Origin of the sequence: Sphingomonas sediminicola (genome assembly GCF_014489515.1) — a bacterium.
Taxonomy (GTDB): domain Bacteria; phylum Pseudomonadota; class Alphaproteobacteria; order Sphingomonadales; family Sphingomonadaceae; genus Sphingomicrobium; species Sphingomicrobium sediminicola.
The window spans coordinates 1,786,822-1,840,848 of the sequence record NZ_CP060782.1 but is presented as its reverse complement, the minus strand read 5'-3'; the positions used below and the strand labels follow the sequence as shown (position 1 = coordinate 1,840,848).

The window sequence follows — 54,027 nt, the reverse complement described above, 5'->3', positions numbered from 1 at the left end:
CGATCGTCGAGCGCGAGAACCTCGGCGGCATCTGCCTCAACTGGGGCTGCATCCCCACCAAGGCGCTGCTTCGCTCGGCGGAGATCTTCCACCAGATTCAGCATGCCGACGCCTACGGGCTCGAAGCGATCAAGGCCGGCTTCAAGATCGACAAGGTCGTCGCGCGCAGTCGTGCCGTGGCCAAGCAGCTCAATCAGGGCGTCACGCACCTGATGAAGAAGAACAAGATCGCCGTGCACATGGGCGAGGGCAAGCTCACCGGGAAAGGAAAGCTTTCCGTTACTGGCGCGGACGGCAAGGCGACGGAACTTGCCGCCAAGCACATCATCATCGCCACCGGCGCGCGAGCGCGCGATCTCCCGTTCGCGAAGGCCGACGGCAAACGCATCTGGACCTATCGCCACGCTATGACTCCGACGGAAATGCCGACCGAGCTTCTGGTCATCGGCTCCGGTGCGATCGGGATCGAGTTCGCGAGCTTCTACGTCGACCTCGGCGCCAAGGTAACGGTGGTCGAAATGCTCGACCGCATCGTTCCGGTCGAGGATGCGGAAGTCAGCGCTTTCCTCGAGAAGCAGGTCACCAAGCAGGGCATGCAGGTGCTGACGTCCGCGGGCGTCGAGAGCCTGACGCCGGACGCAAAGGGTGTCACCGCCAAGATCAAGGCCAAGGATGGCAAGGTCACGGAGCATCGGTTCAGCCATGCGATTGTCGCCGTCGGCATTGTTCCGAACACGGAGAACATCGGGCTAGAGGCACTGAACGTGAAGACGACCAAGGGACACATCGACACCGACCCTATGTGCCGCACGAACGTGCCAGGTATCTGGGCGATCGGAGATGTGACCGCTCCGCCCTGGCTCGCGCACAAGGCGAGCCATGAGGGCGTGACCGCTGCCGAGGCCATCGCCAAGGAACTCGGGAATAAGGATGCGCACCCGCATCCGACCGACCCGAAGAACATTCCGGGCTGCACCTACTGTCGCCCGCAGGTCGCATCCGTCGGCCTGACCGAAGCTGCGGCCAAGGAAAAGGGCTACGAGGTGAAGGTCGGCAAGTTCCCCTTCATCGGCAACGGCAAGGCGATCGCGCTGGGCGAGGTCGAGGGCTTCGTGAAGACGGTATTCGACGCCAAGACCGGTGAGTTGCTCGGCGCGCACATGATCGGCGCCGAGGTCACCGAGCTGATCCAGGGCTATACTGTCGGCAAGACCGCCGAGCTGGTGGAGGACGACTTCATCCAGACCGTCTTCCCACACCCGACTCTCAGCGAGATGATGCACGAAAGCGTCCTCGCCGCCTTCGGCCGCGTGATCCACATCTGAATACGGCCTTTTGGCCCGTTGATCGGTCACCTGTTTCATTTAGCTTCAACCCCGCCGAGTCAGTGCCGAAGGCGAAACGGGGGCATCTTCCTGACCGATTGGGAAGGAACGAGACCATGAAGCCGAAGTTCGTTCTATTCGCCGCCTTGCTGGCGACTACGCCATTCGTGCTGTCGCCCGCGTTTTCACAAGCCGTGATCCCGATCACCTTCGCGAGCGGCGCATCGTCGGCGGCCGTCAACGGCTCGATCAAGGGCTACCAGTTTATCGACTACCGGATAGCCGTGCGCGCGGGCCAGCAGATGAACGTGTCACTTCGCACGACCCGCGGCTCGCCATATTTCAACATTCTCGAACCCGGATCGAAGGATGCTGCGATCTACAACAGTTCGATGGGCACGCAGACTTTCAGCGGAACAACCGCCAAGAATGGCGCGTACACGATCCGCGTCTATCAGATGCGTGCCACCGCGCGGCGCGGCGAGGTCGCAAGATATCGGCTCGACGTTGCGGTCGGCGGCGGACGCCTCGGCGCGGGTCATGCCAATGCGCCGCCGCATCATCCTGGCGACGCGCTTGTCCCTGGAACTCCCTATCACGCGACGTCGCTTGTGCGCTGCCGGACAGTCCTGAATGCCGCCTTCGGCATGTGCAAGGCCGGGGTCGTCCGTCGCCCGGGATCGGCCACGCTCCATCTCGACACTCCCGACGGCGGCGAGCGCACGATCCTTTTCCGCAACGGGCGGGCCGTTTCGAGCGACGCTTCCGCGCCGTTCCGCGTCGAGCGCCGGGATGATACCAGCGTTATCCGGATCGGCGCGGTCGAGATATACGAGGTTCCGGACGCACTGCCTTTCGGCGGCTGAGGCTGGACAGCATCGCCGGGGTCGCTAGCGTCGGCGCGTGACCCAAGCGACCGGGACGCATCATTTCGTGCCAGACCCCCGCAACGCGGAGGTGCTGATCGACGTCAACGGCGCGCTCGTGCCGCGTCCACAGGCGACGGTGTCGGTCTTCGACAGCGGGTTCATGCTGGGAGACGGCGTTTGGGAAGGGTTGCGGGTCCACCAGGGTCGAATCGCGTTCCTCGATCGCCACCTCGACCGGCTCTATCGCGGGGCAAAGGCGATCGCGATGGACATCGGCGTGTCGCGCGAGGACCTGGAGCGGCGGCTGTTTGCCCTGCTCGACGCCAACAGGATGGATGGCGACGGGGTCCATATTCGCCTGATGGTGACGCGCGGCATTCGCTCGACTCCTTATCAGGACCCGCGAGTGGTCATTTCCCCGGCGACAATCGTCATCATTCCGGAGTGGAAGGAGCCGGTCCCGGAAACCGCGACGCGAATGCTGAAGCTGTTCACCGTTCACGTGCGCCGCGGCTATCCGGACGTGCAGGATCCGAAGCTCAACAGTCACAGCAAGTTGAACTGCATCACTGCCTGCATCCAGGCTGCCGAGGCGGGCGCGGATGAGGCGCTGATGCTCGATCCTCACGGCTTCGTCGCAACTTGCAATTCCACCCATTTCTTCATCGTTCGCAACGGCGAGGTGTGGACGTCGAGCGGCGACTATTGCCTCGACGGCATCACGCGCGGGCTGGTGCTGGAAGTTGCGCGAGAGGCCGGCATTCCTGCGTTCGAGCGCAACTTCTCGCTGACCGACGTTTATGGCGCGGACGAGGCGTTCACGACCGGCACGTTCGCGGGCGTCGCTCCAGTCGGCACCATCGACGGACGGGTGATCGGTTCCGAGCGCGGACCGATGGTCGAGCGGTTGCAGCAGCTTTACCGCAAGAAGCTCGGCCAGGACGTATCGGGACGCAATCGTCAGTGACCCGGCGCATCGCCATGTGGTCGGGCCCCGGAACATCTCGACCGCAATGATGCGCAGCTTTTCATCCCGCCCGATTGCTTCGTCAGCGACGAGCCCTTCTATGGCGCCTTCCTGAAAGAGTCTGGCGCGGACCATCCGATGCGCGACGCGGTAATCGCGTCGATGGAGACGGACTGGCACCGAATTGCCGAAGCGATGGCAGGCGATCCGCCCGACGATTCCCCGCTCTGGTATCAGAAGCAAATGGCGCATCACATGGTGGGACCGGTCGCGCCAGACGACATCCGCAATGTGACCCATGCTTTCCTGATCCGCGATCCACGACGCATGGTCGCGTCCTACGCCCGCAAGCGTGAAACGGTGGAGGCAAGCGATCTCGGCGTTCGTGTCGTTCGCGAGTTCTTCGACCGCGAGTCCGACAGGCTCGGGGTCCGCCTCCGGTGGTGGATTCGGCCGATGTTCTGGCCGACCCGGCGGGCACGCTGTCGGCGCTCTGCAATGCGCTCGAAATCCCTTGGAGGGAAGCGATGTTGCACTGGTCAACTGGCCGTCACCCGGAGGACGGGGTCTGGGCGTCGCACTGGTACGGCCGTGTCGAGGCCAGCACCGGTTTCGAGGGCGAGGAAGACGCCGAACTTCCGGTGCTCGATGCCCACTTGCAAGCGGTCGCCGATGCCTGCGAAGAAGATTACCAGGCTATGGCTCGATTTCGCTTAGGGGTTCCAGATGATCCGACGTGTCGTTCTTTCCCTCCTCGCTGCTTCTGCAGTCGTTTCCCCCGCGACGGCGGCGACGGTGATTACAGGCGAAAGGATGCTCGACGTCGAGACCGGGCGCTACGTGCCGAACCCGGCGATCTTCGTCGACGACACCGGTCACATCACGTCGATCGCCGATGCACGTACGGTGCGCTGGGGCGCCGACGTCAAGCATATCGATCTCGGCAACCGGACCCTGCTTCCCGGCCTGATCGACATGCACACGCATCTCGGGCCGGCGGACATCGGCGGCTACCGCTTCCTCGAATATACCGGAAGCTTCTGGCCGGCCGTCGCGACTAGCACCGCCCGCGACATGCTCAATGGCGGCTTCACGACCATGCGCGTGGTCGGATCGGGCGAGTGGGCGGACGTCGGTCTGAAGCAGGCCATCGAGGCCGGTTACGTCGTCGGCCCGCGCATTGTTCCGGCCGGCCATGCGCTTGGCGCCACTGGCGGCCATTGTGACGACACCTATCTCCCGCCCGAGCTCCAGAAAAAGGAGAAGGAAGAGGGCATCGGCGACAGCCCGGAGGAGCTGAAGTACCAGGTTCGCCGCCAGCGGAAGTTCGGGGCCGAGGTGATCAAGGTTTGCGCGACGGGCGGCGTCTTCTCGCGCGGCGATACGCCGGGGCAGCAGCAGCTCACCGAGGATGAGCTTCGCGCCATCGCTGACGAGGCGCATATGCAGGGCCTTCGCGTCGCCGCCCATGCGCACGGCGCCAGCGGCATCAATGCCGCGATCCGCGCCGGTATCGACACCATAGAGCACGCCAGCCTTCTCGATGACGAGAGCATCAAGCTCGCAAAGGCGCGCAAGCGGCCGGTCTGGTTCTCGATGGATATCAAGAACACCGACTACACGCAGGCAGAAGGCCGCAAGAATGGCGAGCTTGAGGAGAACATCCGCAAGGACCGCGAGATCGGGCAGGCCCAGCGCGACAATTTCCGCAAGGCTCACCAGGCCGGCGTTCGCATGATCTTCGGGTCTGATGCGGGGGTCATGCCACACGCAATGGTGGGTCAGCAGTTCGCGGTCATGGTCCAGTACGGAATGACCCCGCTCGAGGCGATCCAGGCCGCGACCAAGAATGCGTCGGAGGCCCTCGGCCGCAACGACGTCGGCGAGATCCAGGTCGGCCGCTACGGCGATATCGTGGCGGTAGACGGCGATCCGCTCCGCGATATCCGGGTCCTTGAGCGCCCGGCTGCCGTCGTGAAGGGCGGCGAACTGGTGCCTCCGGGCCACTAAGCCTTTCGTCCGTATTGAGCCGCTCCCCGCGACGAGCGTTGTGGAGGAATGGCAGAGATCGATCGCGACAAGGTCCGCAAGGACTTCGACGAAGCAGTGAACATGACCGCTTCGGAGCTGAAGAAATGGCTGGACACCAAAGAGAGCCGCGCGGTCGGCTGGAGGGCCAAGGGCGGCAAGGGAACGGGCGAAAGTGTCGGCCACGCCAGCGGCCGGCGCATTGTCGACATCCTCGGTAAGAAGAAGGTCGAGCTAAGCGACGACGACTATGCCCACATGCGAAAGGTTGTCGGTTACGTGCGCCGTCACAGGGCGCAGGAGCCCGCCAATATTGCGACCTCGCGCTGGCGCTATTCGCTCATGAACTGGGGCAACGATCCGTTGAAAAGCTGAGATGGCTGAACAACATGGCTCGGCGACGGTTGTGCGTTCTGAACGAGTATCCAGCGAACGAAGAGGGCATCTCATGAAGCGGGGTTTTTGCGACGATATCGAGCGGCTGACGGTCGACAATGAGAACTTCCGCCACGTCATTTATACCGGGCAGCATCTGCAGCTCGTGCTGATGACCCTCCAGCCGGGCGAAGAGATCGGTGAGGAAGTCCACGAGGACCGCGATCAGTTCTTCCGGGTCGAGGAAGGGCAGGGATCGGTGGACATCGACGGCCGCGAAAATCCGGTGATGGACGATTTCGCCGTGATCGTTCCCGCTGGCGCTCGCCACAACGTGCGCAACACGGGGACCGAGCCACTTCGGCTCTACACGATCTACGGCCCGCCCGAGCACAAGGACAAGATCGTCCAGCGCACGAAGGAGGACGCCGAAGCGCGTCATCACAAGGAAGAATGGGACGGGGCGACAACCGAATAGTTTCACCCCCGTTGCGTCCGGCAAAGGCGGCCTTAAGGTGCCGCCATGCTTCACCGCTTGCTGATCTCAGTCGCCCTCGCTTCGTGCACTTCCGCCGCATTCGCTGCACCGACCTACATCCATGCCGGCCGGTTGATCGCCGTTCCCGGCAAAGCGCCGCTCGGGCCGTCGACGATCGTCGTCGACAATGGCCGGATCGTGGAGGTGCGCCACGGTCATGTTCCCGCGCCGGCCGGGGCGACGACGATCGAACTTGGTGACAAGACCGTCCTTCCCGGTCTGATCGACAGCCACGTTCATCTGGTCAGCGACAGGGGCGGGGAGCAGGCGCTCCTGGCCGAGGTTCGCGACGACATGCCCCTGCATGCGCTCGAAACCCAAATGAACGGCATGAAGACGCTTCGGGCCGGCTTCACCACCGTCCGCAATCTCGGGGACGATCATGGCGATACGCTGGCGCTTCGTGAAGCGGTGAAGCGCGGCTGGGTACAGGGACCGCGCATCGTGGATGCGGCTCAGTCGATTTCGACCACCGGCGGGCACATGGACGGCCGCGGATCGCTGAACGACGACCTTGTCGCACATTGGAATCCGAGCCCCGAAAACCTCTGTGACAGCGTCGAAAGCTGCCGCCGCGTCGTTCGCCGTCAGATCGACCGCGGAGCGGACGTCATAAAGTTCGCGACCACCGGCGGCGTGAACAGCGGCACCGGCCTTGCCACGCGCATGTTCGATGACGAGGCCAAGGCGCTCGTCCAGACCGCTCATGCTTACGGCCGGAAGGTCGCCGTGCACGCGCATGGTGCCGACGGCATCAAGCTCGCACTACGTGCCGGAGCAGACTCGATCGAGCATGGCACGGTAATGGACGACGAGATCATCAAGCTCTTCAAGCAGGCCGGCGCTTATTACGTGCCGACGCTGTCGACGGTTAACGGCTATATCGATCGGCTCACCAAGGACCCGAACGCCTACACCGGCGCGGTGAAGCAGCAGATCGAGTGGCGGATCGGAATCACCGGTCAATCGGTGAAGAAGGCCTATCCGGCGGGCGTGAAGATCGCCTTTGGGACCGATGCCGGTGTTTCCAAGCACGGCAAGAATGCCGACGAATTCGAGATGCTGGTGAAGTTCGGAATGCCGCCGGTCGAGGCTATCAAGGCGGCGACGGTGAACGCCGCCGATCTACTGGGACTGTCGAACGAAGTGGGCACGGTCGAACCAGGCAAATCAGCCGATATCATCGCCGTGGCAGGCGATCCGCTGACCGACGTGACGGTCCTGAAGAATGTCGCGTTCGTGATGGCGCGCGGCGACGTCGTGAAGAACCAGCAATGACCTTCGCTCTTACGCGCCGGACGGCGATCGCGTCCGGGCTCGCCGCAATTGCGGCGCCCGCCATTGCGATTGAGCCGCCCAGGGACATAACCCTCCAGCAGGACTTCGACGAGCTGTGGGAGACGCTGCGCGATCGGTATGCTTTCTTCGGCGATAAGGCGACGGATTGGGACCGGGTCCGCGCAATCTATCAGCCACGGTTGGCGGCAGTCGGCGACGACGAGGAAAAGTGGAACCGCCTGCTTCTCGCCATCACGGATGAGCTATACGATGGGCACACGCATTTTTCCTCGCCGGTGCCCGGACTTCCGCGCTGGCCGCTGTCCGACGTTTTCGTTGGTGAGACGCCGGCGGGTGTCGAGGTTCGTGCGATCCGGGATGGCTCGGCCGCGATGGATTCGGGCATCGGGATCGGCGACGTCGTTCTTGCGATCGACGGCGTGCCGTTCGCCCAGGCCGCTGCTGCGCGAATGCCGCGAGCGCTTGCGCGGCCTGATCCCGAGGCGCGCCGATTTGCAATCAACGCGGCGGTCGGCGGCAATCGCGATCGTGCCCGCAAGCTTCGGCTGCGCTCCAAGGACGGCAGCGTGCGCGACCTCCTCCTGCCGTTTAAGCCTTTTGCGGACCGGGCGTCGATCAATCACCGGAAGCTCGACGAGGGTTTCGGCTATATCGCGATCACGTCGTTCGGCGACAGTGAAGCGCCGAAAGCGTTCGATGCTGCGCTCGAGCAGTTGAAGGACACTCCTGGCCTCATCATCGACGCGCGCGACAATGGCGGTGGCGACACGGCAGTAGCCCGGCCGATCATGGGCCGTTTCATAAAGGAACGTCGTCCCTATGCACTGATGCGGCGTCGAAGCGGACAGGGCTTCGGCTTGACTGACCCATGGACCGAATATGTCGATCCGCAGGGGCCTTTCACTTACGAAAAGCCGGTCGTCGTGCTCCAGAACCATTGGAGCGCGAGCATGGCTGAGGGCTTTCCGATGGGCATGAAGGGCATCCGTCGGGCAGTGACAGTCGGGACCGAGACGATGGGACTTGGAGCGGCGGTCTTTCCGCTGCGGCTCGACCGCACGGGCATCTCGATCAACTACAGCGCGGAGCCGGTTTACGACGTGAAGGACAATCCGCGCTGGAAGCTGAAGCCGGATATTCCGACGACGCCCGGCGCGGACATCCTCGCGGCGGGAGTTAAGGAGCTTAAGCGTCTCGCCAGCCGTTGATTGGCGTCCATGGGCTCAATTCCAATATTCGACGTCCAGGCAACCGCAGACGGCGAAGCGACCGATCTGGCCGTGCGCGAAGGCGATGGCCCGGATCGCTGTTACCGAATTGCCGGCGGTGAGCAGGCGGATTACGCGCGCTTCTTTGCCGAGCTTGCCGCCGACTTTGGAACGAGGGCGCCGGTGTCTTCCGAGGCTCCGCGAGCCGCGCCGACAGGCGTGCCGTGGAAGGCGCTGATCTCGGAAAATCTAAGCGAGCTTACGAGGGCTGGTTATGGCGACCCGGCTGTCCTGAAGGTCGATGACGGCTGGATCCTGACAGCGACGTCGAACGATGCACTGGACGCCTTCCCGATCCTCCATTCCCGAGATCTCGAGAATTGGGATCATGACGGCTTCGTGTTTCCCGAAGGCAAGGCTCCCGCATGGGCACGGCATGGCAAACGCACGGGAGATTTCTGGGCACCTGAAATAGCCAAGATCGGGGACGAATATTGGCTCGTCTACACCGCCCGCGACCAGAGCGGGGCGCTCGCGATCGGCCTGGCACGCGCCGCTTCGCCCTTTGGACCGTGGTCCGACAATGGCTCGCCGATGGTTACCGGCGGCAAGATGCTTACGCCGGGCGGTCCGGCGAGCGGCGGTGTGATCGACTCCCACATCTTCGTCGATGATGACGGCGCGCCCTCCTTTTCTGGAAGAACGACACGAACGGTCTTTGGCCGCGACCCCTCGCCGGGTTGCTGCGCGAGCATCCCGATCTCGTCGAGACACTGTTCGAAAGCGATCGCGACCGCCGGACCGCCGCCTTTGCCGCTGCGATCCAGCCGTGGGCCAATACCCGCCGATCGATGGAGCGCTTCTTCTGGATGCAGCCGCTGATCGAGGCTGCGCTCGACAATTGGTCGCGCGTGAAGCCCGCGCTCATCGAGTTCGGACAGGCGAGCGATATCGTCGAGGCGATGCGGACGCCGATCCACGCGCGGAGGCTAGCTGCGGACGGCCGATCATTCACGGGTGAGGAGCAGGTTGTTCTTGCCAATGACCTCGATTGGGAAGGGCACCTGATCGAGGGGCCGTTCGTCACGAAGCAGAACGGCCGTTACTGGATGTTCTATGCCGGAAATGACTTCTCGACGCCGGCCTATGGCATCGGGGTGGCGGTCGCCGACCATCCGCTTGGCCCATACGTCAAGCGAGCTGAGCCGCTGCTGAAGTCAAACAGCCTGTGGTGGGCGCCGGGCCATGCCTCTGTTGCGCCGGGCATGGAGGGGAAGCCGCAGTTGTTTTTCCACGCCTTCTTCCCGGGGAATTCGGGCTACAATGCATTCAGGGCGCTGTTGACCGTCGGGCTGGAGTTTGGCCGCGACGAAGTGACCCTGAGAGAGATTTGAGAGGGTGGGCGCGGCTCGCGACCGCGCCCGGCGGAAGCTACTCCTTCAACATCTTGTCGATGTCGACGTGCTCCCTGGCCCACTCGGCCTTGGTCTTGCATTCCTGCGCCCGGACGCGGCTTCCGACGACGCTGTCGTACGAAAGGCAGTATTTCTTCTGGTCGACCGTGGTGCTCTTGTCGGATTTCGGCGCGTCGGAGTTCTGTGCGCCCGCCGGAACGGCGATCAGGGCCATCCCGACCGCAACGAGTACATTCTTGCTTGTCATGATCCTGCTCCCTTTGAACGGAGCCATGGATGGACCGCATGGGATCCAGATGCTCTTCGGTTTCGACCGGACGCGAGCCGCCGTCGATCAAGTCCGTTTGTCGGCTTGCCCTGCGCATTCGTCGGCTCAATCGGTTTCGGAGAGCCACCCGTTGACCCTCCGGCGGTCCCTCGCTATGTGGCCGCTCGTCCGCGGGCTGCGATTCCGTTCCCCTGAAGGACAGAGCTGAACATTGCTCAACGACGTGAAGGCCGGGTGGCTGGCGGCTACCAGGTGTTCACGCTTTTGCGTTGCGCAAAGTAACCGCCGGGTCTTCCGGCAACATAAAGGTGAAGGGCTTCATGCCAACGATCAACCAGCTGATCCGCAAGGGTCGCGAACCGCAGAAGGCCAAGTCCAAGGTTCCTGCGATGGAACAGAACCCGCAGAAGCGTGGCGTTTGCACTCGCGTTTACACGACCACCCCGAAGAAGCCGAACTCGGCGCTTCGTAAGGTCGCCAAGGTCCGTCTGACGAACCAGCGCGAAGTCATCAGCTATATCCCCGGCGAAGGCCACAACCTCCAGGAGCACAGCGTCGTGCTGATCCGTGGCGGCCGTGTGCGCGACCTTCCGGGTGTCCGCTACCACGTGCTTCGCGGCGTTCTCGACACCCAGGGTGTCAAGGACCGCAAGCAGAGCCGTTCGAAGTACGGCGCCAAGCGTCCCAAGTAACCACGCACGAGTAAGCCCGGACAAGTTCCGGAACAGGCTGAAGAGAAAGGAACAGTCCAATGTCCCGTCGTCGCCGCCCAGAAAAGCGCGAAATCCTTCCCGATCCCCGTTTCGGGGACATCGTCCTGTCGAAGTTCATGAATTCGGTCATGCTCGACGGCAAGAAGTCGGTCGCCGAAGGCATCGTCTATGGCGCTCTCGACAATGTCGAAGCTCGCCTGAAGAAAGACCCGATCCAGGTCTTTCACGACGCCCTCAACAATGTGAAGCCGGGATCGAAGTCCGCAGCCGCCGCGTCGGCGGTGCGACTTACCAGGTCCCGTGGAAGTTCGCGTCGAGCGCGCTCAGGCGCTCGCCATTCGCTGGCTGATCTCGGCCGCTCGCGCCCGCTCTGAAAAGACGATGGCCGCGCGTCTGTCGGGCGAGCTGATGGATGCCTCGCAGAACCGCGGCAATGCCGTGAAGAAGCGCGAGGACACGCACCGCATGGCCGAAGCGAACCGCGCGTTCAGCCACTACCGCTGGTAATTTTCATACCTATATCTGGGGAAGCCGGATCCGCCGGCTCCCACATCGCTAAGGAAGCAAGTAAAATGGCCCGCAGCCATCCGCTCGACCGCTATCGCAACATCGGCATCATGGCGCACATCGACGCCGGCAAGACGACGACGACCGAGCGCATCCTCTATTACACCGGCAAGTCCTACAAGATCGGTGAAGTCCACGAAGGCACCGCCACGATGGACTGGATGGAGCAGGAGCAGGAGCGCGGGATCACGATCACGTCGGCCGCGACGACCTGTTTCTGGAGCGCTGACGAGGGCAAGGGCCCGAGCATCGCATCAACATCATCGACACGCCTGGCCACGTCGACTTCACCATCGAAGTCGAGCGTTCGCTGCGCGTGCTCGACGGCGCGGTTGCCTGTTTCGACGGCGTTGCCGGCGTTGAGCCGCAGTCGGAGACCGTTTGGCGCCAGGCCGACAAGTATGGCGTTCCGCGGATGTGCTTCATCAACAAGCTCGACCGCACCGGTGCCGACTTCTATTATTGCGTCCAGTCGATCATCGACCGCCTCGGCGCGCGCCCGGCGGTCTTGTATCTTCCGATCGGCATCGAAGGCGGCTTCAAGGGCCTCGTCGACCTGGTCGAGAACCGCGCAATCATCTGGCTTGAAGAGAGCCTTGGCGCGAAGTTCGAATATCAGGAAATTCCGGACGACTTGAAGGGCAAGGCCGCCGAAGCGCGCACCAACCTCATTGAACTTGCCGTTGAGCAGGACGATGACGCGATGGAAGCCTATCTTGAAGGCAATGAGCCTGACGTCGCGACCCTGAAGAAGCTTATCCGCAAGGGCACGCTCGGAATGGCGTTCGTTCCGGTCGTCTGTGGCTCGGCGTTCAAGAACAAGGGCGTTCAGCCGCTGCTAGACGCGGTGGTCGACTATCTGCCGAGCCCGCTCGACGTTCCTGCGATCAAGGGCATCCTGCCCAACGGCGACGAGGATTCACGTCCGTCGGACGACAATGCGCCGTTTGCCGCGCTGGCCTTCAAGATCATGAACGACCCATTCGTGGGCACGCTGACCTTCGCTCGTATTTACTCGGGCACGCTCGAGACTTCGTCGCAGGTCATGAACAGCGTCAAGGACAAGAAGGAAAAGGTCGGCCGCATGCTGCTGATGCATGCCAACGACCGTGAGGACATCCAGGTGGCATACGCTGGCGACATCGTCGCGCTCGCCGGCCTCAAGGACACGACCACCGGCGACACTCTGTGCGCCACGAACGCGCCGATCATCCTCGAGCGGATGGAATTCCCCGATCCGGTCATCGAGCTCTCGGTCGAGCCCAAGACGAAGGCCGACCAGGAGAAGATGGGCGTGGCGCTCAACCGCCTTGCCCGCGAGGATCCGTCATTCCGCGTGTCGACCGACCATGAATCGGGCCAGACGATCATCAAGGGGATGGGCGAGCTCCACCTCGAGATTCTCGTCGACCGCATGAAGCGAGAGTTCAAGGTCGAGGCCAACGTGGGTGCGCCGCAGGTCGCCTATCGCGAATATCTCGCGAAGCCGGTCGAGCTGACCTACACCCACAAAAAGCAGTCGGGCGGCTCCGGTCAGTTCGGCGAGATCAAGATCGCGGTCGCCCCGGGCGAGCGCGGTTCGGGCTTCCAGTTCTTCGACGAGATCAAGGGCGGCAACGTTCCGAAGGAATATATCCCGTCGGTCGAGAAGGGCCTGCGCGAGACAGCCGAGACGGGTTCGCTGATCGGCTTCCCGATCATCGACTTCGAAGTTCACCTGATCGACGGCAAATATCACGACGTCGACTCTTCGGCGCTGGCGTTCGAAATCTGCGCCCGCGGTGCAATGCGCGAAGTGGCCCAGAAGGCCGGCATTAAGCTGCTCGAGCCGATCATGAAGGTCGAGGTCGTTACGCCTGAGGATTATCTCGGCGACGTCATCGGCGACCTCAACTCGCGTCGCGGGCAGATCCAGGGCACTGACACGCGCGGTAACGCGCAGGCGGTGGAAGCGATCGTCCCGCTGGCGAACATGTTTGGCTATGTGAACCAGCTCCGCTCCTTCACCCAGGGACGCGCGCAGTACACGATGCAGTTCTCGCACTACGAAGAAGTGCCGCAGAACGTCGCCGACGAGGTGAAGGCCAAGCTGGCGTAACGGATTTTTGTTAGCTATGGGCGCGTCCGCGATACGGGCGGGCCGCCCGGATTTCAGAGAAGAAGAGGCGTAAAATGGCGAAGGCTAAATTCGAGCGGAACAAGCCGCACTGCAACATCGGCACCATCGGTCACGTCGACCATGGCAAGACGTCGCTGACGGCTGCAATCACCAAGGTGCTGGCCAAGCACGGCGGCGGTGAAGCCGTCGACTTCGCCAATATCGACAAGGCGCCGGAAGAGCGCGAGCGCGGCATCACCATCTCGACGGCGCACGTCGAGTACGAGACCGACAAGCGGCACTATGCGCATGTCGATTGCCCGGGCCACGCCGACTACGTGAAGAACATGATCACTGGTGCCGCCCAGATGGACGGCGCGATCCTGGTCGTGTCTGCTGCTGACGGCCCGATGCCGCAGACCAAGGAGCACATCCTGCTCGCAGCGCAGGTCGGCGTTCCGACCATGGTCGTGTTCCTCAACAAGGTTGACCAGGTTGACGATCCCGAGCTGCTCGAGCTCGTCGAGCTCGAAATCCGCGAGGAGCTTTCCAAGCGCGGCTTCGACGGCGACAACATTCCCATTGTCGCCGGTTCGGCTCTCGCCGTCCTCGAGGACCGCAATCCCGAGATTGGCGAAGAGAAGATCATGGAGCTGATGAAGGCGGTCGACGACTGGATTCCCCAGCCGGAGCGTCCGCTCGACAAGCCCTTCCTGATGCCGATCGAAGACGTGTTCTCGATCTCGGGCCGCGGCACCGTCGTGACCGGTCGTGTCGAGACGGGTATCGTAAAGGTTGGCGAGGAAGTCGAAATCGTCGGCATCCGCGACACCCAGAAGACCGTCGTCACCGGCGTCGAGATGTTCCGCAAGCTGCTCGACCAGGGTCAGGCCGGCGACAACATCGGCGCGCTGCTTCGTGGCATCGGCCGTGAGGACGTCGAGCGCGGCCAGGTTCTCTGCAAGCCGGGCTCGATCACTCCGCACACGGACTTCCAGGCGGAAGTTTACGTGCTGTCGAAGGACGAGGGCGGCCGTCACACGCCGTTCTTCGCGAACTACCGTCCGCAGTTCTACTTCCGCACGACCGACGTGACGGGCGAAGTCCAGCTGCCGGAAGGCACCGAGATGGTGATGCCGGGCGACAACGTCAGCCTGGGTGTCAAGCTGATTGCTCCGATCGCCATGGATCCGGGTCTCCGCTTCGCAATTCGCGAGGGCGGCCGGACCGTCGGCGCGGGGGTTGTCGGAACGATCTCCAAGTAATATAGGGCTGCAACCGCGCGATTCTGATTCAGGGTCGCGCGGTTCGCTTTTGAGTTTTGTTTTATTGCGCGGGCTTCGGCGAATGCTGATGCTCGCAGGCTCTTTCGCATCGGTAGGGACATGGAAACGCAGAATATCCGTATTCGCCTGAAGGCTTTCGATCATCGAGTGCTCGATCAGGCAACTGGCGACATCGCCGACACGGCGCGCCGTACGGGTGCACTCATTCGCGGTCCGATTCCCCTTCCGACGCGTATCGAGAAGTTCACCGTCAACCGTTCGCCGCACATCGACAAGAAGTCGCGCGAGCAGTTCGAGGTGAGGACGTACAAGCGGCTGCTCGACATCGTCCAGCCGACGCCGCAGACGGTCGACGCGCTGATGAAGCTCGATCTGGCCGCCGGTGTAGACGTAGAGATCAAGCTGGCCTAACAGCCAGCCGTCGCTCCGACCCGGAGCGGCATCGAGAGGCTCCGGCCTTTCGGACATAGGGTGATACCGCGGAGCTTTTGGCTCCGGCTGCGTCCCCGCCGTCCCGCAGAATATGCGGGACACTAGCCCAGGCGGGGCACGCAATCAGTTCAATGGGCTACACGCCCGCGGAATGGTCCGCGGGCCTCTGTGAGGAGTCTTTGATCATGCGCACTGGCGTGATCGCGAAGAAGGTCGGAATGACGCGCCTCTTCCAGGCGGACGGTCGGCACGTGCCGGTTACCGTTCTCCAGCTGGACGAGGTTCAGGTCATCGGCCGCCGCGAAATGGACCGGGACGGCTACACCGCCGTCCAGCTTGGAGCAGGCACTGCGAAGGCGAAGAATGTCGCCAAGCCGCAGCGTGTCGCTTTCGGCAAGGCCGAAGTCGAGCCCAAGGCGAAGGTCGTTGAATTCCGCGTCGCCGAAGACGCTCTCCTGGACGTCGGCTCACGCATTAGCGCGGAGCACTTCGTTGCCGGCCAGCTGGTCGACATCGCGGGCGTGACTCAGGGCAAGGGCTTCGCCGGCGCCATGAAGCGCTGGGGCTTCGGCGGTCTTCGCGCTACCCACGGCGTTTCCGTTTCGCACCGTTCGCACGGTTCAACCGGTAACCGCCAGGATCCGGGCCGCGTCTTCAAGAACAAGAAGATGGCCGGCCACATGGGTGCCCGTAATCGCACCCAGCAGAACCTCGAGGTCGTCCGCACGGACCCGATCCGCGGCCTGCTATTCATCAAGGGCTCGGTTCCGGGTCACAAGGGTAGCTGGGTAACAGTCGAAGACGCCGTGAAGCTGCCGCGCCACGAGAATGCGCCGTACCCGGCCGGCATCCTCGACACGAAGGCGAAGATCGACGAATCGGAACTGCCGGTGGCGGGCCTGGTCGATGACGCAGCCGTCCACGAGATCCCGGCGCTCCCGAGCGACGAGGAAGTGGCGGCGATCGCGGCGGAGCAGGAAGCCGGTGCGGCTGCTGAAGCAGCGGCCGAGGCTGAAGCCGAAGCAAATGAGGGAACTGCGACCGAGGCTGGCGAAGGCCAGGCCGAGGACAATGGTTCCTCCGACGAAAACAAGGAAGGCTAAGCGATGAAGGTCAAGGTACAGACCCTCGACGCGAAGAGCGGGGGCGACCTCGAGCTCAATGACGAGATCTTCGGTGTCGAGCCGCGCGCCGACATCCTGCATCGCGTCGTCACGTGGCAGCTCGTCAATCGCCGCGGAACGGCTCGCGCCGCCCGTGAGCGCAGCGATGTTGCCCGCACCGGCAAGAAGTTCGGTCGCCAGAAGGGCGGCGGTACGGCTCGCCACGGCGATCGCCGCGCACCGATCTTCATCGGCGGCGGCAAGGCCCACGGCCCACGTGCCCGCGTGTTCAGCGCCTCGCTGAACAAGAAGGTTCGCGCGCTCGGCCTTAAGATGGCGCTTTCGTCGAAGGCTCTCGGCGGTCAGTTGATCGTGGTCGACAACCTCGACCTTAAGGACGGCAAGACCAAGGAGCTGAAAGCGAAGCTCGGCGGCCTCAACCTCGGCAAGTCGGCGCTGGTCATCGACGGTGACGCGCTGAACGTCGGTTTCGCCCGCGCGTCGTCGAACCTCAGCAATGTCGACCTGCTCCCGGCAGTCGGCGCTAACGTCTACGACATCATGCGCTGCGAGACCCTGGTCCTGACCAAGGCGGCGGTCGAGCGCCTGGAGGCACGGTTCAATGGCTAAGAAGCAGCAGGCAGCGGTCGACACGCGTCACTACGACGTGATCGTCGCTCCGCACATCACCGAGAAGTCGACCATGCTCTCCGAGCACAATGCGGTCGTCTTCAAGGTCGCGAAGGACGCGTCGAAGCCGGAGATCAAGGCTGCGGTCGAGGCGCTGTTCAACGTCAAGGTGACGGGCGTCAACACCATCGTTTCCAAGGGCAAGACCAAGCGCTGGAAGGGCCAAGCCTACCAGCGTTCGGACGCGAAGAAGGCGATCGTCACCCTCGCAGAAGGCGAGATGATCGACATTACGGAAGGGGCTAAGGCGTAATGGCTCTGAAGCAATATAAGCCGACCTCGCCGGCACGCCGCGGCCTGATCCTGGTCGACAAGTCGGCCCTGTGGAAGGGCAAGCCGGTCAAGGCGCTTACCGAGGGCAAGCGCAAGACGGGCGGCCGCAACAACAAGGGTCACGTGACCTCGCGTGGAATCGCCGGCGGTCACAAGCAGAAGTACCGCTACATCGACTTCAAGCGCCGTACCTGGGACGTCGCAGCGACCGTCGAGCGTCTCGAGTACGACCCGAACCGTTCGGCATTCATCGCGCTCGTGACCTACGAGGGCGGCGAGCAGGCCTACATCATCGCTCCGCAGCGTCTCGCTCCGGGCGACAAGGTCATCGCCGGCAAGAAGGTCGACGTGAAGCCGGGCAATGCGATGGAAATCGGCCAGATGCCGATCGGCACCATTGTCCACAACGTCGAGCTGAAGCCCGGCAAGGGCGGTCAGATTGCTCGCGCGGCAGGCACCTATGTGCAGGTCGTCGGCCGCGACAAGGGCATGGTCATCGTCAGGCTCAATTCAGGCGAGCAGCGCTACATCCGCTCGGACTGCATGGCGACGGTCGGCGCAGTGTCCAACCCGGACAATGCCAACCAGACCCTCGCCAAGGCAGGCCGCACCCGCTGGCTGGGCAAGCGCCCGCTGACCCGTGGTGTCGCCAAGAACCCGGTCGACCACCCGCACGGCGGTGGTGAAGGCCGGACCTCGGGCGGCCGTCATCCGGTCACTCCGTGGGGCAAGCCGACCAAGGGTGCCCGCACTCGTCACAACAAGTCGACCGACAAGTTCATCATTCGGTCGCGTCACGCGAAGAAGAAGGGTTAAGCAATGGCCCGTTCCATCTGGAAAGGCCCGTTCGTCGAGCTTTCGCTGCTGAAGAAGGCGGAAGCTGCGCAGGAAAAGGGCGGCCGCGCGCCGATCAAGACCTGGTCGCGCCGTTCGACGATCCTGCCGCAGTTCGTCGGCCTCACCTTCAATGTCTACAACGGCCGCAAGTTCGTGCCGGTGTCGGTCAATGAGGACATGGTCGGCATGAAGCTCGGTGAGTTCGCGCCGACCCGCTTCTTCCCTGGCCACGCCTCGGACAAGAAGGGCAAGCGCTGATGAGCAAGCAAGCAGCTCCCCGTAAGGTCGGCGACAAGGAAGCGCTCGCCGTCGGCACGATGATCCGCGGTTCGGCTCGCAAGCTGAACCTCGTCGCGGGCCTCATCCGCGGCCGCAAGGTCGAGGAAGCCCTCAACATCCTTCAGTTCTCGCCCAAGGCGATGGCTGACGACGTGCGCAAGGTGCTCGCGTCGGCGGTGGCCAATGCCGAGAACAACCACAACCTCGACGTCGACGCTTTGGTCGTGTCCGAGGCGAGTGTCGGCAAGTCGATCTCGATGAAGCGCTTCGCGACCCGTGCGCGTGGCCGTTCGAGCCGGATCGTCAAGCCGTTCAGCCGCATTCGGGTCGTCGTTCGCGAGCAGGAAGAAGCGTAACTTATGGGTCAGAAATCCTCTCCCGTCGGGCTCCGCCTGCAGATCAACCGGACCTGGGACAGCCGCTGGTTCGCGGAAGGCCATGACTATGGCCGTCTGCTGCTGGAGGACCTCAAGATCCGGAAGCACATCCTTTCGACGCTGCCGCAGGCCGCGATTTCGAAGGTGGTGATCGAGCGTCCGGCCAAGATCTGCCGCGTCAGCATCTATGCTGCTCGCCCGGGCGTGATCATCGGCAAGAAGGGCGCTGACATCGAGAAACTCCGCAAGGTTCTCGGTGCGATGACATCCTCGGACGTCAGCCTGAACATTGTCGAGATCCGCAAGCCGGAGATCGACGCCAAGCTCGTCGCCCAGGGCGTCGCCGACCAGCTCGAGCGCCGTATTGCGTTCCGCCGCGCCATGAAGCGCGCGGTACAGTCGGCTCTCCGCCTCGGCGCCGAAGGCATTCGTATCACCTGCGCGGGCCGTCTTGGCGGCGCCGAGATCGCTCGCACCGAATGGTACCGTGAAGGTCGCGTTCCGCTGCACACGCTGCGCGGCAACGTCGATTACGCGGAAGCCGAAGCCCACACCGCCTACGGCGTGTGCGGCGTGAAGGTGTGGATCTTCAAAGGCGAGATTCTCGGCCACGATCCGACGGCTCAGGACCGGCTGATGATGGAGGCCCAGACCTCCGGAGTCCGTCCGGCCCGCGAAGACCGCGGCAACCGGTAAGCGCGAAGGAAAGTAAGACATGCTGCAACCCAAGCGCACCAAGTTCCGCAAGGCCTTCAAGGGCCGCATCCATGGCAATGCCAAGGGTGGAACCGAGCTCAACTTCGGCGCCTTCGGCCTGAAGGCGATGGAGCCGGAGCGGATCACCGCGCGCCAGATCGAGGCGGCCCGCCGCGCGATCACGCGTCACATCAAGCGTTCCGGACGTCTCTGGATCCGCATTTTTCCGGACGTTCCGGTTTCGTCGAAGCCGGCCGAGGTCCGCATGGGTTCCGGTAAGGGCAGCCCCGAGTTCTGGGTCGCCCGCGTGAAGCCGGGCCGGATCCTGTTCGAGCTCGACGGCGTACCTGGCCACCTCGCCAAGACCGCTTTCGAGCGTGCGGCCGAGAAGCTGCCGATCAAGACGAAGGTCGTGGCCCGCCTCGGCGAGACCCTGGCCGGAGAGGAAAAGTAAGATGGCGAAGGCGAAGACCGCCAAGAAAGACGACCTGAAGGTCGCGACCGACGATCAGCTGCAGACGCAGCTGACGGAGCTGAAGCGCGAGCAGTTCAACCTGCGCTTCCAGGCGGCGACCAATCAGCTCGAGAAGCCGTCGCGGGTGAAGATCGTGCGCCGCACCATCGCTCGCATCAAGACGCTGCAGAGCGAACGCGCCCGCGCGGCCGAACCGGCCCAGGGCTGAGGAGACAGAGGAATGCCAAAGCGCGTCCTGAGCGGCACCGTGGTGTCCGACAAGGGTGACAAGACGGTGGTGGTCCGTGTCGAGCGGCGGGTGAAGCACCCGCTGTACGGCAAGATCATCAAGCTGTCGAAGAAGTACCACGCCCATGACGAGGCGAACGAATTCAAGGCTGGCGAGCAGGTTCGCATCGAGGAATGCGCTCCGATCTCGAAGCTGAAGACGTGGACGGTTCTCGATCGAATTGGCGCCGCCAAGGCTGCAGCCGTCGAGATCGTCGAGGGTGCTTCGAACCCGGTCGAAGAGAAGAAGGCTCCGGGCAAGGCCAAGGCTGAAAAGCCCGCCGCCAAGCCGGCTGCGAAGGCGAAGAAGGCGAAAGCCGACGCCGACGCGGACGCCTGAGCAGTTTTGAAAGAAGGTAGGGTCGAACAATGATCCAGATGCAGTCCAACCTCGAGGTTGCGGACAACAGCGGCGCGAAGCGCGTTCAGTGCATCAAGGTGCTGGGCGGATCGAAGCGTCGCGTTGCCGGCGTCGGCGACATCATCGTCGTTTCCGTCAAGGAAGCGGCGCCGCGCGGCCGCGTGAAGAAGGGCGACGTTCACCGTGCGGTGATCGTTCGCACAGCCAAGGACATCCGCCGTCCCGACGGTTCGGTGATCCGTTTCGACAGCAATGCCGCTGTCCTGGTCAACAAGAACGAGGAGCCGATCGGCACCCGTATCTTTGGCCCGGTCGTCCGTGAGCTTCGTGCGCGCAAGCACATGAAGATCATCAGCCTTGCGCCGGAGGTGCTGTAACCATGGCCGCCGCCAAGATTCGCAAGGGTGACACGGTCGTCGTCCTGTCCGGCAAGGACAAGGGCAAGACTGGCGAAGTCATCCGCTCGATGCCGAAGGACAGCAAGGTCGTCGTGTCCGGCGTGAATGTCGCCGCGCGTCACCGCAAGCCGTCCCAGGTGAACCCGCAGGGCGGGATTGAGCGCAAGGAAGCGCCTCTGCATGTGTCGAAGGTCGCGATTGCCGACCCGAAGACCGGCAAGGCAACCCGCGTCCGCTTTGAGGAGCGCGACGGCAAGAAGGTTCGCGTTGCGGCCAAGTCTGGAGAATTGATCCATGGCTGACAAAGAAAAGAAGATCGACGAGGCTCTCGAGCCTGCGACCGAGCAGGTAGAAGTCGAGCGCGTCGGCGAGGCTGAGAAGGCCGAGGCCGAGGCGGTCGAGGCATTGCCGAAGGTCGAAGAGGCTTCGGTGCCCAAGGCTGAAAAGACCGCTCCACGGCCGTCGAAGACGCCGAAGGGCTACACGCCGCGCCTCAAGTCCGATTACGAGGACCGCATCGTCAAGGCGATGACCGAGAAGTTCGGCTACAAGAACCGTCTCGAGGTTCCGAAGCTCGACAAGATCGTCATCAACATGGGCGTCGGCGAGGCCACGCAGGACAAGAAGAAGGTCGAGGCGGCTGCCGCCGAGATGCAGGCGATTGCCGGTCAGAAGCCGGTCATTGCCAAGGCCAAGAAGTCGATCGCTCAGTTCAAGCTGCGTGAAGGCATGCCGATCGGCTGCAAGGTCACCCTGCGCCGGGACCGCATGTTCGAGTTCCTCGACCGCCTGGTCACCATCGCACTCCCGCGCGTCCGCGATTTCCGGGGTCTCAATCCCAAGTCGTTCGACGGCCGCGGCAACTACGCGATGGGCCTCAAGGAGCAGATCATTTTCCCCGAGATCAACTACGACCAGATCGACAAGGTCCGGGGATGGACATCATCGTAACCACCACCGCGAAGACGGACGAAGAGGCGCGCGAGCTGCTGCGCCTGTTCAACTTCCCGTTCCCGCGTGACGAGGAGCAGAAGCAGGCTGCCTGAGGGCAGGACCTGCTTCTCTTAAGGAGAAGAACTTAAGTCATGGCGAAACTGAGTTCGATCAACAAGAACGAGCGTCGCAAGAAGCTCGTCCAGAAATACGCGTCGAAGTACGAGAAGCTGAAGGCTATCGCGAACGACGAGTCCAAGGACGAGACCGAGCGGCTGATCGCACGGCTCAAGATGGCGGAGCTTCCGCGCAACGGTAACCCGACGCGCATTCGCAACCGCTGTGAGCTCACCGGGCGTTCGCGCGCCTATTATCGCAAGTTCCGCTTGTCGCGGATCATGCTCCGGGAACTGGCCAACAAAGGCCTGATTCCGGGCGTCACCAAGTCGAGCTGGTAAGGGCCGCAGATGGCGATGACCGATCCATTGGGTGATATGCTCACCCGCATTCGCAACGGCCAGCAGGCACGCAAGGATTCCATCGTGACTCCAGCGTCCAACCTGCGCGTCCGTGTGCTCGATGTGCTCCAGCGTGAGGGCTATATCCGCGGCTATTCGGAAGAAGAGCTCGCCGGCCACCGCGGTCTGCGCATTGAGCTCAAGTATTTCGAAGGCCAGCCGGCTATCCAGCACCTGGCCCGCGTGTCCAAACCTGGCCGCCGCGTCTATTCGGCTGCCCGCGAGCTCCCGCGCGTCCGCAACGGACTCGGCACGATCATCGTGTCGACCCCGCGTGGCGTGCTCTCGGATGCCGAGGCTCGTGAGCAGAACGTCGGCGGCGAAGTGCTGGCGGAGGTATTCTAAGATGTCCCGCATCGGAAAACGGCCAGTGCCGCTGCCTTCGGGCGTAAGCGCAAGCACCGAAGGCCAGACTCTGTCGGTCAAGGGGCCGAAAGGAACGCTTCAGCTGCAGATGCGTGACGAGATCCGTTACGACATTTCGGACGAAGGCATTTCTGTTCAGCCGGCCAACGAGACCAAGGCTGCACGCGCGTTCTGGGGAATGCAGCGTACTTTGGTTCAGAACCTCGTCACGGGCGTGTCGGATGGTTTCACCAAGGTGCTTGAGATCAGCGGCGTCGGCTATCGTGCCCAGGCACAGGGCAAGAATTTGCGCCTGCAGCTTGGCTACAGCCACGACGTGAATTTCCCCGTCCCTGAGGGTGTCGAAGTGAAGACGCCGGATCAGACCACGGTCGAGATCAGTGGCATCGACAAGCAGAAAGTCGGTCAGGTCGCGGCCGAAATCCGCCGCTGGCGCAAGCCGGAGCCTTACAAGGGCAAGGGCATCAAGTATCGCGGCGAGTTCATCTTCCGCAAAGAAGGCAAGAAGAAGTAAGCCATGGCGAAACTCTCTCTCTTCGACCGCCGCCGGCGCCGTGTCCGCACGTCGCTCCGCGCGCGTTCCGCGGGCAAGCCGCGTCTTTCGGTCCACCGTTCGGGCCGCCATATCTATGCGCAGGTCATCGACGATACTGCCGGCAAGACGATCGCGTCCGCCTCGACCCTGGACAAGGACGTCAAGGCCAAGACCGGAGCGACCCGCGACGCGGCTGCCGCGGTCGGGAAGGCTGTTGCCGAGCGCGCGAAGAAGGCTGGTGTGTCGACGGTCGTGTTCGACCGCGGCGGCTTCCTGTTCCATGGCCGGGTGAAGGCCCTGGCCGATGCCGCCCGTGAAGGCGGATTGGAGTTCTAAATGGCTGACGAAAACGAAACCCCGCAGGTGGACGCTCCCGCCGAGGTGCCAGCCGAAGCCGCGCCCGCAGCGGAAGCGGCTCCTGCCGCTGAGACCGGACGTCCCGAGGGTGATCGCCCGCAGGGTCGCGGCCCACGCGGACCGCGTGGCGGCCGTGGCCGTGGCGGCAACGATCGTGGTGGCGGCCGTGGCCGTCGTGACGACCGTCGAGGCGGACGTGGCGGCGACGATGACGGTGGTGAGGAGCTGATCGAAAAGCTCGTTCACATCAACCGCGTCTCGAAGACGGTTAAGGGCGGTAAGCGCTTCGGTTTCGCAGCGCTCGTCGTCGTCGGCGACGGCAAGGGCCGCGCCGGATTCGGTCATGGCAAGGCTCGCGAAGTTCCCGAGGCGATCAGCAAGGCGACTGCCGCTGCGAAGAAGGCGATGATCCGCGTTCCGCTGCGCGATGGCCGCACGCTGCACCATGACGGGCTCGGCCACTTCGGCGCAGGCCGTGTGACGGTCCGTACCGCTCCGGCGGGAACCGGCATCATCGCCGGCGGCCCGATGCGCGCCATTTTCGAAAGCCTCGGCGTTGCCGACGTTGTCACCAAGTCGGTCGGCACGTCCAACCCGTACAACATGATCCGCGCGACCTTCGAGGCGCTCAAGGAGCAGACGAGCCCGCGCTCGGTTGCCCAGCGCCGCGGCAAGAAGGTTGCCGACCTGCTCGGCCGTGGCGGCGCAAGCGCTACCGAAGCCGAGGCTCAGGCCGAAGCGATCACGGAGTAATAGTGATGGCAAAGATCAAGATCACCCAGACCGGATCGCCGATCCGCCGCGACAAGACGCAGCGGGCGACGCTCGTCGGCCTCGGGCTCAACAAGATGCACCGCACCGTGGAAGTGGAAGAGACCCCGAGGTCCTCGGCCAGGTCCGCAAGGTGGCGCACCTCGTGAGCGTCGAAGCCGCCTAACCAACGATTTGGCCCTGCTTCGGCGGGGTCATGCGCGACAAAAGCGAAAGCGAGTGCAGACAAAATGAAACTCAACGAACTCCGCGACAATCCTGGTGCTCGTAAGACCCGCATGCGGGTCGGCCGTGGTATCGGTTCGGGCAAGGGAAAGACGTCGGGCCGCGGCCAGAAGGGTCAGACGAGTCGCTCCGGCGTCTCAATCTTCGGCTTCGAAGGTGGCCAGATGCCGCTCCACATGCGGTTGCCGAAGCGCGGCTTCAACAACATCTTCGGCAAGGACTATGCCGAGGTGAACGTAGGCGCGATCCAGAAGGCGATCGATGCCGGCAAGCTCGATGCCAAGGGCACGCTCGACCATGACGCGCTGAAGGCCGCTGGCCTGGCCCGTGGCGGCAAGGACGGCGTCCGCGTTCTCGGCAAGGGTGAGCTGAAGGCGAAGCTGTCGCTGAAGATCGCCGGCGCGTCGAAGGGCGCCCGCGAGGCGATCGAGAAGGCCGGCGGTTCTATCGAGTTCATCGAGCGCAAGAATCCGGCCGAACTGGCCGCCGCCAAGAAGGGCAAGGCTCGCGAGGCTCGGTTGGCCGACAAGACGGCCAAGAGTGCAGCCAAGGCCTAAGAGCTTCCCCGCCGCAAAATAGTGGCGTCCGGGGCTTAGCCTTCTAGGATCAACCCACTATATCCGCCGGCGGGGTAGCAATCGCAGCACTGATGCTGCGCAGTCCGGGGACGAATTGAATGGCATCCGTAGCCGAACAAATGGCGGGTAACATCAGCCTGGCGAACTTCGCCAAGGCGACCGAGCTCAAGAAGAGGCTCTGGTTCACGCTCGGCGCGCTGATCCTGTTCCGGTTCCTGTCCTACGTTCCAATGCCGGGTATCGACCCGACCGCGATGACTTCGCTGTTCGATACCCAGAAGGGCGGCGTCCTCGACTTCTTCAACACTTTCTCCGGCGGTTCGCTGTCGCGCGCGAGTATCATCGCGCTCGGCGTCATGCCGTACATCACCGCGTCTATCGTCGTTCAGCTCGGCGCGACCCTCTACGGGCCGTGGCAGCAGTTGAAGAAAGAGGGTGAGACTGGCCGCAAGAAGATGAACCAGTACACCCGCTACCTGACCGTCTTGCTGACGTCGGTACAAGGCTACTGGATCGCGGTCGGGCTGGAGACGCTTGGCGCGACCCAGGGCATCAGCGCGGTGGTCGAACCGGGCCTCATGTTCCGCATCGCGGCGACCATCAGCCTCGTCGGCGGCACCTTGTTCCTCATGTGGATCGGTGAGCAGATCACCAGCCGAGGCATCGGCAACGGCGTGTCCCTCATCATCATGGCCGGCATCGTCGCATCGATGCCCGTCCATATCGCGCAGTTGTTCGAAGGTGGCCGCACGGGCACAATGGACCCGCTGCTCGTCGCCGCGATCGTCGCTCTGGCCGTCGGCCTCGTCCTGTTCATCTGCTTCGTCGAGCGCGCCCAGCGACGCGTCCCGATCCAGTATCCGAAGCGTCAAACCGCTCGCGGAATGATGCAGCCGGAGCGCAGCCACCTGCCGATCAAGATCAACATCGCGGGCGTCATCCCGCCGATCTTCGCATCGTCGCTGCTGCTGATGCCGCTGACCATCCTGCAGATGGCGGGCGCGCGCAGCAATCCGGATTCGGGCGATTGGCTGATCACCGTCAGCACCTACCTGCAGCACGGCTCGCCTCTGTACCTGCTGCTCTACGGCGCGGGCATTGCCTTCTTCTGCTTCTTCTACGCCGCGGTGCAGTTCAACAGCGAGGAGACCGCTGAGAATCTGAAGCGCCACGGCGGCTTCATCCCTGGCATCCGTCCCGGCAAGGCGACCGAGAATTACTTCGATTATCTGATCAGCCGGGTGACGGTGATCGGTGCGGCCTATCTCGTGCTGATCTGCCTCATTCCGGAGATCCTGTTCAGCCAGGCGGGCGTTCCCTTCTACCTGGGTGGCACCAGCCTCCTGATCGTCGTCAACGTCACGATGGATACGGTCGCGCAGATCCAGAGCCATCTGATCGCCCACCAGTACGGTGACCTCATCAAGAAGGCGAAGCTGAAGACCAGCCGCAAGCGCTGACCGGCTTTAGGGGGCCAGGATGCTGAACATCATTCTTCTTGGACCTCCCGGCGCGGGCAAGGGAACACAGGCGCAACGGCTTCAGGCCGATCGCGGCATGATCCAGCTCTCGACCGGCGACATGCTCCGCGCGGCGGTTAGAAGCGGATCGCCCATCGGCCTGAAGGCCAAGGCGATCATGGAAGCCGGCGAGCTTGTCAGCGACGCAATCGTAAGCGCGCTCATCGGTGAGCGGCTCGACGACATGGGGCAGGCGGGCGCGATCTTCGACGGCTATCCCCGCACGCGAGCACAGGCTGAGGCGCTCGACCTCCTTCTCGCCGAACGCGGCCGCTGCCTCGACTACGTCATCGAGCTTTGCGTGGACGAAGATGCGCTGGTTGAGAGGATCACTGGCCGCTTCACCTGCGCCAAGTGCGGTGCCGGTTATCACGATGTCTTCAAGCGTCCCAAGGTCGACGGCGTCTGCGACCTCTGCGGATCGACCGAGTTCGTCCGCCGTCCGGACGACAACGAGCAGACGGTGCGCACGCGGCTTGCCGAATATCGTGCGAAGACTGCTCCGATCCTGCCCTATTACGAAGAACGCGGCCTGGTGCGCCGTGTCGACGGCATGGGCTCGGTCGACGACGTCGCCGCCGAAATCGACGCCATCCTCGACAGCTAGGTCGATTTCGGGGCATCCTCCCTTTCGGCAGGGGAGGCGTGCATGAAGTGGATCGTCATCGCAGCAGGTCTTGCGTTCGCGCCGGCAGCCGCACAGGCCGAAATCGTCAGCTCCGGTCCGAACGGATTCCACGTCCGCCAGACGATGCAGCTCGTCGTGCCGCAGGAGGTCGCATTCGCCGCCTTCGGGCGCGTCGGTAGCTGGTGGAACAAGGATCATACCTACAGCGGCTATTCAGCGAACCTGAGCCTCTCGCTCAGTCCTGGCGGATGCTTCTGCGAGCGCCTGCCGAATGGCGGCGGCATCGAACATATGCGGGTCACGTATGCGGATCCCGGCAAGCGAGCCGTCCTGACCGGCTCGCTCGGCCCCTTGCTGTACGACGCGACGGTCGGATCGATGGACCTGAAATTCGAAAAGATCGCGGGCGGGACGCGCGTTACGATGGATTATCGCGTCGCTGGCTTCGCGAACGGGGGAGCCGAGAAGCTGGCGCCGGCGGTGGATGGCGTCCTTGCCGACCAGTTCAAGCGCTACCGAGAATATTCGCGCAACCAGCGCCCGGAGCGCTAGGCGCGCTCCAGCGTGATGAAATTGAAGGCAGGAGTATCGCCCTCGGCGGGATGAGCCTCCCGCGCGACTTCGCGCCATTCGCCGGCGGTGCGTGGGTCCACCATGAAGGTGTCGCCGGCGATCTCGCCTTGGACTTCTGTCAACTCCAACCTGTCGGCATGGGGCAAGAACATGTCAAAGATCTCGGCGCCGCCGATGATCGAGACCGGCTCGTCGCCAGCCATGCCGAGCGCTTCCTCAACGGAGTGAGCCACCTCAGCACCTGGAGCTGACCAGTTGCGGTCGCGCGTGAGGACGATGTGCCTCCGCCCGGGCAGGATACGGGGAAGGCTGTCGAACGTGCGCCGCCCCATGATCATTGCGCTGCCCATGGTCAGTGCCTTGAATCGCTTGAGGTCGGCGGAGATTCGCCACGGCAAATCCCCGTCGCGACCGATCGCGCCATTCGTCGCTCGGGCAACAACGAGGGTGACGATCTGTCGGTTCATGCTGCCTTGGATGCAGCCGTCATTACATAGGTCCGGCGCCCTTCGGCGAAGGCCTCAAACTTGGCGCTGCCCTCGATGGCGGCATAATTTTCAAGCTGCCGCTTGAGGAAGACGCGTCCGAACAAGGGGGCGTGACGCCGGATGACCTCCCGGCGGCGCGGGCTGTCGAGACGGCATGCCTCGGCCACATTGCCGGTGATGTCGCGGAACTCGGCCTGGAAGCCCGCCGACGCGAGGTCCTGCTCCATCGCCTCGCGGCGCCCCTGCTTCACTGTGTCGGCATAAAGCAGGATTCCGTCTGGCTTCAGAACGCGGGCCGCCTCCCGGAAGAAGCGGGGCCGGTCGCCATAGTCGTTCGACGCTTCGACATTTAGTACGACGTCGAAGCTGGCATCTGGAAACGGCAGGTCGAGCGCGCTTCCCTGGACAAAGTGCAGCCGTTCGCTCTCTCCATAGCGATCCCGGCAGAAGTCGACCGCGCTATGCGCCACGTCGAGGCCGGTCGCCTCGATCTCTGGCGCTTGCGACAGCAAGGCGGTGAGCCCGCCGCCACGTCCGCAGCTGACCTCGAGCAGCTTCATGCCGGGCCTAACGTCGCGCTCCTCCCGCAACCGCTGGAGAAGCTGGAGGTACATCTGATGCTGGAAGCGCTGCGGATGGTCGCCCTCGGCGGGAGCAAAGCCGTAATTGTTGGTGGTCGTTTCGCCCCAGTCGATCGAATAGAATCGGTTCCAGAGGGCAGGGCGCTTTGAATGATCGTCCCGGGCCCTCCGAAGGCTGCGCTGGAACAGCTTGCCGCTTATCAGGCCCAATCCGGCGACAGCCGCGGCCGCGCCCATAACCTGCCATAAAATCATAGAAATTCGTCACTCCCCGAAGCGCAAGCAATGGAGCGGTTCGAGTGCGATGCCAAGCCACTGAATCCGCGCTAAGGCGGCGTACATGGCGAAAGTGCTGCAACAGGACGGCATCCATCTGCTGATCGAGGAGGTTCGCAGCCGCTTCGGACCGAAGGCGGCGATCACCGATCGAGCCGACGTGGAGCCGTGGCTGACCGATTGGCGCGGCAAGTATCATGGCGACTCGGCCGCAATCCTGTCTCCGGCATCGACGGAAGAAGTTGCGGGAATAGTGAAGCTCGCTGCGGAGCGCCGTGTGCCCCTCATTCCCCAAGGCGGTAATACGGGCATGGTCGGCGGAGCGACGCCGCCTTCGGATGGATCGGCGCTGATCCTTTCGCTCAGACGAATGAACCGCATCCGGTCCATCGATACCGGGTTGGCCGTTGCGGAGGCCGGTCTAATCCTTTCCAGCCTGCACGAACGAGCGTCCGAGACCGGGCAGCGCTTTCCGCTCACGCTCGGGGCGCGCGGGAGCTGCACGATCGGTGGCCTTGTCGCAACAAACGCCGGCGGAACGCAGGTTCTAAAGTTCGGAACGATGCGATCCTTGGTTCTCGGCTTGGAGGCGGTGCTCCCGGACGGATCGATTCACGATGGACTGTCCGGCCTCAAAAAGGACAATCGCGGCTACAATCTCGACCAGCTGCTTGCCGGGTCGGAAGGTACGCTGGGAATCGTTACCGCAGCGGCGCTCCGTCTTGTTCCGGCAATTGGATCGCGCGCAGTCGCGTGGGTTGGCCTGTCGAACGCGCAGGGGCGCTGGAGCTTCTTCAGTTCCTGCAATCGAAGACGGACCGCATCGAGGGATTCGAGATCGTGCCCGCCGACTGCCTGGAACTCGTGCTTAAGCACGTGCCTGGCACGCGCAGCCCCCTCGAGGGCAGCATTCGTGGAATGTGCTGATCGAGGCGACGGCTGACAGCGGCCAGGCTGATCCGGCAGATCGGGTCCAGGAGCTGCTTGGCGAGGCCCTGCAACGCGGCCTGATCGAAGATGCGACGCTCGCAACGTCCGAAGCACAGGCTGAGGCCTTCTGGCGCATCCGCGATTCCATTTCCGAGGCCGAGCGGGCGGACGGCCCGACGCTTGCCCACGACATTTCCGTTCCCATTGCCGACATGCCGCGATTCATGACTGTGACCGCGGCAGAGGTGGAGCAGGCCTTCCCGGGCACACAGGCCAGCGGGTTCGGCCATCTCGGCGACGGCAACGTCCACTTCCATGTGCGGGGTGACGCGGTGCGCGGGCACGAGTCCGAGATCTCGCACATGGTCTACGATCTCGTGACCCTCGCCGGCGGGTCGATCTCCGCCGAGCACGGCATCGGCCAGTTGAAGCTCGACGAGCTGGAGCGGCTTGGGCCGCCCGCCAAGCTCCATGCTCTTCGCGCGATCAAGCAGGCGCTCGATCCGCTAGGGCTTATGAATCCGGGGAAGCTGATCCGTCAGGCGCAGCGCACGTAGGCGAAGCTCTTCATCGGGCTGCTCTCGGTCCGCACCAGCTTGTTGCTCTGGATCTCCAGCGCCTCATACTTCTTCCAGGTCATCCCTTCGCCTGTGAAGGCGAAGTCGCCGCTGGCGGATGTTCCGGACGTCTTGAGCTCGCCGGCCGGCTTGGCGACCGACTCGTAGAACTTAAGACCGTCAGCCGACACGATTAGAAGTCCCTTTGCGTCGCCGCGCGTCGAAGAGCAATCGGCCGGGGTCATGCCCATCGGCCATGAAGCGATGCGGGGATTTTGCCGGGCGCCGCCTTTACGGGGAGGCCGATGCATCGTCGACACCGGCGTCCCGCTCGTTGGCCGGCGTAGAGTCGCTCTCGTCGGGTGGAAGGACGTCGATTTCCGCCTGCGAAGCTGAAGGATTGTCCGCATTGTCAGCCACCGGATCGCGGCTGCCGCTGCAGGCACCCATTGTCATGATCGACGCTATCGTGACGATCGGGAAGATAAAGCGGATCATGCCGCCTTAACGCCCCGAAGCGATTACGGTTTCCCCTTGTCCCGCGGCTGGACCTGCTTCGGACGCTCGTGGAGGACCCGCTCATCGAACAAGCGATTGGCGAGATCTATGTCGTTGCGCTCGTACCAGCGCGGCTTGGGAAGGCCTTTTTCCCATGCGGCGAGCTCGACCAAGGTCCCATTTGCGTAGGGAACGTTGGGCGCGAGCTTCGAGATAGGATCGGCATAGGCTTCGTCGGCAGTGATGATCGTCCAGCCGTCCTTGCGCAGCTCCTCGGCGAGGTCTGCGATGAACAGGGCAGCGATGTCCGTTTCATGCAGGACAATGACCTGAGCCGGCTGCCGGCCCCAGGTCTTGCGCGCCAGCTGGTCGGCAAAGTCGGCTGCTCCCACCATCGTCTCGACATAGAGGTCGCGAAGGGCGTCCCTGTCGATTGTCTTGCCCGCCTTCACTGCATCGGCGGTCCGGCTTTCGATATTCCAGTCGGATCCGTCGACCGTCGCATAGCCGTTGTGGAGTCCCCGCGCCTTCAGCGCCGCCCGCACCGCCGCGACCTTGGCCTTGTCGTCGCCACCCTCGTCGAGAAACGGGTAGCGGAACCAGGGACGGCGCCCCTCGCGGCCCTTGAGGAAGTCCTCGGCCTTATCGACGTCCGCCATATAGTCGGCTGCGCTAAGTGCATTGAGGTGCGGGTGGGTGAAGCTGTGGTCCGCGATGACGTGGCCAGCGGCGACATAAGCTTCGATCCGCTCCGCACCGCCAATGCCGTCGTCATGCCCGATCTGCCCGGGCACGAGATAGAAGGCAGCCTGCTTCACGCCGGCTTTGTGAAGTCCGGCGATCAGCCGGATCGTCCGCTCGTCGGGCGTGAAGAAGGCCCCGCGGCCGCGCGGAACATCGTCGAAGGTGAAGGCGACGCGCTTCTGGGCCTCTGCTCCCGACCAGCTGGTGATCAGGAGCAGGAGGAACAGCAAGACCCGCATCAGTTTAGGCGAAGGTCGGGATGTGGAAGGCAGCCTTGTCGCCAGCGCCATCAACGAAGCCGTCCGGCCAGCGCTGGGTGACGATCTTGTTCTTGGTCCAGAACTTCACGCCTTCCATACCGTATTGGTTGGTGTCGCCGAAGCCCGAGCGCTTCCACCCGCCGAAGCTGTGGTAGCTGACCGGCACCGGAATCGGCACGTTCACGCCGACCATTCCGACATTGACGCGCGCGGTGAATTCGCGGGCGGCGTGGCCGTTGCGGGTGAAGATGGCGACTCCGTTGCCATATTCATGCTCGGACGGAAGGCGGACGGCCTCCTCGAAGTCCTTTGCACGGACCATCTGCAGGACGGGCCCGAAAATCTCCTCCTTGTAGGTCCGCATCGTCGGCTTGACGTGATCGAAGAAGGTCGGGCCGATGAAGAAGCCTTTCTCGTGGCCCTGCAGCTTGAACCCGCGGCCGTCAACGACCAGCTTCGAACCTTCGTCGATCGCCATCTGGATGTAATCCTCGACCCGCTTCTTGTGCGCGGCGTTGACGACCGGGCCGTAGTGCGCCTCCGGATCGGTCGACACGCCCACGCGCAACTTTGCGATCGCCGGGATCAGCTTTTCGCGCAACGCATTGGCGGTCTCCTCGCCGACCGGGACGACAACCGGGAGCGCCATGCAACGCTCGCCCGCCGAGCCGAAGGCCGCGCCGGTGAGGTCGTTGACGACCTGGTCGAGGTCGGCGTCGGGCATGACGATGCCGTGGTTCTTGGCTCCGCCGAACGCCTGCACGCGCTTGTTGTTCGCGGTGCCGCGCGAATAGATGTACTGCGCGATGTCGGACGATCCGACGAAGCTGACCGCCTTGATGTCTGGATGGTCGAGGATGGCGTCGACCATTTCCTTGTCGCCATGGACGACGTTGAGGATGCCATCGGGCAGGCCCGCTTCCTTCATCAGCTCGGCAAGGCGGATCGGTACGGTTGGGTCGCGCTCGGACGGCTTCAGGATGAAGGCGTTGCCGCAGGCGATCGCCATCCCGAACATCCACATCGGAATCATCGCCGGGAAGTTGAACGGCGTAATGCCGGCGCCGATGCCGAGCGGCTGGCGCATCGAATAGACGTCGATGCCGGGGCCCGCGCCTATCGTATATTCGCCTTTGAGCGCCTGCGGGATGCCGCAAGCGAACTCGATCACCTCGAGCCCGCGCTGAACGTCGCCCTTGGCGTCGGCGATGACCTTGCCGTGTTCGGAGCTGAGCGCGTGGGCCAGCTCGTCCATGTGCGCTTCGACCAATTCCTTGAACTTGAACATGACGCGGGCGCGGCGCTGCGGATTGGTCGCGGCCCATGCTGGCTGCGCGGCCCTGGCGGCATCCATTGCGCGCTCAAGATCGGCGGCGGTGCCGAGCCGAACTTTCGCCTGCACCTGTCCTTGGTTGGGGTCGAAGACGTCGCCGCTGCGGTCGCCTGAAGAAAAGCTCTCGCCGCCGATGAAATGGTCGATCTCGCGCAACATGAAGAAGGTCCTTGAATCAGCTGTTCCGGGTTGCGGTTCCCCTAGACCCGCGGCCTCGCAAATGCCAGTTGCAGTGGCGGAGAGAGGAGACGTGGTGTGCGTAGACTTGGACTGCTTCCCTGCCTTGCCTTGATCGCCGCCGCGCCGGCGTCGCCCGATGCGAAGCTGAAGGAGATCATCGCTCCCGTCAGCGGCGCGCAGATGAAGCGGACGGTCGAGAAGCTGGTGAGCTTCGGAACGCGTCACACGCTCTCTTCGCAGACCGATCCGAAGCGCGGAATCGGCGCTGCGCTCGACTGGACGCAAGGCCAGTTCAAGAGCTTCGGCCTGCCGACCGAGCGGCCGTGCGACACCTTCACCGGAACGCGCATCCCGACGCCGACGCGTATCTGCGACATGATTGCCGTCCAGCGCGGTACGGAGCGGCCGAACGACGTGGTCATCATCACGGGTCACATCGACAGCCGCGTGACCGATCCGATGAACGCCAAGGATGATGCGCCAGGCGCGAACGACGACGGGTCAGGCACCGCCGCGGTCATCGAGGCGGCGCGCGTGCTCTCGAAGCACAAGTTCCCCGGCACCATCGTCTATGCGGCGCTCTCGGGTGAGGAGCAGGGACTCTACGGCGGCAAGGTGCTCGCGGCCTATTCGAAGGCGCAGGGCTGGAACGTCGTCGCCAACCTCAACAACGACATCATCGGCAACAGCTGCGGCTCGGACGGCGTGTGCAACGACAAGGTCGTGCGCGTCTTCTCCGAAGGCCCGCGATGGCAGGGGCATGAGCAGCTCGCAAAGGACCTCCGTAGCCTCGGCGGCGAGAATGACGCGCCGCCGCGCAACATCTCGCGCTATCTCGACAGCCTCGCTGACCGGCTGAACATCGGCCTCGACGTGATGCAGGTCTGGCGCAACGACCGCTTTGGCCGTGGCGGCGACCACACCGAGTTCCTCAACGCGGGCTATCCGGCGGTGCGACTCTCGGTCGCGGTCGAGAATTACAACTGGCAGCACCAGGACCTTCGGACCGAAAACGGCATCAAGTACGGCGACACGATCGAGAACATGGACTTCCCCTATCTGGAGAAGATCGCGAAGCTGAACGTTGCCGCGCTTGCTGCCCTCGCGAACGCTCCGCCGCCGCCTGAGCCGAAGGTGGAGGGAGCCGTAAGCACGGATACTTCAATTAGTTTCCAGCCTGTCCCAGCGGCATATTTCATGATTCGCTGGCGGCGCACCGACAGCAATCAGTGGGAGCATTCGCAAAAGCACGTTGGCCCAGAAACCATCGTCACACACTGCAGGCCGACGCCGGAGTGCCAAGCGGCGTTCGAAAAGCAAGAGCAGCGAGTGGCCCTTCCTCATGTTCGCGTCGATGACTGGGTGTTCGGTGTCTCGTCAGTCAGCAAGGATGGCTTCGAAAGCCCAGTCGCTTCCGCCGTCCCGGGCGGAGCGTTCAGGCCGTATGTCGCCCTTCCGCCGGAACCCGTGAAATAGCACCGCTTCCTCCCTATATTGCGTGGGAGAAAGGAAGGCTTATGGCCGGCGGATGGACGCGCGATGGCGCGGTTCAGGACCAGATCGACGACACCGTGAAGGACGCGATCCTTCGCGCCCGCGCGCTCACGCCCCAAGGCGAGAGCGCGGAGGAATGCGACGATTGCGGAGAGCCTATCCCGAAGCGGCGTCGCGAGGCGCTTCCAGGCGTGCGCACCTGCGTCGCCTGCCAATCCGAACGCGACAAGGCGATCGTCCACTCGACCATCAATCGGCGGGGCAGCAAGGATAGCCAGCTGCGCTAGGCGCGTTTAGGGCCTGACCATGGTTCGCAAACGTTCGGCCGGGCTCCCCACCCGCAAGCAGATCCTCGATTTCATCGCGACTTCCGACCAGCCGGCGGGCAAGCGCGAGATCGCGCGGGCGTTCGGCCTGTCGGGGCAGGACAAGATCCTGCTCAAGGCCCTCCTCAAGGACATGGCGGACGAGGGCTTGATCGACAGTGCCCCGGTCGCGCCTTCCACAAGTCGGGCGGGGTGCCGAAAGTCACTGTTCTGCGGGTCGTAGAGGCCGACGACAGCGGCAACATCTTCGCGGTGCCAGAGCAGTGGCACGCGGACGGACCACCACCGCGTCTTCGCGTCCTTGAGCGCGGCCGGCGCGGAGCGCTCGGCATCGGCGACCGCATCCTCGCTCGGACCGAGGAGCGTGGACAGGGCTATGCCGCCCACCCGATGAAAAAGCTGATGCGCTCGGCCGAGCTGGTGCTCGGCGTCGTGCGCAAGGAAGGCGAACGTTTCTGGCTTACTCCCGTCGAGAAGAAAGAGCGGCGCGAGCTGGCGATTGCCGATTTGAAGGACGCCGAGCCGGGCGACCTCGTTCTGTGCGAAGTCTCGGGACGGCCCCCCGCGTGACCGCCCGCGTCGACGCCGTGCTCGGGGACCCGTTCGCACCGCGCAGCTTCAGCCTCATCGCCATCCACAAGCACGGCCTGCGCCACGAATTCCGGCAGGAGGCGATCGACGAGGCCCATCGCGTGTCGCAGCAGAAGCTCGGCGAGCGAGAGGACCTCACGCACCTTCCGATCGTCGCCATCGATCCCGCCGACGCGCGCGACCATGACGATGCCATCTGGGCCGCGCCGGACGATGACGATGACAACAAGGGCGGCTGGAAGGCGATCGTCGCAATTGCCGATGTCAGCTTCTACGTGCGCCCAGGCTCCGAGCTCGACCGTGAAGCGAGGGCGCGAGGGAACAGCGTCTACTTTCCCGACCGCGTCGTACCGATGCTTCCGGAAGAATTGTCCGCCGACATATGCTCCTTGAAGGAAGGGCAGGTGCGGGCGGCGATGGCCTGCCACATGAAGATCGCAAAGGACGGCTCGCTCAAGAGCTGGCGATTTACGCGGGCAAAGATTTGCATCGCCGCAAACATTGCCTACGAAGATGCACAGGCCGCGATCGACGCTGCGGGAGAGGCGAGGGGCGACGTATCCTCGCCGACTTGCTCGATGCCGGACGTCGAAGGGGCGGTCCCTGCCGAACTAGTTCGAACCGCTCTCCAGCCGCTCTGGGGCGCATGGCGTGCGCTCCTCGCAGCCCGCAACAAGCGAGAACCGCTCGAGCTCGATATCCCCGAGCGCCGCGTGATGCTCGACGAGAAGGGCCGCATCGCCTCCATCGCCCCGCGCGACCGGCTCGAGGCGCACCGCCTGGTCGAGGACTTCATGATCGCCGCCAACGTCGCGGCCGCCCGCGCGCTGGAGGCGAAGAGGGCTCCGGTCATGTACCGCGTCCACGAAGCGCCAGGCCGCGAGAAGCTGGTGGCGCTGAAGGACTATCTCGCCACCTTCGATCTGGAGTTCGCGCTAGGTCAGGTGATCAAACCGGCAACCTTCAACCGCATCATCGAGCGGCTCGGCGACGCCAGCGGCCGCGCTGAAATCATGGAGCAATTGCTCCGCACGCAGATGCAGGCGCGTTACGGGCCGGAGCGGCTTGGTCACTTCGGCCTCGCGCTGGCGACTTACGCGCACTTTACCTCGCCGATCCGCCGCTATGCCGACCTTCTGGTTCACCGTGCCCTCGTAAGTGCATACAGGCTCGGCGAAGGGGGCCTTCCGCCAGAAGACGCCGAGCATTTCGAGCGCACTGGCGAGCAAATCTCGATGCTCGAACGCCGCGCGATGGAGGCCGAGCGCGAGACGATCGATCGCTACGTCGCCGCTTTCCTCGCCGACCAAGTCGGCCAGCTGGTCGAATGCCGAATCACGGGCGTGCAGCCGTTCGGCTTTTTCGCGACGGTCGAAGATCTTGGCGGAGATGGCCTCGTCCTCGCCCAGACTCTGGGCCAGGAATATTTCCGCTACGACGAGGCCGCGCGCCAACTCATCGGCGACGAAACAGGCGAAATCTATCGCGTCGGCCAGCGCCTGACGCTCAGGCTCGCCGAAGCCAACCCAGTATCCGGCTCGCTTCGCTTCGAGCTGCCGGAAGGGAGCTACGGCGGCCCGCGCACGAGGCCGGAACGCCGCGATCGCGTGCGCGGCCGGCGTGGGAGACCGTTAAACATCCGTCACGATTCCCGCCGCCGCTAAATCTCGCTATGGGCCGCCAAAAAAGGGGCATTGAATATGGCGAAGCTGTTGCGTTGGACGGGGTACGTCGTTGGCGTTCTGTTGCTGCTGATCGTCCTCGCCGCAGCTTATGTCTGGATCGCGTCCGCACAGAAATTGAATGCTCGGGTCGAGCCCAGGCCCGAGCGGCTGATTCCGATGGAGCAGGCGAGCCTCGAGGAGGGCCAGCACCTTCTCGTCACTCGCGCATGTGCCGAGTGCCACGGTCCCGACCTGCGCGGAACCAAGTTCCTGGACGTTCCGAACGTAGCGACTCTCTACGCGCCGAACCTGACCCTCGTTGCAAAGCAGGCAAGCGACCAGCAGCTTGCGCAGGCCATTCGCCAAGGCATCGGCTACCAGGGCGAATCCCTCCTTGTGATGCCCTCCGAAAGCTATGCGAACCTCACGGACGCCGAGGTTGCCGCGCTGATCAAGGCGATCCGCGCCACCCCGACCGGCGGTCAGCGGACCCCGCCGCGCAGCGTCGGACCGCTCGGCCGGATCGGGCTTGCCGCAGGCCAGTTCAAAATGGCGCCACAGGTGGTCGAGGATTATGCGGCAGCGCAGGCTGCCGATTTTGGCCCCAAGTTCGCCGCAGGCCGGCACATTGCCGTGACGGTATGCAGCGGCTGCCATGGGTCCACACTCTCGGGCAAGGAGGCGGAGCCCGGAACGATCGCGCCCGACCTGACCATGGCGGGGAGCTACGATCTGCCGGCATTCAAGAAGTTGATGCATACCGGACTGCCGCCGTCCGGCCGCGAGCTGAAGATGATGACCGGCGTGTCGCGGAAGGCCTTCAGCCACTTCACCGACGAGGAGATTGCGGCACTGCACGCCTACCTCGTCGAACGCGCGCGGCGAGCACCCTGACGAGGCAGTCGCAACCTTTGCCTCGCCTCGTCATTGGAACGGACAAAGGAGCACGAGCCATGGCTTACAAGATCGCGATCCTCGTCGGCAGCCTTCGGAAGGACAGTCTCAACCGAAAGGTCGCACGGTCGATTTGCGCGCTTCGCAACGACAATCTCGATTGCTCGATGATCGAGATCGGCGATCTGCCCCTCTACAACCAGGACCTGGACGAAAGCCCTCCTGAGCAATGGTTGCGCTTCCGCGAGCAGGTGGGCGCGGCCGACGGTGTGCTGTTCGTCTCTCCGGAATATAATCGCGGCATCCCCGGCGGTCTCAAGAACGCGATCGATATCGGTTCACGGCCCTACGGTAAGAGCGTGTTCGACAAGAAGCCCGCGGCGATCGTCACCGTGTCGCCAGGGTCGATTGGCGGCTTCGGCTCGAATCACCAGATCCGTCAGGCCGCGGTCTTCCTGAACATGCCGGTCATGCAACAGCCGGAAGCTTATCTGGGCCACGTCAACGATGACAGTTTCGACGCTGACGGCTGCCTGAAGGAGGGATCACTGAAGGACCTTGTCAGTGTCCTGGCCCACGCCTTCTCCGGCTGGGTCGAGATGATCCATCGCTCGCGGGCTCTGCTGGCGGAGGATTCAGCCCATGCCGCGCAGGCAAAGAAGGACGAGCCGGCGTTGATGAAGTCCTGACGGGGTCCTTCCATGCACAACGAAAAAGGGCGGCTCAGCGAGCCGCCCTTTTCCTCGACAGATTGAACCTGGTTTACGCGGCTTGCGCGAGTACCGGAGCGCGACGGCGACGCATCGCAAAACCGACTGCGCCGAAGCCGAGGAGCATCATCGCCCACGTAGCCGGCTCTGGAACGGCACGGATGTCGATGTGGCCGCCCATCTGGCCGTCAACGCCCGTGGTGCCCATGATCGTCAACGTATACTGGCCGGCGAGGAGGCCAACTGTCGGCGTCGTCCAGCGCTCGAAAGTCGGATCGTTGAACTGGATTGCCAGATTGATCGGGCCGCTAGGACCGGTCAGGATCGCGCTGGTGAAGCTCACCGAAGCGAACGTGGTCACCAGGCTGAGGACATATTCGCCGGGATCCGTGTTCGTGAACGTGAGCGTTTCCGTGAACGGATCCGTCATGCCGCTGTCTTGATAGTTGATCCGGAGAATGTCGCCGACAACGTCCGGTCCGCTCGTGTTCATCGTCGATGAATCGATCGTTACGGTCGCGCTTGCGGCCGATCCAATTGCCAGCGCAGCCGCGCCAACCATTCCCAATATCAGTTTGCGCATTCGACACCTCCAATGGGGGGCGCGCCCCTTTAACGACTCGCCGTCCGAGTCGCGCGAGCTGGATTATTAACCCAGATTGTGACGTTTATGGTAACGCTTTTTTAACCGCAGTCTGTCCCATTTCGAAACAGGACTGAACAATCGTCAGGTCACCGTCTGCTTCCGCCGGAAATCCGTCCGATCCCACTCGCGGGTTGCAAGGATCTCTGAAAGCGAGGCCGCCGCCAGCCACGCGTCTTCAAAACCGTTGTAGAGCGGTGCGAAGCCGAACCGCATCAGGTCCGGCGGGCGGAAGTCGCCGGTGATCCCGCGGGCAATCAGCGCCTGCATCACGGCATAGCCTTGCGGGTGTGCGAAGCAGACATGGCTGCCGCGAGCCTTGGGGTCCCGCGGCTGGCCAGCGCGAGCTCGTCACCGCAGCCTTGTTCGACCGCGTCGATGAAGAAGGCCGTGATTGCCTCGGCCTTCGCCTCGATGGCGGCCATGCTCACGCCTTCGAACGCGGATAGTCCGCCTTCCAGGGCGGCGAGAGCTAGGATGGAGGGCGTACCCGTTAGGAAGCGGTTGATTCCGGATGCGGGGCTGTAGGACGAGGCAAAGTCGAACGGACTGGCGTGGCCCATCCAGCCGGAGAGCGGGGATTGAAGGCTGTCCTGTAATTGCTCGGCGACGAACAGGAATGCCGGGGCGCCCGGGCCGCCATTGAGATATTTATAGCCGCAGCCCACCGCGAGATCGCAGCCGCTGCCGTTGAGGTCGAGCTGGGTCGCTCCGGCGCTGTGCGACAGGTCCCAGAGTGTCAGCGCGCCCGCGGCGTGCGCCGCCGCATTCAGCGCTTCCATGTCGTGGCGAGCGCCGCTTCGATAGTCGACGTGTGTCAGGAAGAGGGCTGCCGTGTTCTCGTCCAGGGCGCCTGCGAGTTCGGCGGCCGGAATGACTTTGAGCTCGAGCCCAGGGCGCAGCCTGATTAGTCCTTCCGCCGCATAGACATCGGTTGGGAAATTCCCCTGCTCGGTCAGGATTGTCGATCGGCCGGGCCGGGCAGCGACTGCGGCGCCGAGAAGCTTGAAAAGGCAGACCGTGGTCGAATCGGCGATCAGGAGCTCGGCCGGCTCTGCGCCCACGATCGGAGCGAGCCTGGCGGCGACGCGTTGCGGCCATTCGATCCAGCCGTGCTTGTTCCAGCTGGTGATGAGGTCTTCGCCCCATTGCCGCTCGATGACGTCGAACAGGTGCGGAGACGTCGCCTTTGGCAATGCACCCAGCGAATTGCCGTCTAGGTAAATGGCGCCGTCGGGCAAGACGAAACGCTCTCGCGCCTCGCGCAGCGGATCGGAAGCGTCCAGATTTCGTGCCTGATCGAGGGTCACCGTGCTCGCAATCGATCAACCGCCTTGAAACTGCAATCCCGTGGGCGCATGCCGCCACGTCACTAACGCAGGTTAGGAGGTCGCCATGGCACACAAGTTTGTGATCAAACAGTCGTCGAACGGCCAGTACATCGCCAGCTTCGAATATAATGGCGAGAAGGTCTTTTGGACCGAAACCTACAAGTCAAAGGCGTCGGCGCAGAACGCGATCGACTCCATCAAGAAGAACGGCCCGATGGCGGAGGTCCACGACGCCACCTGACGCGGTTCGCTAGAGCTTCGGCAGGGTGACCCCGCGCTGGCCCATATATTTACCGGCGCGGTCGGCGTAGCTCACCTCGCACGGCTCGTTGCCAGCCAAGAACAGGAACTGGCACGCGCCTTCATTGGCGTAAACCTTCGCCGGGAGCGGCGTGGTATTGGAGAATTCCAGCGTCACATGGCCTTCCCAGCCGGGCTCCAGCGGCGTGACGTTCACGATGATTCCGCAACGCGCATAAGTCGACTTTCCCAGGCAGATGACGAGCACGTCGCGCGGTACGCGGAAATACTCAACGGTGCGCGCGAGAGCGAAGCTGTTGGGCGGGATGATGCACACTTCGGTCTTGCGATCGACAAAGCTGTTCGAAGCGAAATCCTTCGGGTCGACCGTCGCCGAATCCACGTTGGTGAAGATCTTGAACTCGTCGGCGACGCGCGCGTCGTAGCCGTATGAGCTGAGGCCGTAGCTGATGCACCCCTCGCGGCGCTGCGCCTCGACGAACGGCTCGATCATTCCGTTGGACTGGGCCTGCTCGCGAATCCAGCGATCTGAGAGAATGGACATGGATGAGTGGCCTAACGGCCACCATTTCCGCCATCAATCAGCCGCTTCTTTTTTCTGTGGATGCGGCCCGTTCGCAAAAATCGCTGCCTTGCCCGACCCGGCTGTCCAATCCGCTCACAAACTATCCACAGCCGTGAACCGCTGTGCTACTTTCGTTCTCGTTGGAGGGTGGCCGAACTAGGGCCAATGAGAAGCCATGGCCGAAGTAATTCGTATCTCCGAGTCCGCCGCGCCGGCGGCAACCGCAGCACTGCCGCAGAACGTCGAAGCAGAGGCGGCCCTTCTGGGCGCGCTGATGATCGATAACCGGCTGGTCGAGGATGTGCAGCTTCGGCTCAAGGCGCATCACTTCTTCGAGCCACTGCACGGCCGGATCTACGACGCTATCCTGAAGCTGACTGATCGCAACATGGTCGCGAACCCGGTCACGCTTCGGCCGAGCTTCGAAGCCGACGAATCGATGAAGGAGCTTGGCGGGCCCGCCTATCTGGCGACGCTGACCGGCTCGGGAGCCGCCATCATCGGCGCGAAGGATTTCGCCTCGCAGGTCTACGATCTGGCCCTGCTTCGGGCGCTCATCGGTGTCGGGCGCGATTTGGTGGAGGGCGCGCTCGACACCAGTGAGGACGTGGCTCCGCTCGAGCAGATCGAGCGGGCGGAGACCGAGCTCTACAAGGTTGCCGAGGAGGGCGGGGCCGAGGGCAAGGCCAAGAGCTTCGGGGATGCGACCAAGCTTGCCGTGCAGATGGCGGAGAAGGCGCTCAACAGCGGAGGCCATCTATCCGGCATCACCACCGGTCTTGAGGGTATCAACTCAAAGGTCGGCGGATTGCATAAGTCCGACTTGGTCATCCTCGCCGGCCGCCCGGGCATGGGCAAAACCTCGCTTGCGACCAACATCGCATTCGCGGCGGCGCAGCGATTTTCGCGGGATATCGAGGACGGGATCGAGCCTGCTAAATCGGCGGGCGCCCCGGTCGCGTTCTTCAGCCTGGAGATGTCGGCGGACCAGCTGGCGACGCGCATCCTTGCCGAGGAATCGGGCATCAGCTCCGAGAATCTTCGCATGGGTAAGATCAGCCAGCAGGAATTCCGCCAGCTCGCCCGCGCGGCTGCCGAACTGGAGAGCCTGCCGCTCTACATCGACGACACTCCGGGCCTGACGATCGCCGCGCTGCGAACCCGCGCTCGGCGGCTGAAGCGCCAGAAGGGGATCGGCTGCGTCGTTGTCGATTACCTTCAGTTGCTGCAGGGCACCGGCCGCAGCGGCAACGACAATCGCGTGCAGGAAATCTCGGAGATCAGCCGCGGCCTGAAGCAGCTCGCCAAGGAGCTCGAACTGCCTGTGCTTGCGCTGTCGCAGCTCAGTCGTGCCGTGGAACAGCGCGAAGACAAGCGCCCGCAGCTTTCGGACCTTCGTGAATCGGGCTCGATCGAGCAGGACGCCGACATGGTCTGGTTCGTGTACCGCGGGGATTACTATCTCGCGGCGAAGAAGCCTGACGATGACCATCCGGACTTCGCAGCGTGGCATGAGGAGATGAACCGGATTTACGGCCGCGCCGACCTTATCGTTGCCAAGCAGCGTCACGGCGCCACCGGCACGGTTCGCATGAAGTTCGACAGCCGCATCACCAAGTTCAGCGACGCCGTCGACGATGCCTATCTGCCGGAGATGCGCAGCTAGAGCCTACGGCCCGACGTCGCCGCCTTCCTGCTTCACCTTCGCGCGTGGCGGCCTGCGGACATAGCCGAGCGCATAAGCGACATCGTCGTCCCACCCGTAGGTGTCGTCGGCTATCCGAATCTGACCATCGTCGAAGAACGCCGTACGGTACATCAGACGCACCGGCACTTCCTTGTTGAGCTTCACGAAGCCTTCCTCGTCCGGCCTCATAAGCGCCTCCTGGAAGGGGATCAGGATACCGTCGTCGTGGGCGAGCAACAAAGCGAACCCGAGTGCGTCCTGCACCCGCACGCAGCCATGGCTCCGGTGCCGTTCGGGCATTCCGAACAAGGCCTTGGCGGGCGTGTCGTGCAGGTAGATCGCATTGTCGTTGCGCATGTCGAACTTGACGTCGCCGAGCGAATTCTTCGGGCCAGGCAGCTGGACGAGCCGACCGTCGCGCCACTCCATGCCCTGTTCGGCGAGATAGGCGGGGCTCTTCTTGCTGAGCTCATCCTCGAGGATCGACTTTGGGACCCGCCAGTAGGGTGGGCGACGAGCTGGAAGATCGGCGACCCGAGCTCCGGGGTCTCCCAGTCCGGCTGGCCGACGACCACGTTGCGGCGGTCGCGGAGCGCTCCGTCCCGCCAATATTCAAGTGTCGCAGCGGCGGTGTTCACGTCGATGCGCGTGCCCGGCGGGTTGCGGTCGAGCCACCGCAGCCGCTCGAGGTTGACGGCGATCTGGCGGGCGCGGTCACCCGGACCCCGGTTCAGGATGGCGACCGTGTCGTCGCCGACGATTCCGTCGGGCTTCAGGCCATATTCGGCCTGCAGGCGTTTGACCGCCGTGGCCATTGCCGGCGAGTAACGCTGGCTCGCGCTCGGCTCGCCGTCGAGGTAGCCGTTCGCGACTAGCGCCTTGGAGAGGGCGGGGATGCGCCGGTCGCTGGCGCCGGGCTTGATCGCCTTCCCTCAGGAACCGAGCCTTTGACGTCGTTTAGGCGGGCATAGCGAAGGAAGGCTTGGGAGAGCGCGCGATACTCGTCAGTTTGCGGCGGCAGCGACGCGTACCACTCCGCCAGCTTGTCCTCTTGCAGCGCTTTCGCCAGGCCGCCTGCGACATCCGCCTTGGGGCGCGAGACAGTGTAGGGTCTCGGAAGTGCCTTCGGATCCGAGTAACCCCGGGCGAGCGCCGACGCATAGGCCAGCGCCGCCTTGGTCAGGGCAAGCTCGCGACTCTGCTTGTCTTCCGGGGGCGCGCCTTTCAGGAACAACTCGCGCTTCAGGCCGTGCGATGCCGCGCCGTCGAGAACTTGCTGGAGCTGCTTTTCAGCCTTCCCGTCCCATGCCGCCTGCCACTGTCGCGCTTCATAGAAGGCGCGAACGTCGGCGCTTGCGTCCTTTCCGAGCGATCCTGCATCGACTTGCTTGGGATCGCGGTCGAACGGATTTCCGCAGCTGGTTAAAGGAAGGGCGAACAGGGCAAGTGCGACGGCCTTGCCAATGCCGATATGAACTCTCACGTCGGCTAGAACGCTACGGCTGTGAAAAGAGTTCAGTCTTCCTGGAGATTCGGGTCGCGAAGTCCTTCGCCGATCGCGGCGCGGAGCGTCTCGCTCTCGCTGCTCGTCACGGGGTAGGCGCAATAATCCGCCGCGTAGAAGGCGCTCGGCCGGTGGTTGCCCGACATTCCGACGCCTCCAAAGGGCGCGGTCGATGGCGCGCCGTTGGTGGGCTTGTTCCAGTTGATCACGCCCGCGCGCACGTTCGCCCAGAACTTGTCGTACTGCTGAGGGCTTCCGCCGAGGAGGCTGGCGGCGAGGCCGAAACGCGTGTTGTTCGCCTCTTCGATCGCCTCGTCGAAGTTCTTCACGCGGATGAGCTGAAGGACCGGGCCGAACATCTCTTCGTCCGGGCGGTCCCGGGCTTCGGTGACGTCGATCAGCGCAGGAGTCAGGAAGGGGCGGTCTTCGATCGGCCGCTCGAGGCGGCGGATCGGGCGTCCGCCCTTCATCATCAGAGCGACCCACTGCTCTTGCAGGCCATCCGCGGCAGAATTGTCGATGACGGGGCCCATGAACGGCTGCGGCTCGCTGAAGGGGTCGCCAACGATCATTCGGTCCATCAGCTTCGTGATCTTCTCGATCAGCTTCTCTTCCTTGCCGTCCTCGACGATGAGCCGGCGGGCCGCCGTGCAGCGCTGGCCGGCGGAAAGGAATGCGGACTGGACGATGACCGATGCCGCGGCGTCCAGGTCCTTCACGTTCCACGCGACGATCGGATTGTTACCGCCAAGCTCGAGCGCGAGGATCTTGCTCGGCGTGTCGGCGAACTGCTTGTGCAGCGCGCTGCCGGCACGGCCCGAGCCTGTGAACAGCAGGCCGTCGATCCCGGGCTGCGAGGCTAGCGCCTTGCCTTCCTCGGGTCCGCCGATCAGCAGCCGGATCGCGCCTTCGGGCACGCCCGCTTCGCGATAGCAATCGACCAGGAAGGCACCGCTCGCGGGCGTCTTTTCCGAAGGTTTGAAGACGACCGCATTGCCGGCGATCAAGGCCGGGACGATGTGGCCGTTCGGAAGATGAGCCGGGAAGTTGAAGGGGCCAAGCACCGCCAGAACGCCGTGCGGCTTGTGGCGGATCGCGACCTTGCTGCCGAGCGCCGCCTCCAGCTTCTTTTGCGGAGTCCGGTCGGCATAGGCGGCGATCGAGATCTCGACCTTGTTGATGACCGCCCCGACTTCGGTCTTGGTCTCCCACAGCGGCTTGCCGGTCTCACGCGAGATCAGCCCGCGAAATTGCTGGTCTGCGTACGCATGACATTGGCGAAGCGGCGCAGGGTCTCGATGCGATAAGCGACGGAATGGGCCGCCCATTCGGGCCATGCGGCGCGCGCGGCAGCGACTTCGGCGGCAGCGTCGCCAACCTCGCCCGACCACAGTTCTGCGCCGGTCGACGGTTCCGTCGACACCAGTTTTTCGACCATTAACCGCGCCTCACCATGTTGCGGTTCAACGGTCAAGCGGGTGGCCCCGACTCGGCCATGGCGTCGCCCATCCGACGGATGGCTTCGACCTTGGTTTCGAACGGCTTCCAGTCGTCATTCTCCGCGATCGCGGACCAAATGGATTCGACCTCGTCGATGTGCATCGAGCAGGGTTCAGCGTCGGACCAATAGGGATGGGTGACTGGCCGCTGTCGTCCTTCGAGTGCCTTCGCGAGCGCTCGGAACGCTTCCGACCCGTATCGCTCTCCGCCGGGATCCCGGCCGCCGCGCCAATCGAAGAAGACACGGTCGATTTTCTCTTCCCGGGATTGAAACGCTTTCAGCAATACTGCCGCGAGGTCTCGATCGGCCTGGCGATCAATGCTGTCCAGGCCAAGGCGCAGCAGGAGGGCCGCAACCAGTTCGTCCTCGAAGCGGCCGGACCAGCTGGAGAGCATGTCCGATAAAGGCGGCGCTTCGGTGACTAGCGACATGCACCCTGCGAGTTGCGCCAGGTTCCAATGGATCGCTTCGGGCTGGCGACCGAAGGAATAGAGTCCGTAATGGTCAAAATAGGCGGCAGTGAAGTCGGGGTCCCACTCCGGTGTGAAACGCCATGGCCCGTAATCGAAGCTCTCGCCGGAGACGTTGATATTGTCGCTGTTGAGCACGCCGTGGACGAAGCCGGCGGCCATGTAGCTCGCCGCGAGTCTGGCCGTCGCGCTCGCCACCAAGTCGAACAGCCGGAGCGCATTCTCTCCGGAGTTCTCGACCGGTTGTTCGGCATAGAGTTGCTCGAGACAGTAAAGGACCAAGGCGTTGATGTTCTCGACCTCGCCGAAGAAGGCCAGCCGCTGGAACGTGCCGATGCGGATATGGCCGTGGCTGAGCCTGGTCAGGACCGACGAGCGGGTAGGCGAGGGCTCGTCGCCACGAACCAACTCCTCGCCCGTTTCGAACAAGGCGAAGGTCTTCGAGGTGTTCACGCCGAGCGCTTCCAGCATCTCGGTCGCCAGAACCTCGCGGACACCGCCCTTGAGCGTAAGCCGCCCGTCGGCGGTCCGGCTGTAGGGCGTCTGGCCCGATCCCTTGGTGCCGAGATCGAGCAGCCGGCTGCGATCGTCCCGCAGCTGCGCAAAGGTGAACCCTCGGCCGTCGCCGATCTCCGGATTGTAAACGCGGAACTGGTGGCCGTGGTAACGAAGCGCGAGCGGCTGGTTCAGGTTCTCCGGCAACGGCTCGAACCGCCAGAAATGCGCCGCCCATTGCTCGTCGGTCAGCTCCAGCCCGAGTCGATCCGCCCATCGGCGATTGAGGAAACGCGGGATGCACCTGGGAAAGCGTGCCGGCTCAACCGCATCATAATAGGCGTCGCCAAGCCCGAGTATCCCGGGTTCCGGACGGTAGGATTGCGCAGTCGGCACAAGCTGGCGATACGGGCTGAATGGATATTGCGAAACCGCAAACGCAGGCTTGGGCCGATCGATACTGGACCAGCTGCGATGGATTGAAGCTGCACTACCGCGATTACGATGGGCCGGCGGATCGTCCGCCGCTGCTCATGCTCCATGGTTTGACCCGCAATGCCCGCGACTTCGAGAATGTGGCCGAGCGCTACGCGGGGACTGGCGCGTTCTGGCGGTCGATTTCCGCGGTCGCGGCATGAGCGAGTGGGACTCGGACAGCTCGCATTACCACCCGCCGATCTATGCCGCGGATGTGCTCCAGCTTCTCGATGAGCTCGGAATCGAACAAGCGGTCTTCATGGGCACCTCGCTTGGAGGTCTGGTGACGATGATCATCGCGACCGTTGCGCCGCAGCGGATCGCGGGCGCGCTGCTGAACGACGTCGGGCCTGAGCTCGACTTCAGCGGCATCGATCGGATCAAGTCCTACGTGGGGAAGCAGGTTCTCTTTCGCGATTGGGATGACGCGGCCGACCGGCTGCAGCAACGCGCGGGTGACGTTTATCCGGCATATGATCATGCGGCCTGGGTGCGCTTTGCAAAGCGTGCGTGCCGGCAAACGGAGGGTGGCGTCGAGTTCGACTACGACATGAGAATCGCCGAACCGTTCGAGGCTGGGAACACGGGTGAGATCAAGGACGCATGGCCCTATTACAGGGCGCTTGGCGATCGGCCCGTCCTGGTCTTGCGCGGAGAGCATAGCGATCTGCTGCCTGGTCCCGCTGCGGATCGCATGGCCAAGGAAATCCTGGACGTGGAAGTCGTCACTGTGAAGGGCGTCGGCCACGCTCCGGACCTCGATGAGCCTGAGGCGGTGGCCGCTATCGATCGGCTGCTTGAGCGGGTGCTTAAGCGGTAATCCGCTTTAGCTTGGCCAAGGCGGCTGCGTCCTGCTCTTCCGGCGCGATGGTCGCGGTAAACCTCCCGTTGCGGTCGAACAGCAGGACAGTTGCCGTGTGGTCGACAGAATAGTCGCCGCTTCCGTCCGGCACCTTCTTCGAGAAGATCCCGAACTGCTTCTTCACCTGCTCGATCTGCGCAGGTGAGCCGGTCAGGCCGGTGATCGGGCTGTTGAACAATTCGGCATATTTCCCGACCTCGGCCGGGCCGTCGCGTTCCGGATCGACAGAGACGAAGACGATTTCGAAAGGCCGGTCGCCAGCGCCGATTTCCTGACGCAGCTTGACCATTCTGGCCAAGGTCGTCGGGCAGACGTCCGGGCAGTGCGTGAAACCGAAGAAGATCGCGTAGGGCTTCCCGGTAAGCTTCGCGCTCGAGAAGGGTCTTCCGTCAGATCCGACGAGCGTGAATGGCCCGCCGATGCTGCTCATCACCATCGGGTGCGATTGAGGCTCGGGAGTGCGCGCTGGCCGGAACGACAGAAATGCGAACGCAGCCAGCGCGACGGCGACCAGCGCCCATAGGATAATTCTGAGCCGGCTCATCGGCGGGGCCCCGGCCCAAATGCTGGTGTCACTCGAACATCCACCGGTTGCTCGGCGCTCTTTTCAAAGCGCATGGTCAGCTTGAGCGTGTCCCCGACGTTCAGGGGCGCGCGAAGGCCGGTTACCATGACATGGGTTCCGCCGGGCTTCAGCTCGATCGCGGCCCCGCCGGGACGGCCAGCCCCGAATCCAACGGCCGCATTCGCGCAACGGCGTCCGAGCTTTCCGACGAATGGAGCATTGCCATAGCGGGGGCTGGGCCGAGACGCTCACCAGCCGGTCGTCGCCGGCGCCCTCGTTCTTTAGGATCATGTAGGCGGCAGTTGAGGTCTGGCCGGAGATGGTCTCCCGGGCCCAGGCATCGGAAATCCGGACATCGGGCGGGCCGCCTTTGCTGCATGACGCGAGCAGCAGGGCAGCAAGAAGGATAGGTTTCACGCGGGCTCCCTAGAGGCCTGCAGAGCCGGTCGCAATCAACCTCGCGTGTAGGGGATGAAATCGCCGAGGCGGCAGCTCGGGCCGGGGATCTTGCTGACTGAGTCGAACGACCGGACGAGGTCGCCGCGGCAATATTGGGTGCCGATCGGCTCGGTCACGAGCACATCCCACTGGCCGAAGCCGCTGCAGCCTTCCTGCAACTGGTTGATCCAGACCGTCTTACCCGTACGAACCGCAAGCGTGCTGCGATTGGCGGCATGCAGTCCTTCACTCTGGGTGAGAGTGACGCAGCGCTGGGCCGGGCCGGCGATCCTTCCGGCGATTTCAGCAATCGGAGCATTGCTCGCGGAAGGCGGCGGCGCAGTGCAGCCGGCGAGGGCGGCGGCGAGGCTGACGAAAGCAATCCTCATGGTGAGTCTCTTCTAGGTGACATTGCCGCCTATCGAAACGCCGATTAACCCACGCTGAGAATCGAGGGGCGAGGACCATGGCAGGCGGCGATCAACCGGTACGGAAGGTTTGCATTGTCGGCGGCGGCACGGCCGGCTGGATGACCGCCGCGGTCATTTCCCAATGGCTTAGCCAGGTGGACGTCACGCTCGTCGAGTCGGAAGAGATTGGAACGGTCGGCGTCGGCGAAGCGACCATTCCGCACATCCGCAACTATCTGGCGCTCGCGGGAATCGACCCGCTGAAGATGATCAGTGAGACCAAGGCGACCTTCAAGTTAGGCATTCAGTTCGTCGGCTGGGGCGCGGAGGGCGAGAGCTACATCCACGGCTTCGGCAAGATCGGACGCGATATGCTGTGGCTTCACCCGCATCAACTCTGGCTGGCCGCGCGTGAACGTGCGCCCGGCTCGGTGACGAGTTTCGACAATTATTCGATCGCTGGCGCTGCATCGCTCAGGAACCGCTTCTCGTTTCCCGACAAGCGCAACCCCAACTCGCCCGCAGCCGACCTCGAATATGCCTATCATTTCGATGCATCGCTGTTCGCCCGGTTCTTGCGCAGCGAAAGCGAGGCTCGCGGAGTCACACGGGTCGAGGGCCGGATCGTCGAGGTCATCCAGGACACCGAAAGCGGCTTCGTCACCGCGGTGAAGCTCACCGACGGTCGAACGATCGAGGCGGACTTGTTCGTCGATTGCTCGGGCATGCGTGCGATCCTGATCGGCGATGCGCTCGGCGTCGGTTATGAGCATTGGAACAAGTGGCTGCTTTGCGATCGAGCGCTGGCGGTTCCCTGCGAAAGCGTGTCGCCGGTCACGCCTTACGTCCGCTGCACGACCCGATCAGCGGGCTGGCAATGGCGCATTCCGCTGCAGCATCGGATCGGCAACGGCTACGTCTATTCGTCGAACCTGATCAGCGACGACGACGCTGCCGCGACTTTGCTGTCGACTCTGGACGGCGCCCCTCAGGCTGATCCGCACCCTGTTCGCTTCGCTCCGGGCCTGCGTTCGAAAGCGTGGGAAAAGAATGTCGTCTCGATCGGGCTCTCGTCAGGCTTTCTCGAGCCGCTGGAATCGACGAGCATCCACCTGATCCAGACGGGCATTCACAAGTTGCTGGCGCTGTTCCCTGGAACCGGATTCTCGCACGCCGACATCAATGAATATAATCGGCAGGCGCGGTTCGAGTTCGAGGACGTCCGCGACTTCATCATCGCCCACTACAATGTCACCCGGCGAACGGGAGAAGAGTTCTGGGACTATGTCCGCACTATGGACGTGCCGGACAGCCTCAACGAACGATACGAACTGTTCAGATCGTCCGGCCGCTTCTTCAAGCGCGGCGCCGCGGAGCTTTTCGCAGAGGAAAGCTGGGTGCAAGTCCTCTTGGGTCAGGGCTTCGAGGCGAAGGCCGATCCGGTGTCGCAATTCGTTCCGACTGAGGAGATTGTCGGCTTCCTGGGCGACATTGCCGAGGTCATCGCGGACGTCGCCGATCAGATGCCGGACCATGGCGAATTCGTCTCACGACTTCCGACGAGCAGCGCTCAGGCCATCGCTCCGACGCCCAACATCATGCACAATCTGGCGGAAGCGCATCGATAGGCAGACCGCTAGCCGCGTGTCTTGAAAAGCACAACGCGGACCAAGTGTGGCGCTGGAGGCTCAGGCCCGATTGACTTAGCTCGCGCGAGCGGCTTTCATTCATCCAACAGCAAGGTTTCTGCCGCTGTTTTGTAACCGGTTACACACGCACCTGGGGAGAGGGGCTAGTGAGCACGATCTACAGCAAGCGTCAGCTTGCAAACGGAATTTCCGCATTTGCAATCGCTGCGTCCCTTTTGGTCGCTACCCCCGCATACGCGCAGACGGAAACTGCGACTCTGCAAGGCCGAGTCGAAGGCGCAGCGGCGGGAACGCAGGTTGTTGCCACTGACACGAATACCGGTCGCAAGGCGATCGGCACGGTCGACGCAACTGGCAATTACACGATCCTTGGATTGAACCCGTCGACCTACACGGTGACGGTCGAGGGACGCGAAGCACAGCAGACGACTTTGCTCGTTGGTCAGACTGCGGTTGTCGACTTCCTGCCGAAGGCTCCGGAAGGCGGCGCAGTCGTCGTCACCGGTCGCCGGCTCCGCGAGGTGCGCACCCAGACGGTTTCGACCAATATCACCCCGGCGCAGATCGAGAATCTCCCGCAGAACAAGCGCAACTTCCTGAGCTTCGCTGCCCTTGCACCGGGCGTTCAGGTGACTCCTGGCGACAATGCCCAGGTTCAGGCCGGCGGTCTCGCCTCGCAGTTCACGAACGTCTTCCTCGACGGCATGAGCTTCAAGAACCCGATCAACCACGGCGGCATTTTCGGGCAGAACTTCGGCCTCGGTAACCCGTTCCCGCAGGTTGCGGTTCAGGAATATGTCGTCGAAACCCAGAACTTCGGTGCCGAGACCGGCCAGGCAGGTTCGGCGGTCATCAGCGCCATTACCAAGACCGGTGGCAACGAATTCCACGGCTCGGCCTTCATCGAGTTCCAGCCGAAGAGCTTCATCGAGCAGCCGTACTTCGACAAGAAGAACAACGTCGACAAAGCCGACTACAACCGCAAGCAGTACGGCGGCGAGCTTGGCGGGCCGATCATTCCCGGCAAGCTGCACTTCTATGTTGCCGCAGAAGGTACGACCCAGCTGCGTCCGACCACGACCGGCACGGTGCCCGTGGATCAATTCCCACAGAGCCTCACTTCGCTGACCAACATCTCGAAGGGCGAGGATTTCAAGCAGCGGCTCTACTTCGGAAAGCTCACCGGCTACATAACCGATGAGGACACGGTCAACCTCATCGGCTATCTGCGGCGCGAGGATAATCTGGCCGACATCGCGGGCAACGCACTCGAGAGTCACGGCCGTCGAATCAGGACTGACCAGGACCGCTATCAGCTGCAGTGGCGCCACAATGCCGGCGAGTTCCTGAACCAGCTCAATATCTCTTACGACAAGGCTACGCAGGATACGCCCAGCGTCGAGCCAGGGCCCGAGCTCGTTCTTCTGAACCCCGGCCCCACTGACAATGTCGCGTTCTCAGAGGGAATCGTGGGCGGCGGCCACTTCTTCGAGCA

55 protein-coding genes and 15 pseudogenes (2 of these 70 cut by a window edge) are annotated in these 54,027 nt (G+C 63.5%); 51 read left to right on the top strand and 19 right to left on the bottom strand.

Annotated elements, in window-relative coordinates; translation table 11 throughout:
* From lpdA to H9L14_RS09950, 12 genes and pseudogenes are all read left to right on the top strand, one after another.
* Window positions 1–1,325, top strand: partial view of a dihydrolipoyl dehydrogenase gene (lpdA, locus tag H9L14_RS10000; RefSeq protein ID WP_187707983.1) — the 3' portion only. Its footprint begins 91 nt before the window's first position; the window shows 1,325 of its 1,416 coding nt (coding positions 92–1,416); its start codon lies off the left edge, out of view; it ends in the stop codon at window positions 1,323–1,325.
* Window positions 1,326–1,441: 116 nt separating this feature from the next.
* Window positions 1,442–2,191: a hypothetical protein gene (locus tag H9L14_RS09995; RefSeq protein ID WP_187707982.1), complete on the top strand. Its 750-nt coding sequence runs from the start codon at window positions 1,442–1,444 to the stop codon at window positions 2,189–2,191.
* Window positions 2,192–2,228: 37 nt separating this feature from the next.
* Window positions 2,229–3,161, top strand: coding sequence for an aminotransferase class IV (locus tag H9L14_RS09990; RefSeq protein ID WP_187707981.1), 933 nt, complete (start codon window positions 2,229–2,231; stop codon window positions 3,159–3,161).
* Between the two features lie 63 nt (window positions 3,162–3,224).
* Window positions 3,225–3,512, top strand: a pseudogene (locus H9L14_RS16670) (sulfotransferase-like domain-containing protein); the annotation flags it as partial.
* Window positions 3,513–3,601: 89 nt separating this feature from the next.
* A pseudogene (locus tag H9L14_RS16665) lies at window positions 3,602–3,751 on the top strand (sulfotransferase-like domain-containing protein); the annotation flags it as partial.
* 136 nt (window positions 3,752–3,887) lie between these two features.
* Window positions 3,888–5,171, top strand: coding sequence for a Xaa-Pro dipeptidase (locus tag H9L14_RS09980; RefSeq protein WP_187707979.1), 1,284 nt, complete (start codon window positions 3,888–3,890; stop codon window positions 5,169–5,171).
* Window positions 5,172–5,219: 48 nt separating this feature from the next.
* A complete protein-coding gene (locus tag H9L14_RS09975) occupies window positions 5,220–5,564 on the top strand; it encodes a DUF3140 domain-containing protein (protein WP_187707978.1) in 345 nt (114 codons plus the stop codon).
* A 73-nt stretch (window positions 5,565–5,637) separates the two neighbouring features.
* The gene (locus H9L14_RS09970; RefSeq protein ID WP_187707977.1) at window positions 5,638–6,042 is read left to right on the top strand and encodes a cupin domain-containing protein; all 405 of its coding nucleotides are present in this window, start codon (window positions 5,638–5,640) and stop codon (window positions 6,040–6,042) included.
* A gap of 45 nt (window positions 6,043–6,087) precedes the next feature.
* Window positions 6,088–7,380: an amidohydrolase family protein gene (locus H9L14_RS09965; RefSeq protein ID WP_187707976.1), complete on the top strand. Its 1,293-nt coding sequence runs from the start codon at window positions 6,088–6,090 to the stop codon at window positions 7,378–7,380.
* Window positions 7,377–8,609 (top strand): S41 family peptidase, encoded by a 1,233-nt coding sequence (locus tag H9L14_RS09960; RefSeq protein WP_187707975.1) that lies wholly within the window; start codon window positions 7,377–7,379, stop codon window positions 8,607–8,609. The genes H9L14_RS09965 and H9L14_RS09960 overlap by 4 nt, the downstream gene beginning before the upstream one ends.
* A gap of 9 nt (window positions 8,610–8,618) precedes the next feature.
* Window positions 8,619–9,491: a glycoside hydrolase family 43 protein gene (locus H9L14_RS09955; RefSeq protein ID WP_187707974.1), complete on the top strand. Its 873-nt coding sequence runs from the start codon at window positions 8,619–8,621 to the stop codon at window positions 9,489–9,491.
* Window positions 9,461–10,003, top strand: a complete 543-nt coding sequence (locus H9L14_RS09950) for a family 43 glycosylhydrolase (RefSeq protein ID WP_187707973.1) — start codon at window positions 9,461–9,463, stop codon at window positions 10,001–10,003. The genes H9L14_RS09955 and H9L14_RS09950 overlap by 31 nt, the downstream gene beginning before the upstream one ends.
* A 37-nt stretch (window positions 10,004–10,040) precedes the next feature.
* Here H9L14_RS09950 and H9L14_RS09945 read toward each other — a convergent pair whose 3' ends face one another.
* Window positions 10,041–10,271, bottom strand: coding sequence for a hypothetical protein (locus H9L14_RS09945; protein WP_187707972.1), 231 nt, complete (start codon window positions 10,269–10,271; stop codon window positions 10,041–10,043).
* Window positions 10,272–10,612: 341 nt separating this feature from the next.
* Here H9L14_RS09945 and rpsL point away from each other — a divergent pair, with 341 nt between their 5' ends.
* The 28 genes and pseudogenes from rpsL (at window position 10,613) to H9L14_RS09805 (ending at window position 28,127) form a co-directional block, all read left to right on the top strand.
* Complete coding sequence (gene rpsL / locus H9L14_RS09940) at window positions 10,613–10,984, top strand: 30S ribosomal protein S12 (protein WP_147044308.1); 372 nt, start codon at window positions 10,613–10,615, stop codon at window positions 10,982–10,984.
* A 59-nt stretch (window positions 10,985–11,043) separates the two neighbouring features.
* Window positions 11,044–11,512: pseudogene (gene rpsG / locus H9L14_RS09935) on the top strand (30S ribosomal protein S7).
* A 65-nt stretch (window positions 11,513–11,577) separates the two neighbouring features.
* Window positions 11,578–13,670 (top strand): annotated as a pseudogene (fusA, locus tag H9L14_RS09930) (elongation factor G).
* Between the two features lie 74 nt (window positions 13,671–13,744).
* Window positions 13,745–14,935 (top strand): elongation factor Tu, encoded by a 1,191-nt coding sequence (tuf, locus tag H9L14_RS09925; protein WP_187707971.1) that lies wholly within the window; start codon window positions 13,745–13,747, stop codon window positions 14,933–14,935.
* 120 nt (window positions 14,936–15,055) lie between these two features.
* On the top strand, window positions 15,056–15,367 hold the full coding sequence (rpsJ, locus tag H9L14_RS09920) for a 30S ribosomal protein S10 (RefSeq protein WP_044450118.1): 312 nt from the start codon (window positions 15,056–15,058) through the stop codon (window positions 15,365–15,367).
* A gap of 206 nt (window positions 15,368–15,573) precedes the next feature.
* Window positions 15,574–16,491: a 50S ribosomal protein L3 gene (rplC, locus tag H9L14_RS09915; RefSeq protein WP_187707970.1), complete on the top strand. Its 918-nt coding sequence runs from the start codon at window positions 15,574–15,576 to the stop codon at window positions 16,489–16,491.
* 3 nt (window positions 16,492–16,494) lie between these two features.
* On the top strand, window positions 16,495–17,121 hold the full coding sequence (gene rplD / locus H9L14_RS09910; RefSeq protein WP_187707969.1) for a 50S ribosomal protein L4: 627 nt from the start codon (window positions 16,495–16,497) through the stop codon (window positions 17,119–17,121).
* Window positions 17,114–17,434: a 50S ribosomal protein L23 gene (locus H9L14_RS09905; protein ID WP_187707968.1), complete on the top strand. Its 321-nt coding sequence runs from the start codon at window positions 17,114–17,116 to the stop codon at window positions 17,432–17,434. The genes rplD and H9L14_RS09905 overlap by 8 nt, the downstream gene beginning before the upstream one ends.
* Window positions 17,434–18,270: a 50S ribosomal protein L2 gene (gene rplB, locus H9L14_RS09900; protein WP_187707967.1), complete on the top strand. Its 837-nt coding sequence runs from the start codon at window positions 17,434–17,436 to the stop codon at window positions 18,268–18,270. Before H9L14_RS09905 ends, rplB begins: the two co-directional genes overlap by 1 nt.
* A 3-nt stretch (window positions 18,271–18,273) precedes the next feature.
* Window positions 18,274–18,549: a 30S ribosomal protein S19 gene (gene rpsS, locus H9L14_RS09895; RefSeq protein WP_187707966.1), complete on the top strand. Its 276-nt coding sequence runs from the start codon at window positions 18,274–18,276 to the stop codon at window positions 18,547–18,549.
* Window positions 18,549–18,926, top strand: coding sequence for a 50S ribosomal protein L22 (gene rplV, locus H9L14_RS09890; protein WP_187707965.1), 378 nt, complete (start codon window positions 18,549–18,551; stop codon window positions 18,924–18,926). The genes rpsS and rplV overlap by 1 nt, the downstream gene beginning before the upstream one ends.
* A gap of 3 nt (window positions 18,927–18,929) precedes the next feature.
* A complete protein-coding gene (gene rpsC, locus H9L14_RS09885) occupies window positions 18,930–19,643 on the top strand; it encodes a 30S ribosomal protein S3 (protein ID WP_187707964.1) in 714 nt (237 codons plus the stop codon).
* A 19-nt stretch (window positions 19,644–19,662) separates the two neighbouring features.
* Window positions 19,663–20,097 (top strand): 50S ribosomal protein L16, encoded by a 435-nt coding sequence (gene rplP / locus H9L14_RS09880; protein WP_187707963.1) that lies wholly within the window; start codon window positions 19,663–19,665, stop codon window positions 20,095–20,097.
* A gap of 1 nt (window position 20,098) precedes the next feature.
* Window positions 20,099–20,326, top strand: coding sequence for a 50S ribosomal protein L29 (rpmC, locus tag H9L14_RS09875; RefSeq protein WP_187707962.1), 228 nt, complete (start codon window positions 20,099–20,101; stop codon window positions 20,324–20,326).
* Window positions 20,327–20,338: 12 nt separating this feature from the next.
* Window positions 20,339–20,587: pseudogene (rpsQ, locus tag H9L14_RS15940) on the top strand (30S ribosomal protein S17); the annotation flags it as partial.
* Window positions 20,588–20,754: 167 nt separating this feature from the next.
* Window positions 20,755–21,123, top strand: coding sequence for a 50S ribosomal protein L14 (rplN, locus tag H9L14_RS09865; protein ID WP_187707960.1), 369 nt, complete (start codon window positions 20,755–20,757; stop codon window positions 21,121–21,123).
* 2 nt (window positions 21,124–21,125) lie between these two features.
* On the top strand, window positions 21,126–21,446 hold the full coding sequence (gene rplX, locus H9L14_RS09860; RefSeq protein ID WP_187707959.1) for a 50S ribosomal protein L24: 321 nt from the start codon (window positions 21,126–21,128) through the stop codon (window positions 21,444–21,446).
* A 226-nt stretch (window positions 21,447–21,672) separates the two neighbouring features.
* Window positions 21,673–22,190: pseudogene (gene rplE, locus H9L14_RS09855) on the top strand (50S ribosomal protein L5).
* A gap of 39 nt (window positions 22,191–22,229) precedes the next feature.
* Window positions 22,230–22,535: a 30S ribosomal protein S14 gene (gene rpsN / locus H9L14_RS09850; RefSeq protein ID WP_187707958.1), complete on the top strand. Its 306-nt coding sequence runs from the start codon at window positions 22,230–22,232 to the stop codon at window positions 22,533–22,535.
* Window positions 22,536–22,544: 9 nt separating this feature from the next.
* Complete coding sequence (gene rpsH / locus H9L14_RS09845; protein WP_187707957.1) at window positions 22,545–22,940, top strand: 30S ribosomal protein S8; 396 nt, start codon at window positions 22,545–22,547, stop codon at window positions 22,938–22,940.
* A 1-nt stretch (window position 22,941) separates the two neighbouring features.
* A complete protein-coding gene (gene rplF / locus H9L14_RS09840) occupies window positions 22,942–23,475 on the top strand; it encodes a 50S ribosomal protein L6 (protein ID WP_187707956.1) in 534 nt (177 codons plus the stop codon).
* A gap of 3 nt (window positions 23,476–23,478) precedes the next feature.
* Window positions 23,479–23,832 carry a 50S ribosomal protein L18 gene (rplR, locus tag H9L14_RS09835; protein ID WP_187707955.1) on the top strand — a complete coding sequence of 118 codons (354 nt, stop codon included), beginning with the start codon at window positions 23,479–23,481 and terminating at the stop codon, window positions 23,830–23,832.
* Complete coding sequence (gene rpsE / locus H9L14_RS09830) at window positions 23,833–24,606, top strand: 30S ribosomal protein S5 (protein ID WP_246444072.1); 774 nt, start codon at window positions 23,833–23,835, stop codon at window positions 24,604–24,606.
* Window positions 24,607–24,611: 5 nt separating this feature from the next.
* A pseudogene (gene rpmD / locus H9L14_RS09825) lies at window positions 24,612–24,790 on the top strand (50S ribosomal protein L30).
* 64 nt (window positions 24,791–24,854) lie between these two features.
* Entirely contained in the window at window positions 24,855–25,406 is a 552-nt protein-coding gene (gene rplO, locus H9L14_RS09820) for a 50S ribosomal protein L15 (protein WP_187707954.1), read from the top strand.
* 119 nt (window positions 25,407–25,525) lie between these two features.
* Window positions 25,526–26,887 (top strand): preprotein translocase subunit SecY, encoded by a 1,362-nt coding sequence (gene secY / locus H9L14_RS09815; RefSeq protein ID WP_187707953.1) that lies wholly within the window; start codon window positions 25,526–25,528, stop codon window positions 26,885–26,887.
* Between the two features lie 22 nt (window positions 26,888–26,909).
* Complete coding sequence (locus H9L14_RS09810) at window positions 26,910–27,554, top strand: adenylate kinase (RefSeq protein WP_187709945.1); 645 nt, start codon at window positions 26,910–26,912, stop codon at window positions 27,552–27,554.
* Window positions 27,555–27,596: 42 nt separating this feature from the next.
* Window positions 27,597–28,127: an SRPBCC family protein gene (locus H9L14_RS09805; protein WP_187707952.1), complete on the top strand. Its 531-nt coding sequence runs from the start codon at window positions 27,597–27,599 to the stop codon at window positions 28,125–28,127.
* On the opposite strand, the gene H9L14_RS09800 is transcribed toward H9L14_RS09805, so the two are convergent.
* Together H9L14_RS09800 and H9L14_RS09795 are read right to left on the bottom strand one after the other, a co-directional pair.
* Entirely contained in the window at window positions 28,124–28,615 is a 492-nt protein-coding gene (locus H9L14_RS09800) for a dihydrofolate reductase (protein ID WP_187707951.1), read from the bottom strand. The genes H9L14_RS09805 and H9L14_RS09800 overlap by 4 nt on opposite strands.
* A complete protein-coding gene (locus H9L14_RS09795) occupies window positions 28,612–29,454 on the bottom strand; it encodes a class I SAM-dependent methyltransferase (RefSeq protein ID WP_187707950.1) in 843 nt (280 codons plus the stop codon). Before H9L14_RS09795 ends, H9L14_RS09800 begins: the two co-directional genes overlap by 4 nt.
* 103 nt (window positions 29,455–29,557) lie before the next feature.
* Here H9L14_RS09795 and H9L14_RS09790 point away from each other — a divergent pair.
* Window positions 29,558–30,980 (top strand): annotated as a pseudogene (locus H9L14_RS09790) (FAD-binding oxidoreductase).
* On the opposite strand, the gene H9L14_RS09785 reads toward H9L14_RS09790, so the two are convergent.
* From H9L14_RS09785 to H9L14_RS09770, 4 genes are read right to left on the bottom strand one after another with little or no spacing between them, the layout of a single operon-like run.
* Window positions 30,962–31,225: a hypothetical protein gene (locus H9L14_RS09785; protein ID WP_187707949.1), complete on the bottom strand. Its 264-nt coding sequence runs from the start codon at window positions 31,223–31,225 to the stop codon at window positions 30,962–30,964. The pseudogene H9L14_RS09790 and the gene H9L14_RS09785 overlap by 19 nt on opposite strands.
* Window positions 31,226–31,271: 46 nt before the next feature.
* Window positions 31,272–31,478: a hypothetical protein gene (locus H9L14_RS09780; protein WP_187707948.1), complete on the bottom strand. Its 207-nt coding sequence runs from the start codon at window positions 31,476–31,478 to the stop codon at window positions 31,272–31,274.
* Window positions 31,479–31,501: 23 nt separating this feature from the next.
* Complete coding sequence (locus H9L14_RS09775; RefSeq protein WP_187707947.1) at window positions 31,502–32,461, bottom strand: polysaccharide deacetylase family protein; 960 nt, start codon at window positions 32,459–32,461, stop codon at window positions 31,502–31,504.
* A 4-nt stretch (window positions 32,462–32,465) separates the two neighbouring features.
* Window positions 32,466–33,971, bottom strand: a complete 1,506-nt coding sequence (locus H9L14_RS09770) for a CoA-acylating methylmalonate-semialdehyde dehydrogenase (protein WP_187709944.1) — start codon at window positions 33,969–33,971, stop codon at window positions 32,466–32,468.
* Between the two features lie 99 nt (window positions 33,972–34,070).
* Between H9L14_RS09770 and H9L14_RS09765 the strand changes: the two genes are divergently transcribed.
* From H9L14_RS09765 to H9L14_RS09745, 5 genes and pseudogenes are all read left to right on the top strand, one after another.
* Window positions 34,071–35,471, top strand: coding sequence for a M20/M25/M40 family metallo-hydrolase (locus H9L14_RS09765; RefSeq protein WP_187707946.1), 1,401 nt, complete (start codon window positions 34,071–34,073; stop codon window positions 35,469–35,471).
* A gap of 41 nt (window positions 35,472–35,512) precedes the next feature.
* The gene (locus tag H9L14_RS09760; RefSeq protein WP_187707945.1) at window positions 35,513–35,776 is read left to right on the top strand and encodes a DksA/TraR family C4-type zinc finger protein; all 264 of its coding nucleotides are present in this window, start codon (window positions 35,513–35,515) and stop codon (window positions 35,774–35,776) included.
* 19 nt (window positions 35,777–35,795) lie between these two features.
* Window positions 35,796–38,070, top strand: a pseudogene (locus tag H9L14_RS09755) (ribonuclease R family protein).
* Window positions 38,071–38,106: 36 nt separating this feature from the next.
* Window positions 38,107–38,964: a cytochrome c gene (locus H9L14_RS09750; protein WP_187707944.1), complete on the top strand. Its 858-nt coding sequence runs from the start codon at window positions 38,107–38,109 to the stop codon at window positions 38,962–38,964.
* A 59-nt stretch (window positions 38,965–39,023) separates the two neighbouring features.
* Window positions 39,024–39,653: an NADPH-dependent FMN reductase gene (locus H9L14_RS09745; RefSeq protein ID WP_187707943.1), complete on the top strand. Its 630-nt coding sequence runs from the start codon at window positions 39,024–39,026 to the stop codon at window positions 39,651–39,653.
* Between the two features lie 73 nt (window positions 39,654–39,726).
* Here H9L14_RS09745 and H9L14_RS09740 read toward each other — a convergent pair.
* The 3 genes and pseudogenes from H9L14_RS09740 to H9L14_RS09735 all read right to left on the bottom strand — a co-directional run.
* A pseudogene (locus tag H9L14_RS09740) lies at window positions 39,727–40,221 on the bottom strand (FxDxF family PEP-CTERM protein); the annotation flags it as partial.
* A 180-nt stretch (window positions 40,222–40,401) separates the two neighbouring features.
* Window positions 40,402–40,599: pseudogene (locus tag H9L14_RS17055) on the bottom strand (kynureninase/PvdN C-terminal domain-containing protein); the annotation flags it as partial.
* Window positions 40,587–41,381, bottom strand: coding sequence for an aminotransferase class V-fold PLP-dependent enzyme (locus tag H9L14_RS09735; protein WP_425506908.1), 795 nt, complete (start codon window positions 41,379–41,381; stop codon window positions 40,587–40,589). The pseudogene H9L14_RS17055 and the gene H9L14_RS09735, both read right to left, overlap by 13 nt.
* A gap of 331 nt (window positions 41,382–41,712) precedes the next feature.
* On the opposite strand from H9L14_RS09735, the gene H9L14_RS09730 reads away from it, so the two are divergent.
* A complete protein-coding gene (locus H9L14_RS09730; protein WP_187707941.1) occupies window positions 41,713–41,889 on the top strand; it encodes a YegP family protein in 177 nt (58 codons plus the stop codon).
* Window positions 41,890–41,898: 9 nt separating this feature from the next.
* Here H9L14_RS09730 and dcd read toward each other — a convergent pair whose 3' ends face one another.
* Window positions 41,899–42,453, bottom strand: coding sequence for a dCTP deaminase (dcd, locus tag H9L14_RS09725; protein ID WP_187707940.1), 555 nt, complete (start codon window positions 42,451–42,453; stop codon window positions 41,899–41,901).
* 196 nt (window positions 42,454–42,649) lie between these two features.
* On the opposite strand from dcd, the gene H9L14_RS09720 reads away from it, so the two are divergent.
* On the top strand, window positions 42,650–44,140 hold the full coding sequence (locus tag H9L14_RS09720) for a replicative DNA helicase (protein WP_187707939.1): 1,491 nt from the start codon (window positions 42,650–42,652) through the stop codon (window positions 44,138–44,140).
* A gap of 3 nt (window positions 44,141–44,143) precedes the next feature.
* Here H9L14_RS09720 and H9L14_RS09715 read toward each other — a convergent pair.
* From H9L14_RS09715 to H9L14_RS09695, 4 genes and pseudogenes are all read right to left on the bottom strand, one after another.
* A pseudogene (locus tag H9L14_RS09715) lies at window positions 44,144–45,057 on the bottom strand (L,D-transpeptidase family protein).
* Window positions 45,033–45,644: a L,D-transpeptidase scaffold domain-containing protein gene (locus H9L14_RS09705; protein WP_187707937.1), complete on the bottom strand. Its 612-nt coding sequence runs from the start codon at window positions 45,642–45,644 to the stop codon at window positions 45,033–45,035. Before H9L14_RS09705 ends, H9L14_RS09715 begins: the two are co-directional and overlap by 25 nt.
* A 32-nt stretch (window positions 45,645–45,676) precedes the next feature.
* Window positions 45,677–47,103 (bottom strand): annotated as a pseudogene (gene astD, locus H9L14_RS09700) (succinylglutamate-semialdehyde dehydrogenase).
* 32 nt (window positions 47,104–47,135) lie between these two features.
* Window positions 47,136–48,527: a protein adenylyltransferase SelO family protein gene (locus H9L14_RS09695; RefSeq protein ID WP_187707936.1), complete on the bottom strand. Its 1,392-nt coding sequence runs from the start codon at window positions 48,525–48,527 to the stop codon at window positions 47,136–47,138.
* 49 nt (window positions 48,528–48,576) lie between these two features.
* Here H9L14_RS09695 and H9L14_RS09690 point away from each other — a divergent pair, with 49 nt between their 5' ends.
* Window positions 48,577–49,428, top strand: a complete 852-nt coding sequence (locus H9L14_RS09690; protein WP_484592943.1) for an alpha/beta fold hydrolase — start codon at window positions 48,577–48,579, stop codon at window positions 49,426–49,428.
* Here H9L14_RS09690 and H9L14_RS09685 read toward each other — a convergent pair.
* From H9L14_RS09685 to H9L14_RS09670, 4 genes and pseudogenes are all read right to left on the bottom strand, one after another.
* Window positions 49,418–50,014: an SCO family protein gene (locus H9L14_RS09685; protein ID WP_187707935.1), complete on the bottom strand. Its 597-nt coding sequence runs from the start codon at window positions 50,012–50,014 to the stop codon at window positions 49,418–49,420. The two genes, H9L14_RS09690 and H9L14_RS09685, sit on opposite strands and share 11 nt — an antisense overlap.
* A pseudogene (locus tag H9L14_RS17450) lies at window positions 50,011–50,175 on the bottom strand (copper chaperone PCu(A)C domain-containing protein); the annotation flags it as partial. The gene H9L14_RS09685 and the pseudogene H9L14_RS17450, both read right to left, overlap by 4 nt.
* A gap of 109 nt (window positions 50,176–50,284) precedes the next feature.
* Window positions 50,285–50,452 (bottom strand): annotated as a pseudogene (locus H9L14_RS17445) (hypothetical protein); the annotation flags it as partial.
* 35 nt (window positions 50,453–50,487) lie between these two features.
* Window positions 50,488–50,862: a hypothetical protein gene (locus H9L14_RS09670; protein ID WP_187707933.1), complete on the bottom strand. Its 375-nt coding sequence runs from the start codon at window positions 50,860–50,862 to the stop codon at window positions 50,488–50,490.
* Between the two features lie 77 nt (window positions 50,863–50,939).
* Here H9L14_RS09670 and H9L14_RS09665 point away from each other — a divergent pair, with 77 nt between their 5' ends.
* The gene (locus H9L14_RS09665) at window positions 50,940–52,511 is read left to right on the top strand and encodes a tryptophan halogenase family protein (protein ID WP_187707932.1); all 1,572 of its coding nucleotides are present in this window, start codon (window positions 50,940–50,942) and stop codon (window positions 52,509–52,511) included.
* 167 nt (window positions 52,512–52,678) lie between these two features.
* Window positions 52,679–54,027, top strand: the 5' portion of a protein-coding gene (locus H9L14_RS09660) for a TonB-dependent receptor (RefSeq protein ID WP_187707931.1). Its footprint extends 1,729 nt past the window's final position; only the first 1,349 of its 3,078 coding nucleotides appear in the window; the start codon lies at window positions 52,679–52,681; the stop codon falls past the right edge of the window.

What these genes read in the sequence shown, in the direction of transcription:
- H9L14_RS09995 (WP_187707982.1), top strand. Translation starts at nt 1,442, where the DNA reads ATGAAGCCGAAGTTCGTTCTATTCGCCGCCTTGCTGGCGACTACGCCA.
- H9L14_RS09980 (WP_187707979.1), top strand. Translation starts at nt 3,888, where the DNA reads ATGATCCGACGTGTCGTTCTTTCCCTCCTCGCTGCTTCTGCAGTCGTT.
- H9L14_RS09975 (WP_187707978.1), top strand. Translation starts at nt 5,220, where the DNA reads ATGGCAGAGATCGATCGCGACAAGGTCCGCAAGGACTTCGACGAAGCA.
- H9L14_RS09970 (WP_187707977.1), top strand. Translation starts at nt 5,638, where the DNA reads ATGAAGCGGGGTTTTTGCGACGATATCGAGCGGCTGACGGTCGACAAT.
- H9L14_RS09965 (WP_187707976.1), top strand. Translation starts at nt 6,088, where the DNA reads ATGCTTCACCGCTTGCTGATCTCAGTCGCCCTCGCTTCGTGCACTTCC.
- H9L14_RS09960 (WP_187707975.1), top strand. Translation starts at nt 7,377, where the DNA reads ATGACCTTCGCTCTTACGCGCCGGACGGCGATCGCGTCCGGGCTCGCC.
- H9L14_RS09955 (WP_187707974.1), top strand. Translation starts at nt 8,619, where the DNA reads ATGGGCTCAATTCCAATATTCGACGTCCAGGCAACCGCAGACGGCGAA.
- H9L14_RS09950 (WP_187707973.1), top strand. Translation starts at nt 9,461, where the DNA reads ATGGAGCGCTTCTTCTGGATGCAGCCGCTGATCGAGGCTGCGCTCGAC.
- H9L14_RS09945 (WP_187707972.1), bottom strand. Translation starts at nt 10,271, where the DNA reads ATGACAAGCAAGAATGTACTCGTTGCGGTCGGGATGGCCCTGATCGCC.
- rpsL (WP_147044308.1), top strand. Translation starts at nt 10,613, where the DNA reads ATGCCAACGATCAACCAGCTGATCCGCAAGGGTCGCGAACCGCAGAAG.
- tuf (WP_187707971.1), top strand. Translation starts at nt 13,745, where the DNA reads ATGGCGAAGGCTAAATTCGAGCGGAACAAGCCGCACTGCAACATCGGC.
- rpsJ (WP_044450118.1), top strand. Translation starts at nt 15,056, where the DNA reads ATGGAAACGCAGAATATCCGTATTCGCCTGAAGGCTTTCGATCATCGA.
- rplC (WP_187707970.1), top strand. Translation starts at nt 15,574, where the DNA reads ATGCGCACTGGCGTGATCGCGAAGAAGGTCGGAATGACGCGCCTCTTC.
- rplD (WP_187707969.1), top strand. Translation starts at nt 16,495, where the DNA reads ATGAAGGTCAAGGTACAGACCCTCGACGCGAAGAGCGGGGGCGACCTC.
- H9L14_RS09905 (WP_187707968.1), top strand. Translation starts at nt 17,114, where the DNA reads ATGGCTAAGAAGCAGCAGGCAGCGGTCGACACGCGTCACTACGACGTG.
- rplB (WP_187707967.1), top strand. Translation starts at nt 17,434, where the DNA reads ATGGCTCTGAAGCAATATAAGCCGACCTCGCCGGCACGCCGCGGCCTG.
- rpsS (WP_187707966.1), top strand. Translation starts at nt 18,274, where the DNA reads ATGGCCCGTTCCATCTGGAAAGGCCCGTTCGTCGAGCTTTCGCTGCTG.
- rplV (WP_187707965.1), top strand. Translation starts at nt 18,549, where the DNA reads ATGAGCAAGCAAGCAGCTCCCCGTAAGGTCGGCGACAAGGAAGCGCTC.
- rpsC (WP_187707964.1), top strand. Translation starts at nt 18,930, where the DNA reads ATGGGTCAGAAATCCTCTCCCGTCGGGCTCCGCCTGCAGATCAACCGG.
- rplP (WP_187707963.1), top strand. Translation starts at nt 19,663, where the DNA reads ATGCTGCAACCCAAGCGCACCAAGTTCCGCAAGGCCTTCAAGGGCCGC.
- rpmC (WP_187707962.1), top strand. Translation starts at nt 20,099, where the DNA reads ATGGCGAAGGCGAAGACCGCCAAGAAAGACGACCTGAAGGTCGCGACC.
- rplN (WP_187707960.1), top strand. Translation starts at nt 20,755, where the DNA reads ATGATCCAGATGCAGTCCAACCTCGAGGTTGCGGACAACAGCGGCGCG.
- rplX (WP_187707959.1), top strand. Translation starts at nt 21,126, where the DNA reads ATGGCCGCCGCCAAGATTCGCAAGGGTGACACGGTCGTCGTCCTGTCC.
- rpsN (WP_187707958.1), top strand. Translation starts at nt 22,230, where the DNA reads ATGGCGAAACTGAGTTCGATCAACAAGAACGAGCGTCGCAAGAAGCTC.
- rpsH (WP_187707957.1), top strand. Translation starts at nt 22,545, where the DNA reads ATGGCGATGACCGATCCATTGGGTGATATGCTCACCCGCATTCGCAAC.
- rplF (WP_187707956.1), top strand. Translation starts at nt 22,942, where the DNA reads ATGTCCCGCATCGGAAAACGGCCAGTGCCGCTGCCTTCGGGCGTAAGC.
- rplR (WP_187707955.1), top strand. Translation starts at nt 23,479, where the DNA reads ATGGCGAAACTCTCTCTCTTCGACCGCCGCCGGCGCCGTGTCCGCACG.
- rpsE (WP_246444072.1), top strand. Translation starts at nt 23,833, where the DNA reads ATGGCTGACGAAAACGAAACCCCGCAGGTGGACGCTCCCGCCGAGGTG.
- rplO (WP_187707954.1), top strand. Translation starts at nt 24,855, where the DNA reads ATGAAACTCAACGAACTCCGCGACAATCCTGGTGCTCGTAAGACCCGC.
- secY (WP_187707953.1), top strand. Translation starts at nt 25,526, where the DNA reads ATGGCATCCGTAGCCGAACAAATGGCGGGTAACATCAGCCTGGCGAAC.
- H9L14_RS09805 (WP_187707952.1), top strand. Translation starts at nt 27,597, where the DNA reads ATGAAGTGGATCGTCATCGCAGCAGGTCTTGCGTTCGCGCCGGCAGCC.
- H9L14_RS09800 (WP_187707951.1), bottom strand. Translation starts at nt 28,615, where the DNA reads ATGAACCGACAGATCGTCACCCTCGTTGTTGCCCGAGCGACGAATGGC.
- H9L14_RS09795 (WP_187707950.1), bottom strand. Translation starts at nt 29,454, where the DNA reads ATGGGCGCGGCCGCGGCTGTCGCCGGATTGGGCCTGATAAGCGGCAAG.
- H9L14_RS09785 (WP_187707949.1), bottom strand. Translation starts at nt 31,225, where the DNA reads ATGACCCCGGCCGATTGCTCTTCGACGCGCGGCGACGCAAAGGGACTT.
- H9L14_RS09780 (WP_187707948.1), bottom strand. Translation starts at nt 31,478, where the DNA reads ATGATCCGCTTTATCTTCCCGATCGTCACGATAGCGTCGATCATGACA.
- H9L14_RS09775 (WP_187707947.1), bottom strand. Translation starts at nt 32,461, where the DNA reads ATGCGGGTCTTGCTGTTCCTCCTGCTCCTGATCACCAGCTGGTCGGGA.
- H9L14_RS09760 (WP_187707945.1), top strand. Translation starts at nt 35,513, where the DNA reads ATGGCCGGCGGATGGACGCGCGATGGCGCGGTTCAGGACCAGATCGAC.
- H9L14_RS09750 (WP_187707944.1), top strand. Translation starts at nt 38,107, where the DNA reads ATGGCGAAGCTGTTGCGTTGGACGGGGTACGTCGTTGGCGTTCTGTTG.
- H9L14_RS09745 (WP_187707943.1), top strand. Translation starts at nt 39,024, where the DNA reads ATGGCTTACAAGATCGCGATCCTCGTCGGCAGCCTTCGGAAGGACAGT.
- H9L14_RS09730 (WP_187707941.1), top strand. Translation starts at nt 41,713, where the DNA reads ATGGCACACAAGTTTGTGATCAAACAGTCGTCGAACGGCCAGTACATC.
- dcd (WP_187707940.1), bottom strand. Translation starts at nt 42,453, where the DNA reads ATGTCCATTCTCTCAGATCGCTGGATTCGCGAGCAGGCCCAGTCCAAC.
- H9L14_RS09720 (WP_187707939.1), top strand. Translation starts at nt 42,650, where the DNA reads ATGGCCGAAGTAATTCGTATCTCCGAGTCCGCCGCGCCGGCGGCAACC.
- H9L14_RS09685 (WP_187707935.1), bottom strand. Translation starts at nt 50,014, where the DNA reads ATGAGCCGGCTCAGAATTATCCTATGGGCGCTGGTCGCCGTCGCGCTG.
- H9L14_RS09670 (WP_187707933.1), bottom strand. Translation starts at nt 50,862, where the DNA reads ATGAGGATTGCTTTCGTCAGCCTCGCCGCCGCCCTCGCCGGCTGCACT.
- H9L14_RS09665 (WP_187707932.1), top strand. Translation starts at nt 50,940, where the DNA reads ATGGCAGGCGGCGATCAACCGGTACGGAAGGTTTGCATTGTCGGCGGC.